At 35.4% G+C, this 57,671-nt stretch carries 65 protein-coding genes and 1 pseudogene (2 of these 66 cut by a window edge); 34 read left to right on the forward strand and 32 right to left on the reverse strand.

Going from position 1 to position 57,671, the window contains the following annotated elements:
• Positions 1–535, forward strand: partial view of an ArgE/DapE family deacylase gene (locus M1D60_RS11445; protein ID WP_456279277.1) — the final stretch only. The gene continues 725 nt to the left of window position 1, outside the view; only the last 535 of its 1,260 coding nucleotides appear in the window; the start codon falls outside the window, past its left edge; the stop codon is at positions 533–535.
• 391 nt (positions 536–926) lie between these two features.
• Here the strand turns inward: M1D60_RS11445 and M1D60_RS11450 are convergent, their stop codons facing one another.
• Positions 927–1,934 carry a CobW family GTP-binding protein gene (locus tag M1D60_RS11450; RefSeq protein ID WP_456279278.1) on the reverse strand — a complete coding sequence of 336 codons (1,008 nt, stop codon included), beginning with the start codon at positions 1,932–1,934 and terminating at the stop codon, positions 927–929.
• Between the two features lie 512 nt (positions 1,935–2,446).
• Here M1D60_RS11450 and M1D60_RS11455 point away from each other — a divergent pair.
• The gene (locus tag M1D60_RS11455) at positions 2,447–3,976 is read left to right on the forward strand and encodes a Ppx/GppA phosphatase family protein (RefSeq protein ID WP_456279279.1); all 1,530 of its coding nucleotides are present in this window, start codon (positions 2,447–2,449) and stop codon (positions 3,974–3,976) included.
• A 101-nt stretch (positions 3,977–4,077) separates the two neighbouring features.
• Complete coding sequence (locus M1D60_RS11460) at positions 4,078–6,189, forward strand: RNA degradosome polyphosphate kinase (RefSeq protein WP_456279280.1); 2,112 nt, start codon at positions 4,078–4,080, stop codon at positions 6,187–6,189.
• Between the two features lie 132 nt (positions 6,190–6,321).
• Here the strand turns inward: M1D60_RS11460 and M1D60_RS11465 are convergent, their stop codons facing one another.
• The 3 genes from M1D60_RS11465 to M1D60_RS11475 all read right to left on the reverse strand — a co-directional run bounded on the left by M1D60_RS11465 (position 6,322) and on the right by M1D60_RS11475 (position 9,236).
• The gene (locus M1D60_RS11465; protein ID WP_456279281.1) at positions 6,322–7,257 is read right to left on the reverse strand and encodes an FkbM family methyltransferase; all 936 of its coding nucleotides are present in this window, start codon (positions 7,255–7,257) and stop codon (positions 6,322–6,324) included.
• Positions 7,258–7,368: 111 nt separating this feature from the next.
• Positions 7,369–8,043, reverse strand: a complete 675-nt coding sequence (locus tag M1D60_RS11470) for an SOS response-associated peptidase (protein ID WP_456279282.1) — start codon at positions 8,041–8,043, stop codon at positions 7,369–7,371.
• An 80-nt stretch (positions 8,044–8,123) separates the two neighbouring features.
• On the reverse strand, positions 8,124–9,236 hold the full coding sequence (locus M1D60_RS11475; RefSeq protein ID WP_456279283.1) for a diguanylate cyclase domain-containing protein: 1,113 nt from the start codon (positions 9,234–9,236) through the stop codon (positions 8,124–8,126).
• 218 nt (positions 9,237–9,454) lie between these two features.
• Here M1D60_RS11475 and M1D60_RS11480 point away from each other — a divergent pair, with 218 nt between their 5' ends.
• The 6 genes and pseudogenes from M1D60_RS11480 to M1D60_RS11505 form a co-directional block, all read left to right on the forward strand.
• The gene (locus M1D60_RS11480) at positions 9,455–9,847 is read left to right on the forward strand and encodes a hypothetical protein (RefSeq protein WP_456279284.1); all 393 of its coding nucleotides are present in this window, start codon (positions 9,455–9,457) and stop codon (positions 9,845–9,847) included.
• Positions 9,848–10,362: 515 nt separating this feature from the next.
• A complete protein-coding gene (locus M1D60_RS11485; RefSeq protein WP_456279285.1) occupies positions 10,363–10,629 on the forward strand; it encodes a DUF1292 domain-containing protein in 267 nt (88 codons plus the stop codon).
• 18 nt (positions 10,630–10,647) lie between these two features.
• A complete protein-coding gene (locus tag M1D60_RS11490) occupies positions 10,648–11,025 on the forward strand; it encodes a hypothetical protein (RefSeq protein ID WP_456279286.1) in 378 nt (125 codons plus the stop codon).
• Positions 11,026–11,089: 64 nt separating this feature from the next.
• Positions 11,090–11,512 carry a hypothetical protein gene (locus tag M1D60_RS11495; RefSeq protein ID WP_456279287.1) on the forward strand — a complete coding sequence of 141 codons (423 nt, stop codon included), beginning with the start codon at positions 11,090–11,092 and terminating at the stop codon, positions 11,510–11,512.
• A gap of 52 nt (positions 11,513–11,564) precedes the next feature.
• On the forward strand, positions 11,565–12,551 hold the full coding sequence (locus M1D60_RS11500; RefSeq protein ID WP_456279288.1) for a Gfo/Idh/MocA family protein: 987 nt from the start codon (positions 11,565–11,567) through the stop codon (positions 12,549–12,551).
• Between the two features lie 4 nt (positions 12,552–12,555).
• A pseudogene (locus tag M1D60_RS11505) lies at positions 12,556–12,678 on the forward strand (hypothetical protein); the annotation flags it as partial.
• Between the two features lie 168 nt (positions 12,679–12,846).
• Here M1D60_RS11505 and M1D60_RS11510 read toward each other — a convergent pair.
• Entirely contained in the window at positions 12,847–13,338 is a 492-nt protein-coding gene (locus tag M1D60_RS11510; RefSeq protein ID WP_456279289.1) for a cupin domain-containing protein, read from the reverse strand.
• Between the two features lie 347 nt (positions 13,339–13,685).
• Here M1D60_RS11510 and M1D60_RS11515 point away from each other — a divergent pair, with 347 nt between their 5' ends.
• The 6 genes from M1D60_RS11515 (at position 13,686) to M1D60_RS11540 (ending at position 18,994) form a co-directional block, all read left to right on the forward strand.
• Positions 13,686–14,630, forward strand: coding sequence for a phosphotriesterase family protein (locus tag M1D60_RS11515; RefSeq protein WP_456279290.1), 945 nt, complete (start codon positions 13,686–13,688; stop codon positions 14,628–14,630).
• Between the two features lie 180 nt (positions 14,631–14,810).
• Complete coding sequence (locus M1D60_RS11520; protein ID WP_456279291.1) at positions 14,811–16,103, forward strand: serine hydrolase domain-containing protein; 1,293 nt, start codon at positions 14,811–14,813, stop codon at positions 16,101–16,103.
• Positions 16,104–16,353: 250 nt separating this feature from the next.
• Positions 16,354–16,716 carry a DUF2188 domain-containing protein gene (locus M1D60_RS11525; protein ID WP_456279292.1) on the forward strand — a complete coding sequence of 121 codons (363 nt, stop codon included), beginning with the start codon at positions 16,354–16,356 and terminating at the stop codon, positions 16,714–16,716.
• A 64-nt stretch (positions 16,717–16,780) separates the two neighbouring features.
• Positions 16,781–17,536, forward strand: coding sequence for a hypothetical protein (locus M1D60_RS11530; protein WP_456279293.1), 756 nt, complete (start codon positions 16,781–16,783; stop codon positions 17,534–17,536).
• A 520-nt stretch (positions 17,537–18,056) separates the two neighbouring features.
• A complete protein-coding gene (locus tag M1D60_RS11535) occupies positions 18,057–18,257 on the forward strand; it encodes a hypothetical protein (protein WP_456279294.1) in 201 nt (66 codons plus the stop codon).
• Between the two features lie 146 nt (positions 18,258–18,403).
• The gene (locus M1D60_RS11540; protein WP_456279295.1) at positions 18,404–18,994 is read left to right on the forward strand and encodes a DUF2441 domain-containing protein; all 591 of its coding nucleotides are present in this window, start codon (positions 18,404–18,406) and stop codon (positions 18,992–18,994) included.
• A 145-nt stretch (positions 18,995–19,139) separates the two neighbouring features.
• Here M1D60_RS11540 and M1D60_RS11545 read toward each other — a convergent pair whose 3' ends face one another.
• Both M1D60_RS11545 and M1D60_RS11550 read right to left on the reverse strand, forming a co-directional pair.
• Complete coding sequence (locus tag M1D60_RS11545; RefSeq protein ID WP_456279296.1) at positions 19,140–21,068, reverse strand: insertion element protein; 1,929 nt, start codon at positions 21,066–21,068, stop codon at positions 19,140–19,142.
• Between the two features lie 14 nt (positions 21,069–21,082).
• Complete coding sequence (locus tag M1D60_RS11550; RefSeq protein WP_456279297.1) at positions 21,083–21,325, reverse strand: hypothetical protein; 243 nt, start codon at positions 21,323–21,325, stop codon at positions 21,083–21,085.
• Positions 21,326–21,592: 267 nt separating this feature from the next.
• Here M1D60_RS11550 and M1D60_RS11555 point away from each other — a divergent pair, with 267 nt between their 5' ends.
• The 8 genes from M1D60_RS11555 to M1D60_RS11590 all read left to right on the forward strand — a co-directional run bounded on the left by M1D60_RS11555 (position 21,593) and on the right by M1D60_RS11590 (position 28,639).
• A complete protein-coding gene (locus M1D60_RS11555; RefSeq protein ID WP_456279298.1) occupies positions 21,593–22,783 on the forward strand; it encodes a MalY/PatB family protein in 1,191 nt (396 codons plus the stop codon).
• A 77-nt stretch (positions 22,784–22,860) separates the two neighbouring features.
• Positions 22,861–23,061: a hypothetical protein gene (locus M1D60_RS11560; protein ID WP_456279299.1), complete on the forward strand. Its 201-nt coding sequence runs from the start codon at positions 22,861–22,863 to the stop codon at positions 23,059–23,061.
• 165 nt (positions 23,062–23,226) lie between these two features.
• Positions 23,227–25,251: a prolyl oligopeptidase family serine peptidase gene (locus M1D60_RS11565; RefSeq protein ID WP_456279300.1), complete on the forward strand. Its 2,025-nt coding sequence runs from the start codon at positions 23,227–23,229 to the stop codon at positions 25,249–25,251.
• 158 nt (positions 25,252–25,409) lie between these two features.
• Complete coding sequence (locus tag M1D60_RS11570; RefSeq protein WP_456279301.1) at positions 25,410–25,619, forward strand: DUF1540 domain-containing protein; 210 nt, start codon at positions 25,410–25,412, stop codon at positions 25,617–25,619.
• Between the two features lie 247 nt (positions 25,620–25,866).
• Positions 25,867–26,700 carry an amino acid ABC transporter substrate-binding protein gene (locus tag M1D60_RS11575; protein ID WP_456279302.1) on the forward strand — a complete coding sequence of 278 codons (834 nt, stop codon included), beginning with the start codon at positions 25,867–25,869 and terminating at the stop codon, positions 26,698–26,700.
• Positions 26,687–27,388: an amino acid ABC transporter permease gene (locus M1D60_RS11580; protein WP_456279303.1), complete on the forward strand. Its 702-nt coding sequence runs from the start codon at positions 26,687–26,689 to the stop codon at positions 27,386–27,388. The genes M1D60_RS11575 and M1D60_RS11580 overlap by 14 nt, the downstream gene beginning before the upstream one ends.
• 17 nt (positions 27,389–27,405) lie before the next feature.
• Positions 27,406–28,140 carry an amino acid ABC transporter ATP-binding protein gene (locus M1D60_RS11585; RefSeq protein ID WP_456279304.1) on the forward strand — a complete coding sequence of 245 codons (735 nt, stop codon included), beginning with the start codon at positions 27,406–27,408 and terminating at the stop codon, positions 28,138–28,140.
• 196 nt (positions 28,141–28,336) lie between these two features.
• Positions 28,337–28,639 carry a spore coat protein gene (locus M1D60_RS11590; protein ID WP_456279306.1) on the forward strand — a complete coding sequence of 101 codons (303 nt, stop codon included), beginning with the start codon at positions 28,337–28,339 and terminating at the stop codon, positions 28,637–28,639.
• 110 nt (positions 28,640–28,749) lie between these two features.
• On the opposite strand, the gene M1D60_RS11595 is transcribed toward M1D60_RS11590, so the two are convergent.
• Complete coding sequence (locus M1D60_RS11595) at positions 28,750–29,187, reverse strand: YueI family protein (protein WP_456279307.1); 438 nt, start codon at positions 29,185–29,187, stop codon at positions 28,750–28,752.
• 262 nt (positions 29,188–29,449) lie between these two features.
• On the opposite strand from M1D60_RS11595, the gene M1D60_RS11600 reads away from it, so the two are divergent.
• The 3 genes from M1D60_RS11600 (at position 29,450) to deoD (ending at position 32,092) form a co-directional block, all read left to right on the forward strand.
• Positions 29,450–30,085 carry a TVP38/TMEM64 family protein gene (locus M1D60_RS11600; protein ID WP_456279308.1) on the forward strand — a complete coding sequence of 212 codons (636 nt, stop codon included), beginning with the start codon at positions 29,450–29,452 and terminating at the stop codon, positions 30,083–30,085.
• A 177-nt stretch (positions 30,086–30,262) separates the two neighbouring features.
• Complete coding sequence (locus tag M1D60_RS11605) at positions 30,263–31,291, forward strand: NADP-dependent oxidoreductase (protein ID WP_456279420.1); 1,029 nt, start codon at positions 30,263–30,265, stop codon at positions 31,289–31,291.
• A gap of 93 nt (positions 31,292–31,384) precedes the next feature.
• Complete coding sequence (deoD, locus tag M1D60_RS11610; protein WP_456279309.1) at positions 31,385–32,092, forward strand: purine-nucleoside phosphorylase; 708 nt, start codon at positions 31,385–31,387, stop codon at positions 32,090–32,092.
• A gap of 190 nt (positions 32,093–32,282) precedes the next feature.
• Here deoD and M1D60_RS11615 read toward each other — a convergent pair whose 3' ends face one another.
• On the reverse strand, positions 32,283–33,674 hold the full coding sequence (locus M1D60_RS11615) for an amidase (RefSeq protein WP_456279310.1): 1,392 nt from the start codon (positions 33,672–33,674) through the stop codon (positions 32,283–32,285).
• A gap of 260 nt (positions 33,675–33,934) precedes the next feature.
• Here M1D60_RS11615 and M1D60_RS11620 point away from each other — a divergent pair, with 260 nt between their 5' ends.
• Positions 33,935–34,723, forward strand: a complete 789-nt coding sequence (locus M1D60_RS11620) for an LAGLIDADG family homing endonuclease (RefSeq protein WP_456279311.1) — start codon at positions 33,935–33,937, stop codon at positions 34,721–34,723.
• Positions 34,724–34,725: 2 nt separating this feature from the next.
• A complete protein-coding gene (locus M1D60_RS11625; protein WP_456279312.1) occupies positions 34,726–35,097 on the forward strand; it encodes an rRNA methyltransferase in 372 nt (123 codons plus the stop codon).
• Positions 35,098–35,293: 196 nt separating this feature from the next.
• Here M1D60_RS11625 and M1D60_RS11630 read toward each other — a convergent pair whose 3' ends face one another.
• On the reverse strand, positions 35,294–36,394 hold the full coding sequence (locus M1D60_RS11630) for a BsuPI-related putative proteinase inhibitor (RefSeq protein ID WP_456279313.1): 1,101 nt from the start codon (positions 36,392–36,394) through the stop codon (positions 35,294–35,296).
• A 160-nt stretch (positions 36,395–36,554) separates the two neighbouring features.
• Between M1D60_RS11630 and M1D60_RS11635 the strand changes: the two genes are divergently transcribed.
• A complete protein-coding gene (locus M1D60_RS11635; protein WP_456279314.1) occupies positions 36,555–36,776 on the forward strand; it encodes a hypothetical protein in 222 nt (73 codons plus the stop codon).
• Positions 36,777–36,895: 119 nt separating this feature from the next.
• On the opposite strand, the gene M1D60_RS11640 is transcribed toward M1D60_RS11635, so the two are convergent.
• Together M1D60_RS11640 and M1D60_RS11645 are read right to left on the reverse strand one after the other, a co-directional pair.
• On the reverse strand, positions 36,896–37,216 hold the full coding sequence (locus M1D60_RS11640) for a TIGR04104 family putative zinc finger protein (RefSeq protein ID WP_456279315.1): 321 nt from the start codon (positions 37,214–37,216) through the stop codon (positions 36,896–36,898).
• 122 nt (positions 37,217–37,338) lie between these two features.
• A complete protein-coding gene (locus M1D60_RS11645; protein WP_456279421.1) occupies positions 37,339–38,472 on the reverse strand; it encodes a zinc-dependent alcohol dehydrogenase in 1,134 nt (377 codons plus the stop codon).
• A 154-nt stretch (positions 38,473–38,626) separates the two neighbouring features.
• Between M1D60_RS11645 and M1D60_RS11650 the strand changes: the two genes are divergently transcribed.
• Positions 38,627–39,697 carry a DUF3900 domain-containing protein gene (locus M1D60_RS11650; protein WP_456279316.1) on the forward strand — a complete coding sequence of 357 codons (1,071 nt, stop codon included), beginning with the start codon at positions 38,627–38,629 and terminating at the stop codon, positions 39,695–39,697.
• Between the two features lie 43 nt (positions 39,698–39,740).
• Here the strand turns inward: M1D60_RS11650 and M1D60_RS11655 are convergent, their stop codons facing one another.
• The 16 genes from M1D60_RS11655 to M1D60_RS11730 all read right to left on the reverse strand — a co-directional run bounded on the left by M1D60_RS11655 (position 39,741) and on the right by M1D60_RS11730 (position 50,427).
• Positions 39,741–40,133 (reverse strand): DUF3592 domain-containing protein, encoded by a 393-nt coding sequence (locus M1D60_RS11655; RefSeq protein ID WP_456279317.1) that lies wholly within the window; start codon positions 40,131–40,133, stop codon positions 39,741–39,743.
• A 6-nt stretch (positions 40,134–40,139) separates the two neighbouring features.
• Entirely contained in the window at positions 40,140–41,030 is an 891-nt protein-coding gene (locus M1D60_RS11660; protein ID WP_456279318.1) for an MBL fold metallo-hydrolase, read from the reverse strand.
• Between the two features lie 251 nt (positions 41,031–41,281).
• Positions 41,282–41,830, reverse strand: a complete 549-nt coding sequence (locus M1D60_RS11665; RefSeq protein WP_456279319.1) for a GNAT family N-acetyltransferase — start codon at positions 41,828–41,830, stop codon at positions 41,282–41,284.
• Positions 41,831–41,848: 18 nt separating this feature from the next.
• Positions 41,849–42,244 carry a nucleoside 2-deoxyribosyltransferase gene (locus M1D60_RS11670; protein WP_456279320.1) on the reverse strand — a complete coding sequence of 132 codons (396 nt, stop codon included), beginning with the start codon at positions 42,242–42,244 and terminating at the stop codon, positions 41,849–41,851.
• Between the two features lie 13 nt (positions 42,245–42,257).
• Entirely contained in the window at positions 42,258–42,674 is a 417-nt protein-coding gene (locus tag M1D60_RS11675) for a VOC family protein (RefSeq protein WP_456279321.1), read from the reverse strand.
• The gene (locus M1D60_RS11680) at positions 42,671–42,859 is read right to left on the reverse strand and encodes a hypothetical protein (protein ID WP_456279322.1); all 189 of its coding nucleotides are present in this window, start codon (positions 42,857–42,859) and stop codon (positions 42,671–42,673) included. Before M1D60_RS11680 ends, M1D60_RS11675 begins: the two co-directional genes overlap by 4 nt.
• A gap of 20 nt (positions 42,860–42,879) precedes the next feature.
• The gene (locus M1D60_RS11685; protein WP_456279323.1) at positions 42,880–43,425 is read right to left on the reverse strand and encodes an HD domain-containing protein; all 546 of its coding nucleotides are present in this window, start codon (positions 43,423–43,425) and stop codon (positions 42,880–42,882) included.
• A gap of 64 nt (positions 43,426–43,489) precedes the next feature.
• Entirely contained in the window at positions 43,490–43,975 is a 486-nt protein-coding gene (locus M1D60_RS11690; RefSeq protein ID WP_456279324.1) for an SAM-dependent methyltransferase, read from the reverse strand.
• Positions 43,976–43,991: 16 nt separating this feature from the next.
• Complete coding sequence (locus M1D60_RS11695; RefSeq protein ID WP_456279325.1) at positions 43,992–44,636, reverse strand: pyridoxamine 5'-phosphate oxidase family protein; 645 nt, start codon at positions 44,634–44,636, stop codon at positions 43,992–43,994.
• A 693-nt stretch (positions 44,637–45,329) separates the two neighbouring features.
• Positions 45,330–46,793, reverse strand: coding sequence for a DUF4153 domain-containing protein (locus tag M1D60_RS11700; RefSeq protein ID WP_456279326.1), 1,464 nt, complete (start codon positions 46,791–46,793; stop codon positions 45,330–45,332).
• A 55-nt stretch (positions 46,794–46,848) separates the two neighbouring features.
• Positions 46,849–47,466 (reverse strand): HAAS signaling domain-containing protein, encoded by a 618-nt coding sequence (locus M1D60_RS11705; RefSeq protein WP_456279327.1) that lies wholly within the window; start codon positions 47,464–47,466, stop codon positions 46,849–46,851.
• 1 nt (position 47,467) lies between these two features.
• Complete coding sequence (locus M1D60_RS11710) at positions 47,468–47,794, reverse strand: PadR family transcriptional regulator (protein WP_456279328.1); 327 nt, start codon at positions 47,792–47,794, stop codon at positions 47,468–47,470.
• A 122-nt stretch (positions 47,795–47,916) separates the two neighbouring features.
• A complete protein-coding gene (locus M1D60_RS11715) occupies positions 47,917–48,180 on the reverse strand; it encodes a hypothetical protein (RefSeq protein ID WP_456279329.1) in 264 nt (87 codons plus the stop codon).
• 96 nt (positions 48,181–48,276) lie between these two features.
• Positions 48,277–48,447 (reverse strand): hypothetical protein, encoded by a 171-nt coding sequence (locus M1D60_RS11720; RefSeq protein WP_456279330.1) that lies wholly within the window; start codon positions 48,445–48,447, stop codon positions 48,277–48,279.
• Positions 48,448–48,712: 265 nt separating this feature from the next.
• Positions 48,713–49,297 carry a VanZ family protein gene (locus M1D60_RS11725; RefSeq protein ID WP_456279331.1) on the reverse strand — a complete coding sequence of 195 codons (585 nt, stop codon included), beginning with the start codon at positions 49,295–49,297 and terminating at the stop codon, positions 48,713–48,715.
• 134 nt (positions 49,298–49,431) lie between these two features.
• Entirely contained in the window at positions 49,432–50,427 is a 996-nt protein-coding gene (locus tag M1D60_RS11730) for a Gfo/Idh/MocA family protein (protein WP_456279332.1), read from the reverse strand.
• A 354-nt stretch (positions 50,428–50,781) separates the two neighbouring features.
• Between M1D60_RS11730 and M1D60_RS11735 the strand changes: the two genes are divergently transcribed.
• Positions 50,782–51,069, forward strand: a complete 288-nt coding sequence (locus tag M1D60_RS11735; protein ID WP_456275077.1) for a hypothetical protein — start codon at positions 50,782–50,784, stop codon at positions 51,067–51,069.
• A 119-nt stretch (positions 51,070–51,188) separates the two neighbouring features.
• Positions 51,189–52,238: a M42 family metallopeptidase gene (locus M1D60_RS11740; protein WP_456275078.1), complete on the forward strand. Its 1,050-nt coding sequence runs from the start codon at positions 51,189–51,191 to the stop codon at positions 52,236–52,238.
• Positions 52,239–52,333: 95 nt separating this feature from the next.
• Here M1D60_RS11740 and M1D60_RS11745 read toward each other — a convergent pair whose 3' ends face one another.
• Entirely contained in the window at positions 52,334–52,771 is a 438-nt protein-coding gene (locus M1D60_RS11745) for a branched-chain amino acid ABC transporter substrate-binding protein (protein WP_456275079.1), read from the reverse strand.
• A 1-nt stretch (position 52,772) separates the two neighbouring features.
• On the reverse strand, positions 52,773–52,976 hold the full coding sequence (locus tag M1D60_RS11750; RefSeq protein WP_456275080.1) for a helix-turn-helix transcriptional regulator: 204 nt from the start codon (positions 52,974–52,976) through the stop codon (positions 52,773–52,775).
• Between the two features lie 309 nt (positions 52,977–53,285).
• On the opposite strand from M1D60_RS11750, the gene M1D60_RS11755 reads away from it, so the two are divergent.
• On the forward strand, positions 53,286–54,533 hold the full coding sequence (locus M1D60_RS11755) for an ATP-binding protein (protein WP_456275081.1): 1,248 nt from the start codon (positions 53,286–53,288) through the stop codon (positions 54,531–54,533).
• Between the two features lie 102 nt (positions 54,534–54,635).
• Positions 54,636–55,040, forward strand: a complete 405-nt coding sequence (locus tag M1D60_RS11760; protein WP_456275082.1) for a hypothetical protein — start codon at positions 54,636–54,638, stop codon at positions 55,038–55,040.
• Between the two features lie 3 nt (positions 55,041–55,043).
• Here the strand turns inward: M1D60_RS11760 and M1D60_RS11765 are convergent, their stop codons facing one another.
• Together M1D60_RS11765 and M1D60_RS11770 are read right to left on the reverse strand one after the other, a co-directional pair.
• A complete protein-coding gene (locus tag M1D60_RS11765) occupies positions 55,044–55,676 on the reverse strand; it encodes a LysE family transporter (RefSeq protein WP_456275083.1) in 633 nt (210 codons plus the stop codon).
• Between the two features lie 225 nt (positions 55,677–55,901).
• Positions 55,902–57,671 carry the 3' portion of a DNA topoisomerase III gene (locus M1D60_RS11770; protein WP_456275084.1) on the reverse strand. Its footprint extends 408 nt past the window's final position, so 1,770 of the gene's 2,178 nt are visible here — the last part of the coding sequence; its start codon lies off the right edge, out of view; its stop codon occupies positions 55,902–55,904.

A 57,671-nucleotide genomic window follows, 5' to 3' on the forward strand; every position in this document is an offset into this window, starting at 1 on the left:
CTTACAAACTAAACAATCATCTGTACCTGGTATTAACAAACCTTCTCTAGTTATTGGACTTATTAGTGGAGGGATCAATACAAACGTTGTACCAGATGAGTGTAAGTTAAGAGTGGATCGAAGACTCATTCCTGAGGAGGATGCAGAGCAAGCGGAAGCGGAGTTTTTGGAGCTTGTTCAAGAGACCTTATCAAAGTTTGAAGGAATAAAAGTAGAGATCAAAAAGATTTTGGATGCAAAGAGTTTTGGGCCAGTACCAAAGGATACCCCGATGATTACTACTCTATCAAATAATTGGAAACTGCTAATGGAAGGGGAGGAAGAATTACCTGTTCATGGTGTGCCACTATATACAGATGCGCGTCATTTTTATGAAAAGGGAATTCCAACCATCATGTTTGGTGTAGGACCAAAGGTGTTAGAGGAAGCTAATGGCCATCGAGCCGATGAGAACATCCGTATCGAAGACTTTCTATTAGCTACCCAAATTATTGCTTGTACATTGTATGATTTATTAGTTAGTAAAGACGTTTAATTATTTTTTACAATAAAAGAGGCAGGGGCATAAGTATTTCAGCCAATGATAAACCCGAACTAGTAGGTGATATTTTGATGTATCTTTCACCTACTAGTTCGGGTCTTTATTGTGACTTTCAATTGGTTTGTTGATATTGCATACAATTTTTTAATTACTAGTGGAATGAAGCGGAAGCCACTCGACTCCTGCGGGAGATAGAGGAAAGGCTGAGACCCCGCAGGCGTAGCCGAGGAGGCTCAGATTCCTCCCCGCGGAAAGCGAGTGGCTGCAGCGCAATGGAACAACCATGTTCTTCTAGCTTAACTAGTTTATTAGTAACAAAGTAAACGAAAATAGTATTAATTTTATAGTAAACTAATTTAGATTGTTCGACTTTGAGACTGGCGAATTAGGATTTTGTCTCAACCTCCTTTTCTTGTAAGAAGGTTTTCTCGTAATAATCTAGAACTTCGTCTTTATTAATTTGGTTACCAATTAAAATCATTATTGTTTCAACCGGGCCAGTACTACTTATTTTTTCAAAAGAAAGTCTTCCAGCAGCATATTGGAAGTTAATAAAACCTTCTTCCCCTTGAACCTTAATGATGCCTTTTCCTCTTATAATATCAGCCGGTAGTCTTTTAAACCATCTTTGAAATTCTTGTTTATTAAAAGTGGGTAGATCCAAAATTTTTACTGCTTTTATACTTGCGTGATGTGCATGTACATGGTCTTTGTGATTACAATCCTCATTATGATCATGATTGCATGAGCAACTTGTTGGTTGGCTGGCATTCACGGTCTGAACTCTTTTTAAATAAAGCTCCGTTACTGGTACATCTCCATAACTAGATTTTAATAACTTTGTATTCGCTGCCGCTAATTTGTTAATTGCAGCTTCCACTTTGTCTAGCTTTTTAGGTGTAACAAGATCTGATTTGTTTATAATAAGTAGAGTGGCACTCATAATTTGTTCTTTAAGTAGCTGTCGAATTTCTTTTGAGCTTGAGAAAATACTTTGATAATCTAGGAAATTACCAGCATCTATTAAGCTTATAATGGACATTAGTTCAAAATGGTCTTGAAAATCAATACTTATCAAAGTGTCCACAATTTCATTAGGATTTGCTACTCCTGTACCTTCAATTAATAATAGATCAACAGGGAGATCAATAAATTGCTTTAACGTTCCTTTTAAGTCCTCTTGGATTGAACAACAAATACACCCATTTAATAGTTCAACCATTTGTTCTTCCTGGAACATATGTTGTTCTACATTAACGTCTCCAAGCTCATTTAAAATAAGTCCTACTTTTTTATTTTGTTTTCTTGCATCTTCAACCATCTTCTTTAATATCGTTGTTTTACCACTTCCAAGAAAGCCGCTAATCACATAAACAGGGGTTTTTTTATTCATTTTTCTCCCTCCGTTTCTTTTTAATTGGCTCTGTTAAAGTTTGTTGTTGATTTCCGTTCCAGGACACTCGCTTTCCGCGGGCGGGTTCGGGAGCCTCCTCGGCGTACCGCCTGCGGGGTCTCCTTCACCACGCTTCTCCCGCAGGAGTCTCGCGTCCTTCCACTCCAATCAACTCTGCTAAAAATCAACACTGTTCTTTAACACAGCTTTTTAATTAAAGATTATAAAACAAATAATAATGATTCCGATTTAATTATTATAGAGTAAGCCATGCTAAGAAGCAATGGTAATCTTAAGAGTGGGATGAGAAAAAATCCTCTTTTGTAGGGTGACGAACAATGCTGAACAATTGTTTATAATATATTCTAACAAGAGGAGGAGCGGATATAAAAGGATAGATTAAGTAAATCTATTTCTTTTATAAAAATTTACCTTTACTATAATGATTAGAAACTAAATTTTCATGTTATAAATGATTATATAGTAGGACGGTAAGGAAGGAGAAGTAGACCATGAGTAAAGTTGGAATAATTGATGTAGGTTCAAACTCAATCCGCCTGGTAATTTATGAAAAGAATAAAGGCTTGAGATATAAAGAAATTGAAAATATTAAAGCGGTGGCAAGGTTAAGAAATTATTTAAATGGTACGGGTATATTAGATGATGAAGGTGTTCAGGTGCTTATTGAAACACTACAGAGCTTTCAAGTTATAACAAGACACCATCAATTAACTGAAGTTAAGTGTGTAGGTACAGCTGCTATTAGACAAGCAGTTAACCAAGAATACATATTGGATATGGTCAGTGAGAAAACTGATTTTACAATGACCGTGCTTTCTGAATATGAAGAAGCATATTACGGTTTTTTAGCCGTTGTTAATTCAACTTCTTTTGAAAATGGGATTACGGTTGATATTGGAGGAGGAAGTACTGAAATTACCTTGTTTCAAAATCGTAAATTAAAGTTTTATCATAGCTTCCCATTTGGTGTCATTTCTCTTAAAAAACAGTTTTTTGATGGAGAAGTTCCGACTTATACTGAGCTATTAACCTTGAGATCTTTCTTGGAGAGACAATTTAAGGGTCTACACTGGATTATGAATCAAAGTCTTCCAATCATCGGAATTGGAGGTAGTGCTCGAAACGTCGTTCAAATACATCAACAAATGAGAAACTACCCAATAGCCGGACTTCATCAATTTGAGTTAAACGGAGCTGATATTGACCATATATCAGAAACATTAACACCACTTACGATAACAGAGTTGCAGAAAATAGAAGGCCTTTCAAAAGACCGGGCTGATGTCATCATACCCGCAATAGAAGTGTTTAACACAATACTTCAAGTAGTAAGATCAGATCGATTTATTTTAAGTAAAAAAGGTTTACGTGAAGGTCTTTTTTATAAAGAATCAATGAAGTCGTTACCATCTCCCATTCTTTCTAACGTTATAGAGGAAAGTTTTCATGACCTTGCTCTAGATTATGAAGTAAGCTTAGATCAAGTCCATCATTCAAAGAAGATTGCTACTACTCTATATCATGAAGTTTGTAGGAATGGAACTGAAATCTATGATGAAAAAGACCTTTTTTATTTAAAAAAGGCTGCGGTAGTTTTTAATATAGGTGAATATATAGACACTGAATCTAGTAGTCAACACACTTTTTACTTACTAGCCAATCGAACGATTGATGGACTGTCTCATCGGGAACGTTTAATTATTTCTTTATTAGCATCTTATAAATCAAAGGATTCATTTAAGCAGTTTATCTATCCATATGAAAGCTGGTTCTCAAAAGAGGAACAAAGAAAGCTTCGCTTACTAGGTAGTTTATTGAAGTTCAGTTTTAGTCTGAATAGCACGAAACGAAGAATTGTAAAGGATATTAAAATGGACCAGCATGAAAATACAGTCATCATTACGGTGTATTGTGATCAAGACTGGAGAGCAGAACAATATCAGGCCGAAAAGGTTAAAAGACAAGTTGAAAAGGCAATTAGAAAATTTATTACAGTAAAGTTTCTTTCTTACCATGAATAGAGATGTTTACAATTTTTTTACAAAAAATTAACAAAGCCTTCGTGTTTTTCTCACTATTAATTGCTACGATTAATATAGATAATAAATGAAGGAAGTGCTTTATGGTCTTAAAGAGTGAAGAGAGATTAGAGCTAGCAAACTCTATTTATTATAACAACCGTGAATTAAGCTGGCTTGCTTTTAACAAACGTGTCCTTGAAGAGACTTTAGATGTGAAAAACCCTCTATTAGAACGCTTGCGATTTTTGTCTATCTTTAGCTCTAATTTGGACGAGTTCTTTATGGTGAGAGTGGCAGGTTTAAAAGATCAAGTGAAGGCAGGGTTTAATAAACCTGATAATAAAGCTGGGCTTACACCCAAGCATCAATTGAAAGAGATTTCGGTTAAGGCGCATGATCTTGTCCATATCCAATATAAAACGTTTAATAGTCTTATAACACACGATCTAAAAAGTGAAGGAATAGAACTAACCAATATGAAGAATCTATCTATTTCTCAGCTAACAGAGTTAGAAGAAGTATTTAATAATCAGATTTTTCCTGTATTAACACCATTGGCAGTGGATGCTTACCGTCCTTTTCCGATGCTTTTAAATAAGAGTATTAATATTGCTGTAAGTCTAGAAGAAGACGGATTGTATGAAAGCCTAGAAAATAAATTAGCTATCGTACAGGTACCGTCCGTGCTTGACCGTTTCTTAAAAGTACCAGGATCTCATGAGGAGCAATTGTTTGTTCTTCTCGAAGACGTCATCACTTTCTACATAGATAAATTATTTCGAGGATACAAGGTGAAATCTTTAACACAATTTAGAATTACTCGAAATGCAGATTTAACGATACATGAAGAAGGTGCTCGTGATTTATTAAAAGAGATTGAAAAGGAACTAAAGAAGCGAAAATGGGGATCTGCCGTTAGGTTAGAAGTAGTTGAAAAAGGCCATGATCCAGAACAATTGGCTTTTCTTCAGGAAGTATTGGAAGTCCATAGCAGAGATGTCTATAAGATTGATGGAGCTTTGGATTTAACCTTTCTTTTTAGTTTTACAAAATATTTTCAATCAATAAGAGAGCATTTGTTCTTTCCATCTACAATTCCTCAACCTCCAAAAGATCTCAAATCAGATGAGGATCTATTTGAAAAGGCGCTAGATCAAGATATTTTCCTCCATCATCCATATGAGTCGTTTACGCCTGTAATTGATTTTATTGAGGAAGCGGCAGATAATCCGGATGTATTGGCTATTAAGCAGACTTTATATCGAGTAAGTGGAGGCTCTCCAGTAATAAATGCACTAAAACGTGCAGCTGAGAATGGAAAACAAGTAACAGTGCTTGTCGAGTTAAAAGCAAGATTTGATGAAGAGAACAATGTTCAGTGGGCAAAGGAATTAGAAAAAGCAGGTTGCCATGTTATTTATGGTATGAATTATTTGAAAACACATAGCAAAATTACGTTAATAGTGAGTCAAAAGAATGGTAGAATCGAACGATTTGTTCATTTAGGAACAGGAAATTATAATGATCAGACAGCCACAATATATACAGATATGGGATTGATTACAACCAAAAGAAAATTCGGGATTGACGCAACTAACTTCTTTAATTATCTTAGTGGTTATACTGAGAAGCCTACATTTCATCACTTATCTGTTTCTCCTTTTGATATAAGAGAAACGTTTATCGAATTTATTGATCAAGAGATACAGCTGCATTCAAAGTTTGGAAATGGACGAATTATAGCTAAGATGAATTCTCTTACGGATAAACCATTAATCATGAAGTTTTATGAAGCATCTAAGGCTGGGGTTAAGATTGACTTAATCGTAAGAGGGATTTGTTGTTTAAGGCCTGGAATACCAGGAATTAGTGATAATATTAAAGTTAGAAGTATTGTAGGGAGATTTTTAGAGCATAGCCGTATTTTCTATTTTCATCATAATGGGGATCAAAGGATATTCTTATCCTCGGCTGATATGATGACGAGGAATATGGAAAAACGGGTGGAAATTCTATTTCCTATATTCGACCAATCTATTAAAAAGAGAATTTTTAACATATTAGCGATACAATTAGAGGACAATGTTAAAGCTAGAGAGCAAGATCCTTTTGGTGATTACCATTATGTTATAAGGAAGGAAAAGGATCAATTAATTAATAGTCAGAATTACCTGTATGAACAATCTTATCAAGTTTTAGATGATGAAGAATAATAATAAGGATCTTACTAGTATAACCTTTAATAAGGGAAGCTCAGTAAGATCCTTTTACTTTGTATAATTTTTGATTAAGTAATAAAAGTGAAGGAGGTTAGCCTGGAACTCTAACACCCTCTACTCTTTATATTATTGTACTTTAGTGGAAAAGGATTGAAATAAAGATTCATTTTTAACGAGTATAAAATCAGTATGGATATATTCTGAATTAAATAATTGCTGTAGATCTCTTAGATTTAATAGGCTAGCTGGTACAATCTGATCATCTTCTTTATAAACAAAGATAGAAAAGTGATAATTTAAAAATAATAAAAATTGATCAATATCAGTTCCAATCTTATGAAGATATTCACTATTAAACTCCATAAAGCCAAGTATGGAAGAGTTTTGGTTAAGTAGATTAGTCATCCCTTTTAGAACAAATGCCTCATAACCCTCTACATCTACTTTAAATAAAATTGGATCTTGCCGAATATTGTTACTCAATAAAGTATCTATTGTAATCGATGGAACCGCGACTTTTTTAACATGTTGGTGGGTAGGTATGTATGATGCAGAAGAAGTACCTGACCAGTGCGTATCAACATAAAAGGATTTTTCTATATGATCTTGATCAGAAGCTAAAGCATGAACAATCGTAATTTGCTTTTTATTAGGATGTGCGTCTTTTGATTTCTCTATATAACCTAATAAATCACGATTAGCTTCAATACCAATAATATTGGTGTGAGAAGGGTATGTAGTAGAAAACAAACACTCACCATAGTTAACCCCAACATCTATGACTAATTTGGGTTGATACACTTTTACGGCTTTATCCCAGAACGTCTCGAGCCTTTTTTGTGTAACACCATTACTTATTAGTAATGCCCTACCTCGGTTTTCTCCAGAGTTAACAAATAGTGTGTGTGATGATCGTAATGTAATTTGATTTGGAAGCTTTTGAATGTTCAACGTTTTATATTTTGCTAAAATCCCTAAGTCAATTAGTCCTTTCCAGAGTTTCGGATATTCTTCCCACATCTTCATAAATATTGGTTTACGTAATGATGCTTTCATTTTCATTCATAGTTCCTCCCGAGAAAGAAATGATACTGGGAAATTACTTCTTTATGATACTATGAATTTCCTCGTGAAGAAGAATAACTTTACAAATTTTTACTAATTCTTTACGATTCAGCAAATCTCACTAATCAACATATTAGAATTATTCTTAGGTGAGTTCACGAGGGAGGATACTTGATATGCTTCCATTAGCTCTGAGGGTAGAGGATCAAGAAGATGGTTTAATAATCTATAATCTTTTATCGTAGGATCAATCCACTTACTCTCATCTTCCGGCTTTAAAATGACAGGCATCCTATTATGGATGTTTTCCATTAATTCATTTGGAGTGGTTGTAATAACAGTACAGGAGAAAATTCTTTCGCCTGTAGTAGATTTCCAGCTTTCCCATAATCCTGCCATTGCAAATAAGTTAGAATCCCTAAGTTTTATACACATAGGTGTTTTTATACCATTTTCTGTTTTCCATTCATAAAAACTATTTGCCAGTACTAAACATCTTTTGCTTTGATAAGCTTTTCTGAAGCTAGGCTTCTCATGTAATGATTCACCCCGTGCATTAATCATTTTAGTCCCAATCTTTATGTCCTTTGCCCACGGAGGAATTAATCCCCACCGCAAATACCCTAATCTATTTTTCTTCCCATCATTAATAACGGATAATACTGAATGTGTAGGTGCGATATTATAGCTCTGTTTATACAGTTCCTGTTGAATCGCTTCATCAATCATAAAACGCTCGATAATTTCTTCAAAATCGGAATATAGTGTAAATCGGCCACACATTTGCACACTCCCTTTCTGGAAATGATTGTACCAAGTGTGAAAGACTTATGCAAAATAGGAAAAAGCCTAGCTTGTCTTGACTAGGCTTTTTGTATAGATTTAACTGGAGGAGCGGTGTATGTTGTAACCTTATTCCTACCATTATTTTTAGAATAGTAGAGTGCTTGATCAGCCTCGTTGATAATCTCGTCTAAAGATTGTCCAAATCTTGAAAAGCTAATTCCAACTGAAATAGTAACTTTACCCTCAGGCATATTCTCCATTCCTTTGAAGGAAAATTCTTCTACGGTTCTTCTAAATTGATCTAGAGATTCTTCTATAAATTGGCGATTTCGAGCATCAGGATAACAGACAATAAATTCCTCTCCACCGTAACGTGCGATTACTCCATTTTTACCAATGTGATCGGTTAGTAATTGACCAATATTACGAAGAACTTGATCACCCGCTTGATGACCATTTGAATCATTAAATATTTTAAAATAATCTACATCAAACATAGCAATTGAACTAGATTTATGTTGGTTAATTTGCTTCTGGGCCTCTTCCTTGAACCACCGAATATTTGGGAGCTGAGTTAAAAAATCATGATTTGATAGATGAAGGAGCTTCTTTCTCATCATCCTATTTTTATAATCATCATTTAACATAAGGCTCATGCCTAATAAAGCAATGGTTGAAAAAACTGCCATAATGACTACTAATGAAATGGTTACGGGAGTTGTCAAAACCATCCAGAAGGATTTAATTACTTCAAATAAAATGAATACACCAAACATCTTTTTTAGATTAATTAGTTGTCCTTGAGGACGATCTTTCCCTTTCTTATGAAAGATTGCCCCTATTACGATTGGTAATAGGATTGCTTGGATTATTCCTTGAACAACCGTGGGTCCACCTAATGAAAAACGGTAAGCAGAAGGAAGTATGGAAGATATAACTCCCCATTTCCAACCGCCGATATAACTTATGAAAAATAGAGGAACTTCTCTCAAATCTATTCTCATTCCTTCATAATCTAAAGGATGATACATAACAATTAACGAGAAAATCCCAGCAAACATGGGTGGAAACCAGGATACGGGTTCTATATTCTTCTTTTCTAATAGGAAGTCTTTGGATTTGATATAGAGAAACATAAAGGCAATAATAATGGCCATATTTTGAAAAAAGAAATATGCTACTTCGTACATACGTTTAACTCGCCTTCTTAAAATAATTAGATAACGTATAAATTATATAAGAATAAGAAGTAAATGGATATAGGAATGGTTTCTTATATGGAAATATATTTTACTATGATTCCAGTTCAATTACTTAAGTGATTATTGATCTGTTTGAAAGGAAGTTCCCTACTTTATAAGAATAAGTTGTATAATTATTAATTATAAGTAGGAGAACAGGTGATTATATGATGAGAATTTTGGGAGTAGTTGCAGGGTTTATAGTAAGTGATTTATTCTTTCATATTGTAAATACTTCAGCAGCCGGTCTTAAAGCAGAGTCACAGCTAGAAAGAATAGGAGCTGTATTATTTGGTGTCCTGGTTTTACTCATTTTCATGGTTATTGCTCATCGATTTTTTTCAAGATCATTTTTTCAAGGCTTTGTTGTAGCAACCGGGTTATTTTTGAGCTTTGATATTGTAGTCTTCCATTGGGTTTTTCAGTTACACCGAATTACAAACGGACCTGAGGCCAATTGGTTAGAGCCGGTACTTGTAATTGGTGGAGTCATATTTATCTGGTATGGTATTAAAAGAGAAATCAATAATAGAAATTCTTCCGTAAATAGAGCATCTTAATAAGTATTGAAAAGGGATTGAGGATAGTTTTATCCCCAGTCCCTTTTTACAACTATTGGATGATCGATTAATTAACTTAGAGCTTGTTTTCATCCTGTAAGTACATAGTTTCAATACCCTTTTCCTTATTAGGTAAATCAAAATGAGCTATAGGGTCATTGGCGTATGTTGGTGATGTGTTTTATTTAAAAAATAAAAAGTATAAGTTTTTAATGTTGTTCTTAAAAGATTGTTCGTAATAATCCAGCTCCAGCGCCCAGCCCCTCGAGGTCAAATGTTCCTTTGTCAAATAAAAGGAAAAATCGCCTTTTCTTTGACAAAGGAACATTTGCTTGTCGGGGCTAATCGGGGCGCTTGCGCCTTTTGTTCTTGTTTTGGTTTTGTTTATTTTTGGTCACCTGGATCATCCTTTCATCATAGTTGCTTTCTAGTTTTTAATAAAAGTAAGAATCTTATTAAATTTATTAAACAGAATGGTTCTGGGAAATCTAAATTTAGTAATGAAAAGGAGGATTATGATGATGGAACAAGAAAAACGAGATTTTATAACGATTCAGGATAAAGATGGATTTGAAAAGGAATACGCTGTTGAAGCGTTATTTGACATGGAAGACCATTCTTATGCTTTGCTACAAAACATCGATGAAACGATTTTGATGAGGATTGAAACAGAAGGTGAGGAACAGTATTTAATTGGAATCAATGATCCTGATGAACGCAATTCCGTTTTAGATGCTTATCAAATCGCCGTTGATGCCGCACCGGCTGATGAGTTACATTAGTAGTAAGGTTTGCTGTAAATGTCTAAGAAAATGATTGAGTTAACTAATAGTGAAGAAAAACAAAAAATAGAAGAAGAGTTAACTGGGATTACCTTTATTAAAAATTTCAGGTCAGCTACCGCTGAAGAATGGTATGTATTTCTCCCCAGCTTTAAAGATCCGAGAACGGGTGGAGCAGCTGCTAAAGTGATTATTCACTATAATCTTTATGGTAATCGTGATATTTTTATAAACACAACCATCATTTTTGATGACCCTACTATTTTTTCACCCATCTACCATTCCATTGTTTATGCTATTGCTGATGAGATTGTTAATCGGCTTGTCGGTTATGCGGACACGCTTCTTAGTGTACATGCAGGGGAGAATTCATATGACGCGGAGTATAAGCGGTAAGGCGTTCCGATTAGTGGGAACGCCTTTTGCACTTTATCAAAGATTTTAACAGGAGGAGATTATATTGTTAACCGTTAACGAAACATTATCATTTTTTAAACAAGAAGTTAAGGGGATTATTGACCCGATTCAAGTGTGGACTCTTTTTAAAGAGTTTGGGAAAATACCAATAGAAAACGAGGATGACATTGAATTACTCTTTCAATGTGGAATGGATGACGAACAAGAGGAACCTTACTTTTATATAGATTTCATCAGACAGTTCACCATATATGACGAAGAAGAGTACTCCCACATGGAACAGTTTCATTGTCAGCTATTGTTTGAACCAACCGAATATTTACAGGGATTATCCATTACCGAGTGGTATTTTGAAACAGAAGGGGATCTTGATGATTATTTTTTACATATTGAAAATCTTGATGAATTTAAACATGTGATTCAACATCAACCTGTTAAAATTAGAATATATCAAGAGGAAATTTAATGTTTTATGCAACTAGAAAATTTTCATAGAACAACAAAGGAGAGGAAATTGTTTGATTAGATTTGGGATTATCGGTACAAATTGGATAACGGAACGTTTTTTAGATTCATTAAAAGATCTAGAAGACTTTCAATTACGAGCAGTGTATTCTCGCACTTCAGAGAAGGCTGAAGCATTTGCTCAAAAATATAATGTGGATAATATTTTTACAAATTATGAAGAGATGGCTCAAAGTGATTTAATTGATGCCGTATATATTGCTAGTCCTAACTTTTTACATAAGGAACATGCGATTGCTTTTATGGATAACGGAAAACATGTTTTATGTGAAAAGCCACTTGCGTCAAATGTCTCTGAGACACAACAAATGATTGAGGCATCTATAAAAAATAATGTGATACTCATGGAAGCTATGCGAACAACTCTTCATCCTAACTTTAAAGTCATACAGGAAAACTTACATAAATTAGGGGAGGTTCGTCGTTATTTTGCTAGTTACTGTAAATATTCATCACGATATGATGCTTATAAAGAAGGAAAAGTACTAAACGCGTTTAAGCCAGAGCTTTCTAATGGTTCCTTAATGGATCTTGGTGTCTATTGTATATACCCAATGGTCGTGTTATTTGGAGAGCCTACTAGTATTAAAGCAACAGGAATGATTCTTGAGACTGGAGCAGATGGTGCAGGGAGTATTCTTGCCCAATATAAACAACTTGACGGAGTGATTATGTATTCTAAAATTAATGATTCATATTTACCTTCCGAAATACAAGGTGAAGAAGGCAGTATGATCATCTACGATAATATTTCTTCTCCAGATCGAGTTGATATCAAGTATAAGGATGGTACAACGGAAACCATTAGTTTAGACCGTGAACAACCAGAAATGTTTTACGAAGCTCAAGAATTTGTAAAGTTAATAAAAGAAGGAAAAGCCATGTCAGCTGTTAATTCCCACCATAATTCATTACTAACAGCGACTATCTTAGAGACAGCTCGGAAGCAAATTGGAGTTGTTTATCCAGCTGATCAATAAAATTCAAGAGGATTCTGCCGCAACAGAAGAACAACTAGCATCCATGGAAGAAATTTCTGCGTCTGCCCAAACCCTTTCAAAAATGGCAGAGGAGTTACAGTTATTAATTAGTAGATTTAAAGTTTAATTGCAACGATTGATTAGACACCTACTTTTGAGACTGTCCTATAGATATATGTAGAGGAAAAAGAAGCTGTTCACAAATTGTGACAGCTTCTTTCACTTCTATAAGAAATAGAACAACTAGGCTTCTGTTTATTACCCATAATTTTATTATGTAAACTAATTCAAGGATTCACTTATAAGTCATTTTTCTGATAATTTCTTCGTGCTGAGGATGTTCATTTACTAATTCATCCTGATTAAATAACTCGAAATCCTCGAAATCAAAACCAGGAGCAACCATACAGCCAACAAGTGAAAAGGAATCCTTTTCCACGATAGAAGAGCCGAATATAGTATTTTGTGGCACTAAAATTTGTGGTAATTCTCCTTGCTCTATATTCAGACCTAGTTTTAGTTGTTCGTATTTTCCAGAAGCATCTATAGTATGTACGGTTAGAGGGCTACCTCCGTGAAAATACCAAAGCTCATCTGATTTTAATCTATGAAAATGAGAAATATCTTCTGAACGTAGAAGGAAATAGATACTCGTGTATAACTTACGGGTTCTATCATTTAAGATCATTTCCTCTTGAGATGAATAAGAATTTTTGTAGAATCCTCCTTCAGGATGGGGGAGAAGCTGTAAATATTCTATCCAATATTGGGCATTTTTCACTAACATTTTATGTACCTCTTTCTAGTTAATTTTTAGTTTTATATTATTGAAACTGCTAAAAGATGCTGGTTGAGTGAGTGATCAATACAACCGCCTCGTGACTAAAGAGAATTTTACGGTACTACCCTCGCACCCAAATAAATATTAATAAAAATGATTTTTGACATGGTATGAGCTGATGGACTATAGCATATATTTTAACATTCTTAGTGATATGATTGTTATTTATTACAAGCTTATAGAAGCATAAAAGTGTTTACTAATTTTTTTAATAAAATGTAAGCGTTATCAAAGTGGGTATAACGGTTACATGCTAAGTTTAATCTTTTACTAGAAGTGAGGGAGCCTATTATATGACACTTATTAATTCAGTAACTGGTAAAGTAGAATCAACTAGCTTAGGTTGTACATTAATTCATGAACATATGCGTGTTCGCTCTGAATCTGTAGTTACTCAATTTCCACATTTGTATGATGAAGATCAAGAGTTTGCTAAGGCAGTAGAGCAAGTTAAAAGAGTAAAGGAGCTTGGTGTTAAGACAATCTGTGACCCAACTGTAATGGAACTAGGCAGGGACATTCGGTTTATAGAAAGAGTGGCTCGTGAAACGGACATGCAAATTATCGCTGCTACAGGAATTTATTCTTATCACTATATTCCCCCACATTTTCAAAATCGTGATATTGACTATATGGCAGATTTATTTGTGAGAGATATTGAGGTGGGAGTCCAGAATACATCAATTAAAGCAGGATTTCTAAAATGTGCAGCCGATGCACAAGGCATTACTCCAGACGTAGAGAAGGTCATTCGAGCAGCGGCACGTGCACATATAAAAACAGGTGTACCGATCATGACCCATTCACATCCAGCAAGTGGAACTGGCTTAATGCAACTAGAAATACTTATAGAAGAAGGGGTTAATCCCAATAAAATCCTGATTGGTCATACCGGAGATACGAACAATATGGATTATATCTTACAAGTTCTTGAGAGTGGCGCATATATTGGAATGGATCGGTATGGCTTAACAAACGAATGTACGACTGAGGACCGAAATTCCACGGTTATTGAACTAGCTAAACGTGGATTTTCAGATCGAATGTTTTTATCTCAAGATTATTGTTGTACACTTGATTGGTATCCTGAAGGAGTTGCTGGAATGCTGTTTCCAAAATGGACGATGAGCTTCGTACTAGAAGAAGTTATTCCAGATTTACAAAGAAATGGAGTAAGCGACGATCAAATACAAGATATGTTATTTAATAACGTTCGCCGTTGGTTTGAAGGAAGCTAATCATTATAACGAAAAGTGTGAAGGGTATGCTAGTAAATTCTTACGTGAACAATATTAACAAAAGAGTTCTGCTGTTTCATTTTATAGTAGAACTCCTTTTTATTTTTAAATTTTTACAACAACAAAAAGGAGATTACTTTTTTTATGTTGAATTCATTTAGTTGAATGGAGGTATGCTTAATGAACCATAATCGTTGGGACCAACTAGAAGAAGTCATCCTTAAACAGATGAAAAAGGAACATATTGCTGGGGTATGTGTTGGAATCTCATTAGATGGAAAAACAATTTATCAAAAAGGCTTTGGTTATAGAGATCTAGAAAAACAACTACCTGTAACCCCTGAAACAGTATTTGGGATAGCTTCTGTGACAAAGTCTTTTACGGCGATGGCTATTATCCAACTAGAAGCACAAGGATTTTTGTCTATAGATGATCCGATTATTAAATACCTACCCGAGTTAAAAATAAATGGTGTAGATAATATGGAAACCATAAAAATTCACCATTTACTTTCACACACAACAGGGATGCCTCCGATGGAAAGAAGAGAGCAATTAAATACCTATCATGAACATATAGCTTACATTAATGAAACGAAGATTGATTTATTAGGAGAACCTGGTGAATATTTTAGTTACTGTAATGATAGCTTTCTATTACTAGGAGCTATTATTGAAAGATTAACAGGTCAGCTGTTTAGAAGATACATAACCAGTCAGTTTTTAGAACGATACAATATGAATCGATCAAGCTTTAGCTTAGAAGAAGTTCATAAGATGGATAACGTATCTGTGCCTTATCAGTATAATAAAACCTCCAAACAATTGGAAAGAGTGGACTGGCCTAGTCTTGGGACCTATGAAACCGGTGGTGGAATTCGGTCTAATGTTGTGGATTTATTAAAATATGGACAAGCCTTTGTGCAAAGAAGCAACCCCTCAATTGAACAGATGTGGAAGCCTGTTTATCAGGTAGGGCGAGATCTATATTATGGGTATGCATTAAACAGTACGCCAAACTACGCAGGAAAATACCTGGTTGTTCAGCATGGAGGTGGACAGCCAGGAGTATCCTCAAACTTCGGGTTTGTACCTGAAAAACAACTGGTAGTAACGGTCTTGACAAATGTAGGTGGTGTTAGTGCCGGGGAGATCTGGCATTCAGCATTACATGTAGCACTTGGCCTTCCGGTAAACTATAAGAATAGTACGGCGCCAGTTTTTCAGAGTCCGATTAGCGAGCTGAAAAAGTTTGAAGGTCAATATGTTTCAAAGGAAGGTGGAAACATATTGATTTCATTAGTAGAAGGTAAACTATATGCTCTAATAGAGGACGAGAAGGTGGAGCTAAGACCTAGTTCAGCTGATACATTCGTCATGCTAGAAACTGAGAAGCCCATCCGTTTTTATTTTAATCAAGATGGAAGCCCATGGTCCGTATTCAACGGATCGAGGATGTTAACGAAAGTATAATAGTAACACTAGTGGAAAAACGGGAATCTCAGATTCTCGTTTTTTTATTTTTAAGAGGGTTTACAAATCAAACAATTGTTGATCATAGAACCGAATTAGAGCGGCAGAGTAGCTGCTTTGCTGAGTCAAAACGGTTTGCTTACGCTAGGTTATATTGAACAGGATCATAGAAACTATGTTTTACCTCTTATATAGCGGGTAAATAAATAATATAGACAATCAACTTAACTCGAAAAAGGAGGATTTTAGAATGTGGAATAAACAAAGTTATCCCGATTCAATGAAAAATCTTATGGAACCTATTCGAAATAAAGCGATTGAAATAGCAAATGCCTTATTAGACGAAGGCTATGAAGAAGGAAGGGCGATTTCAATTGCAATTGAAAAAGCAAAGGAATGGGGAGGAGAACAAAATTCTGCTCACCACGTTGTACCACACGAAAGTGGTTGGGCTGTAAAAGCGGAACATGCTGAAAAACCTAGTAACCTATTTGATACTAAAAACGAAGCATTAAAAAAAGGCCAACAGATTGCCAGTAATCAAAAGACTAGACTTATTATCCATAGAAAAGATGGTAAGATTCAAAAACACCAGAATTTTATGCTGCACTAAAATTTAGATAATCAATTTAGATAGAGTTTTAGATAAATGAAAATATATTGAAGGAGGAGATTTTATGTATCACGAGGGTAAAGAACTTAAAAAATATGATATTCAAGCAACAGATGGAGGAATTGGAACCGTATATGACTTTTTCTTTGATGACGAAAAATGGACAACCCGCTATTTAGCGATTGATACAATAAAGTGGTTACCAAGTAAAAAGGTCTTACTCTCTCCAATGGCAATTGAAGCCGTTCATGAATTAGAGAATACGGTAAAGATCGCATTACCAAAAGATAAGATAAAAGACAGTCCCGATATAGATACAGATCAACCAATATCTAAACAGAAAGAAATTGAATTTGGCACTTACTATGGCTATCCCCCTTATCAAAGTGCTGGCGGGACAGGCGTATGGGGAGGATATTGGTTCCCTGGCGAACTGTTAGTTAACCGTAATCAACATGTCGAGCGTCCTGATTCGCAAGTAAAAGACGAGTCTAATTTAAGAAGTATGAAGGAAGTAACAGGTTACCATATTCATGCAGTTGATGGTAATATTGGCCATGTCGAAGATTTTATCATTTGTGATAAGACTTGGTCGATTAAATATTTAATTATCGACACCAAAAGCTGGTGGCCAGGGAAAAAGGTGCTTGTCTCACCAGATTGGATAATAGACGTCGTCTGGGAAGACAGAACTGTTCATGTGGACTTAACGAAAGAAACCATAAAAAATGGACCAGAATATGTGTTGAAGAAAGAAATTACAAGAGAGTTTGAAGAACATATGTATGAAAAATACAATAAAGCCAAGTTTTGGCTATAATAGATCAACGTGAGAGGACAAAATCCTCTCACGTTTTTAATGAAACATGATGATTCTCATTTGAGTTAAAATTCTCTTATAGAGTATTGCTACACTTGCCAATCAGTCTATATAATTTCAGTAACCAAGAAAGGTAAACTCAGGAAAATCACTTTCACTTAACCGAGATAAAGCTGGCTTTCCAAAAGGGATATTCCATCAACTGTTGAAATATATATAGTAAACATTCACATAGATAATTAGGGATGATTTATGGCTTATGAAAAAGGGGTTAGGGTGTTAAATATTAACGGGTTCTCTTTTGGAGTGCAAAACGTAAAAAAACATTAGAAATAACGTTAGAAAAAGCATGGTAATTAGCAACTCAATTATCATGCTTTTTCGTTTTTCTTAAAATACGGTTATCCGATATTATCCGTTATAATTCAGCGCTGATATAATTAGAAGTATAAGAACAGTTAGAATTTGATGAATTTAATAAGTCGCTGTTGACCATAAATGCATAACTAGGGAGGAATTAATGTTTATCCATCGATATAAAACGATAAAAAAACACTTACTTAACGGAGAAACTATTTGGTGGTATCAAGAGAGCTCTTGGTGTGGAAAACGACGAATACTTGGGTGGAGTGGTACAGATATAGTAAATAAAAATTGGCTAGATAAAGCTTGGGTAAGGCATGAATATGACTTTGAAGTTAGAGAAAAAATCGAATCCTAAGGAGTAACAATATGAATTTAAGAAAGTTATTTCCGTAAAGATTGTTGTTTTTTAACAAAAAAATATAAAAGTTATTATAATAGTAATAAATGGTAATCCAGATAAAATAAAGAAAACACGATTACTATAGAACTGGGGGACTTGTCATGGAAAAGAACGAACAGTATGTTTACCACCTTGTAACTAGAAAACATATGAGTCTAGGTCAGGTAATAAACTTTGATAAAGATCAAAAAAATACCTTATATCATTTCTTTTTTGATAAGGAACAATTAAACCCTAAAGGTGAAGACTTTATACAGATATTATATGGACATTATTCAAATGAAGGATTAAACATGAATAAGGAAAATGCCGATGTGGCTATTAGGTATGTAGGTCAAACTATAAGAGCTATAAGAGAAGTGATAGTAGAAATGGTTAGACTTCAAGAATTTCCTGAATATCCTTCTAGATTATCTTGCTTATATGCTGCTAAGAGTTATGAAGACGCATTAAAATGGAAAGAGTTATTTGATTCTTATAATCGGAAAGTTTTGCAAATCGTTAAACTGCGTGTTAATGGAAACTATTTTGAAGGAGATGGAAACCTACTACCAAAAGAAGATAGTGTTCCTTTCTCTAAAAAAATTGAACAAGCTAGGGAATATTGGAAAGGTAATAAAAGAAACGATCTTCCAGAGTTATTAATTAATGGTAAGATTGAAGTGGTTGAAATTATTAATGATTTTTCATAAGCGGCTATTAATGATAAGTTTTATGACCTCGTTCAAGGGTGTATTTTTAGGGTACCTACATTGAAAACATGAAAGAAAAATTTGCTAATTTCTCGATATCTTAAAATAGACTTGAGATGCAGCTGATAATATCAGTTGCATCTTTTTATGTTTTATAAAGGATATCATTTACATCAAATACTTTATTCGTTATACCGATTCTTTGTGATGGGGTTTTTCCTTCTTTGTCTGTATAACAGAAGTTATAAAATGTTCGCAAAATGGTAATGGCATATTGAGCATATTTAGGGTTGAAGTTTGCATAAATGTAGCTCTTACCTTCTGCTCTAGCCGTCATCAAGGGGCGTTCTAAAATCGATATACGTCTACGAATTTGTTGAATAAAGCTGTTTGTAGCATGATCGCTAACATTAAGTATCATGGATGCCAGTTTGCTATTATCAAAACCGCTAATATCTGTCCTACAATCAACAGTCATAGTACCTTTATCAATGCCAGGCAATGGATGGTTAATTGGATTGTTGAGGTATGCCATGACTTTTTTATCAGGAAGCTGGACCTCTTTACAAAATTGGTGTGTCTTTAATTGCTCCACTAAATATGCATGAGCAACATTGGTGTGATTTTTCCCTTCTCCCCAGGATTTCAAAAACTTCCGAGCCTCTATGTATTCTTCATACGCTTGTTTTCTGCTCTTCGTTTTATCAATTTTATTAATAAAATGGTGAGCATTATACAACCTAAAATCATCTGAAAACATCCTATATACACTGTTTATCAACGAATAATCTTCATCTGTGACAAACCTCCATTCTTTTGCTTGCACCATCTGCTTAATTAACCAAAAGTGAGCCATTGCCGTATAGTTAGATTTAACGTGTAGGCCATCGATATACTTTTCCCGTTCCTTTATTTTATAAAATTCCTCGTTATAACCGGAATGTGTTTGTTCATCTACTTTTGACGGCTCTTGAGGATAATAAGAAAAACGCAACCGGTCGTTTTTCCGACAGAAAGAATCTACATGGTCATCTCGATACCATAACGTCTCTTCCTCCAATTGTTTCAGTGTAACATTCCAATCATAAGCTATGTCACTACGAAATACATACCGAGACTTTACATCTGCTGAAATGACAATGTGAGTTTGTAGAATCTTATCTTCTATGTCCGAATAGTGCGTACCACCTCTTCCTTTCTGTCTTACATTGTTAAGGTAATACTGCATCTTGTCACTATTGATCCAGAGTTCGTCAAAGGAGATACGCTGAAACCCTTTCTTCTCATGTTTTTCAAGAAATTCTATACAACAACGATAGAGCCATTCTAATTTGGTATAGTACGTTTTATTACCCATTTTTAATATTTCACAGGTTCGCTTAACTGGTGTCTTACTAAGTAAGAGCTTGCTGAACATAGGGAGCACATCATTACGCTTCTGGTGATAGGTCGTTGACCGTCTCTTTGACGGAAGAACATTTGTATATTTATTACACTCTAAACATTGATATTTAGGAGATTTACTTGTGCTTGTACCTCTACTATGAAATTTCTTAGGTTCATCAAACGGGGTGACACCATCAAGTGAACAACCTTCCTTATGAAAAACATATTCCGGTTGAAGTTCTTCAACCGTTTGTAATTCAATAAGACGCTTGATTTCTTCTGCAATCGACCAATTAGAAACTGTATATGTTGTACATCCAAGGCTTACTTTAGGTAGGTTCGTAGGGATAGGAATAGGATTGCAAAATATGCTTTTCGTTCCATTTTTGCTTGAGCCTTTCAACTTGTATCGGTATGGTTTATTTTTAATCGCATCAAATCGTTCTTGTTTTAGACCAAACGATTCACAAAAAGGATTGGTGCAGTGATTGGCTTGAATAGAATACTCTTTACCTTCCCATTTAAAAGAGACAGGCGCGTATAGATGCTTATGATAGCGTTTCGCGAACTTATTTGGTTGGAGTATAGGATATTGTAGCTGACGATCTAAAGTCTCATCTTCGCTAACAGGAATGTCTATTTCAACCACATCTTTATCTGAGGGCAGTAATCGTTTTAATTTTGGCATAAGATTTCCTCACCTCACTCTTCTAAACCAATAGATTTGAGCATACGTTTGTTATTGCGACGAGATTTTATCCATTCTATAAAATTCTCATCTTTTAAAAGATTTCGCAGAAGAAATTCATCCACAACTTCCTCTTCACTATATTCGCTATATTCTGCAAAGTAAGACACTGTTGCTCTAGTTCGTTCAGAGATTTTCCAGTCTACATGTTGAGCATTTTTGTTTTTAGGCTTGATAAATTCCAATGATTTAGACATAGTGGCAATCCTTTCTATGTATTTTAGCACTAGTATTGACAACCATTTTAGCATATAAACTAACAGCATGAGAATGATCATTCTCACTTTGATAATTAGTATGCTAATTACAGTGTTAATTCTAACGTTAAAATTACGTAAACCTTGATATATCAATAAAAAATAGCATGCTAAATCATATGCGATTTGGCATGCTATTTGTGTTGTTTTTTCATGTTTTGCACATCAAAAGAGAACCCGTTATGTTAAATATAGGGAGGTACTTTTATGAAGTATAATTTTGATGAAGTCGTAGATCGCCGTGGAACCTATTCTGTCAAATGGGATGGCGGAGAACTTATTAAAGAGATGGGTATGACGGAAAGATATGATCAAGAAACCATCCCATTATTTACTGCAGATATGGATTTACCGGTTCCTCAACCCTTAATTGAAGCATTACATAAGACGGTAGATCATCGAATATTTGGGTATTCAGTTTTTCCAGAGACGTACTATGAATCGATTATCAAGTGGTTTGATCAACGTCATAATTGGGAAATAAAAAAAGAACATATTGTTTATAGTCCAGGAACTGTTCACGCCTTAAATATGGCTGTGAGAGCCTTTACTGAACCAGGAGACGGAATTATTATTCAGCGTCCGGTTTATCCGCCCTTTACTTCTACCATTGAAGGCAACGGAAGAGTGGTCATAAATAATGCCTTACTTTGTGATTCGGAGGGTTATTACTCCATTGATTTTGAAGATTTTGAAGCTAAGGCAAAAAATGAAACAACGAAAATGTTTATCCTATGTCATCCGCATAACCCAACAGGTCGAGTATTTACTAAAGAAGAACTTAGCAAATTATCTGATCTTTGTGCTAAACACAATGTTCTTATCGTTGCTGATGAAATTCATGGAGACTTAATTAGAAAAGACCAAGTATTTCTTCCAATAGCTAAAGTTGCTAATGAAAGTGAACATATTATTACTTTTACAGCGATTAATAAAACTTTTAATGTAGCGGGATTGCATTGTACTAATGTAATCATCCCCAATGCTGAGTATAGAAAAAAGTTTATTGAAACGATGGGTTTTCAGCTTGCATCGCCATTTACCATTGCTGCCCTCATTGCAGTTTATAATGAAGGAGAGGATTGGCTTAACCAATTGGTAGATTACATTGATGAGACATTAGAATATGTAAAACGTTTTTTATCAGAACGGATGCCTAAAGTAAAGGTTAGAATTCCTGAAGGAACATATGTCATGTGGCTGGACTTCAGTGCTTATCATATTTCTCCGGAGGAAGTTCATCACAGAATTTATAATGAGGCAAATGTAATATTAGAAGATGGCAGTATGTTTGGGGAAGAGGGTAGGGATTTCCAGAGAATATGTATCCCATCACCGAGACCTATCATTAAGGAAGCTCTAGAAAGGGTAGAAAGAGCCTTTACTGACCTCAATTAAAAGGTAACATAACCTATGTATGAATTGGAAAATCATGTTAATAATGTTCCTAAATAGGAAGATTAGGATGTGAAGAAATGGATATTTATAAATTTAAACATTACTTAAATGTATTTGGAATTTCATTAGCGATTGCTGCTACGTTCTTTTTTATATTATCGATTCTGACCAATAATATTAATCCGATGATCATTATGTTATTCTCCGTTCAATGGTTAATTACGATTTCAACCAATGAACTGTTTAAGGATTATATGACTCAATGGTTTAATAAATAGTACATTTCGTCAATGACCGCACTCACAGGGGTGCGGTCATTGTTTTTATGTAATATCAATTAAACTAAAACGATTTGTTAAAAAAAATTATATACCTATACAGGTTCAAGCAGGAATTATATTTCGTTTGTCGAAATTTTAAATATAAACGTTTTTAGGAGGAATATGATGACTACAATGAAGAAAAGCGACATCATTGAGGACTTTCACGGAACAAAAGTAGCAGATCCCTATCGATGGTTAGAGGATACAAATTTGCCAGAAACACATGAGTGGGAAAAGGAAATGAAGACCGAGAGTGACACCTACTTCTCACAATCAAATACACGAAATAAAGATAAAGAACGCCTAACGGAGCTCTGGAATTACCCGAAATATTTTGTACCTAAAAAAATTGAAGATACGTTGTTTTATCAAAAAAATGATGGGCTTCAAAACCAAGCTGTTCTTTTCATGAAAAAAGATAATGTTGAAAAAGTATTAATAGACCCCAATCAACTATCGGAAGACGGAACGGTTGCTATGACAAACTTCTCATTCAGTGGGGATGCTCGTTATATTGCATACGCAACTTCAGCTAATGGGAGTGATTGGCAAGAAATCAGAGTTCGAGATATTCAGTCTGGTAATGACCTAGACGAGGTAATTAAATGGGTGAAATTCACCTCTATCACTTGGAGTCCTGATTATACAGGTTTTTTCTATAGTAAATTTCCTGAACCAGGAACTGTTAGTAAAGAAGATGAAAGTAACTATAACAAGGTATACTTTCATAGGTTCGGTACTTCTCAATCTGATGATCTACTCGTTCACGAGCAGTCAGAAGAGAAGGAACTAATGTTTATCCCGATCCTTTCAGAGGATAAGAAATATCTATGCTTAAATGTAAGATATGGAACAGCAGCTGAAAACCGTTTTTATCTTAAGAAAGTAGATTCTGATGGTGAATTCATTAAGCTCCTAGATGAGCAAGATGCTGAGTATTCCTATGTAACCAATGACAATCAAGTGTTTTTCTTCCAGACAGACCTTGGGGCTTCAAAAGGACGAGTCATTTCAATTGATCTAGACAACCCGGGTAAAGAAAATTGGAAACAAGTTATTCCAGAACAAGAATATGTAATCCAACAGATCAAGTACGTGAATGACAAATATATTATGGTGCTGTTAAAGGATGCACATAATATCATTCAAATTTTTAATAAAGATGGTTCATTTGATAAGGAAATACCATTACCTTTTATTGGCTCTTTAACAGAACTGAATGTTAATAAAGGAGATGGTGAGATTTATTTTGGGTTAACTTCATTTTTACATCCAACAAGTACTTACCGTTATGACATTAAAGATGCTCAATTAGAAGTACTTGAACAATCTGAGCTTCCAATCAATGTTTCTGAATTTGAAACGACCCAAATCTTTTATACATCAAAGGATGGTACACGGGTTCCGATGTTTTTAACCCATAAAAAGGGATTAGCATTGAACGGTATGAATCCTGTTATTTTATATGCATACGGCGGCTTTAACGTTAGTTTAACTCCGTCATTTAACCCAGCCATACTTCGTTGGCTCGAAAAGGGTGGAGTTTATGCTGTTGCCAATCTTCGTGGAGGTTCTGAATATGGTGATGAGTGGCACAAAGCAGGAATGCTTGATAAAAAACAAAATGTATTTGATGACTTCATCGCTGCAGGTGAATGGTTAATTGAAAATAATTATACTTCAAAAACCAAGCTATCCATTATGGGTGGTTCTAACGGCGGTTTGTTAGTAGCTGCTTGTATGGTTCAACGTCCTGATCTTTATGGTGCTATCATTTGTAGAGTTCCAGTTATCGATATGCTACGTTATCACACATTTACTATAGGGAGATATTGGATTCCCGAATATGGGAACGCTGAGAAGCCGGAGCAATTTCCGTTCTTATATGCATATTCTCCACTTCATAATGTGAAAGAGGGAGAAAAGTATCCACCCATTTTAATTGCTACAGCAGATAGTGATGACCGTGTGGTTCCTGCCCATGCTAAAAAATTCACAGCAACCTTAAAAGAAAAGGCAACTGCAGATTCAACGATTATCCTCCGCCTAGAGTCTAAGGCTGGTCATGGATTAGGAAAACCAACATCAAAGCAAATTGATGAGTGGGTGGATTTCTATACATTCCTTGATAAGCAACTCATATAATTAATTTAAAGAAGAAGCATACGAATTCCATTATCGTATGCTTCTTTTGCTGTTAAGATTTACTCTTAATTATTTATATCCTATTCTCTTGAGTAAAAATCAAGCTCTTTGAAGAAAATAATAAAGAGAAATTGATAAAAGAATAGGAGGTATGTACCTTGCCTAAAGTTGAGGTCTCATGCGCAATTTCGAACTGCACGTTTTATGGAGAAGGTAATGTGTGTACAGCTGAGAAGATCATGGTAGAACTTGATAATCACTATAGATATGATACTGAAATGGCATCTGAATTAACCGAAAAGAATCATATTGATGAGGCAGGAAATTCTGCTGAAACTTGTTGTAAGACGTTTAAACCTAAGAAGTAGGAGTTCATAGATAAGAACGTACAAAATCTCTGGTTTTGTACGTCTTTTAATATAAAATTTAAAAACAGGACTTTTAATTTTGGTATTAAGCATCAGTGCTTTATGAAAATCAAGAAACATATTAATAATCGATTTAGTGTTTTGATTGCAAGAAGGTCGAGTCAAGATTGTTGACAAACAAAATGTCTTTTAATAAGATTGCAAAGGATAAAATAAGAAATCCAATCAGAATACGGGGGTTTAATGAATGAAAAAGCTATTTATATTATTTTTAGGGTTAATTGTTTTTCTTTCTGCTTGTGGTGGAGACGATGAACAGGGAAAGACAGAGGAACAGGTTAAGGATGAAGCAGAAACGAACTCATTAACTGATCAAGATGATCTATTAACTAATATACAAGAAATCGGAGAACTTAAAATTGGAACAGAAGGGACTTACCCTCCATTCACTTTCCATGACGAAACCGGTGAATTAACAGGATTTGATGTAGAGATTGCCCGTGAAGTTGCTGCTCGTCTAGGAGTAGAACCAGTGTTTTTAGAAACACAATGGGACGCAATGTTTGCTGGGTTAGATGCAGAGCGCTTTGATATGATAGCGAATCAAGTTGGTATTCGACCAGATCGCCAAGAAAAATATGATTTCTCGGATCCTTATATTTCGTCATCTGCTGTATTAGTAACTCAAAAGGACAATGAAGCAGTTTCAAGTTTTGAAGACATTGCTGGATTAAAAGCCGCTCAATCATTAACTAGTAATTATGCTGATATTGCTAAAGAACATGGTGCTGAGATCACAGGAGTTGAAGGATTCAACCAAGCTATTGAATTACTTAGCTCAGGACGTGTGGACGTAACGATCAATGACAAGCTTTCTGTCCTTGATTTCTTAAAGCAAAAGCCAGATGCACCGATTAAAATTGCAGCAACCTCTGAAGATGCTTCTCAAAGTGGACTAATGTTCCGTCAAGATAATGAAACATTAGTTGAAGCAGTCAACCAAGCTTTAACAGAAATGAAGGAAGATGGCACATATCTAGAAATTTCTGAAAAGTGGTTTGGTGAAGATGTATCTAAGTAATATTTTTTCTGATCCAGAGAAAATGGAGCGTTTAATAGATATATTATGGAGTTCCCTTCTTCCTTTATTGAAGGGAGCTCTTTATTATACGATTCCATTAACACTCCTCTCATTTATAGTGGGTATATTAATTGCAGTGTTAACCGCTTTAGCAAGAATTTCGGGGAATTCCTTATTAACTGTTCCAGCTCGAATATATGTGTCTATTATTCGAGGAACACCGCTACTCGTTCAATTATTTATTATTTTTTATGGACTTCCAACAATCGGATTAGTTATTGATCCTTTTCCTTCTGCGGTCATTGGATTTTCATTAAATGTTGGTGCTTACGCATCTGAGATTATTAGAGCAGCGATTTTATCAACACCAAAAGGACAATGGGAAGCGGCATATTCGATTGGAATGAATTATCACCAAGCGCTTAGAAGAGTCATTCTACCTCAGGCTTCACGAGTCTCGATTCCTCCACTTTCTAATACGTTCATTAGTTTAGTAAAGGATACATCCCTTGCGTCTCTAATTCTAGTAACAGAAATGTTTAGACGCGCTCAGGAAATAGCGGCACAAACCTATGAGTTTTTATACTTGTACACTGAAGCAGCTGTCCTTTATTGGGTAATTTGCTTTGGACTTTCAATCGTACAGGGAAGACTTGAGCACCGATTTGATCGATATGTGGCAAAATAAAAAAAAGGAGTTTCAAGATGATTGAAATTCAACAATTACAGAAGAAATTTGGTAGCTTACATGTATTAAAAGGAATAGATTTAAAGATAGAAAAAGGGAAAGTAGTAGTTGTAATTGGCCCTTCTGGTTCAGGGAAGACAACATTACTAAGATGTTTAAATGTATTAGAAACGCCAACATCTGGTCGGATTACTATCGGAACCTCTACACTAGACTTCTCAAATAGAGTATCTAAAGCTCATATACAAGGATTTCGAAAATTAACAGGTATGGTATTTCAAAATTACAATTTATTTCCTCATTTTACAGCACTCCAAAATGTTTTTGAGGGCCCTGTAACGGTTAAAAAGATTCCAAAAGATCAAGCTCAAAAAACAGCAGAGGAATTATTAACAAAGGTTGGCTTAAAAGAGAAAATGAATGAGTATCCTTTTCAATTATCGGGTGGTCAGCAACAAAGGGTCGGGATAGCAAGGGCGTTGGCAATGGAACCTGAAGTGATGCTTTTTGATGAAGCAACTTCTGCATTAGACCCTGAGTTAGTGGGGGAAGTTCTAAAGGTAATGAAGGACCTCGCTAATGAAGGTATGACAATGATCGTTGTTACGCATGAGATGAGCTTTGCAAAAGAAGTTGCGGATGAAGTCATTTTTATGGATCAAGGGACAATCATTGAACGAGGAACACCTTCTGAATTATTTATTAACCCAAAGCAAGAACGAACCAGACAGTTTTTAAATCTGTTGCAATAATAATATAAACCTAAGTAAGTGGTAACTAATTAGTAAGGATTACTAGTCCCGAGTGTAATGTCGGGATTTTTTTTACCGATAATTTTTCTTATTTTAGTGATGAAATTGTCCACTAGGCCAAAACCCAACCATATAATGTTCTCCTTCATACTATGGAATTGTAATGAAATTTTCATATAAAAAGGAGACAAATATTATGCAAAATGGTTTAGATCAGAGAAACTTTTCATTTGGGTATGGACTAGGAGGATTTGGCGGTTTTCCTGGATTTGGTTTCGGAGCACCGTATTCTTTACATCAACATTATGGAGGATATCATCACGGGCACCATCATGGTCATCATGGACATCACGGACATCACCATGGACACCACCACGGGCATCACCATGGACATCACCATGGACATCACGGACATCATCATGGCTACGGGCAGTACCCTGGGTATGGATATGGTGGAACACCTAATTTTGGTACCCCATATGGTTACGGTTCATACTAAACATATACAATAGAATACGAAAAAATCTCTCCTCTATATGAAGGAGAGATTTTTTGTTAAGTTGGTGTGATTCTTCTTATGTGAATGTAGTTACCGAGGAAGGGAGACAATTATTGAAATAATCGTTTAAAGAAGGAGGAAAAAAAGTTTTCATCTTCCTTTTCTTTATGTTCTTCATTTTTGTTGATGTATATATTCTCCTGATCAACAGCATAATCATAGGCTAATACAAGGCCAAGTTCAGAATTGACCTTCTTATTTGTAACGAGTTTAAAACCATTATCGTGTTTGTTTGCTAATTTTATATAATCTGATAAATAAGTATAAGTAATATTTCCATTCAAATATAGGGTTGCTTTGGGATGTAATTTCAATAATTCTTCTAGTTCTATGTAAGTTCCAGGCTCTCTCACTTGTTGTTGTGTCAATACAGCAACTACCCGTTCTCTTAGTGTCCCTAAAAATTGATTACGCTCCTCAGGTTTAATCTCCTTTGTTCCATAAATTCCTTGATTCAAATAATCATCGATATTTGGTTTATTACTCATTACAATACCCCCTTGGCCAAATGCTACTATAATATTCTTCTTATATATTTCAAATTATACATGAAAAGCACTTATATTGCGGTATACACACTCCACCTTTCATAAAGGGAATAATAATGGTAAATGCTATGTTATATCACATTTACTAATTAGAATTTCTTTAGTTTTAATAAACGATCTGGATGCCAAGATTATCAGAAGCATACACCAAGCATCCCATCTTAGTCTATTAACTAATTACTAGATCTAAGGGAGTCATTACATGAAAAAAGGAGCCTTATTTGCCGTTATCTATGGAATCATTCTATACATTGCCTTTTTATACAGAGAACCTTTACTAGTGTGGTTAAATCATAGTGATTTATCACAGCTTCCGCTCATGTTTATACTTGCGATCGCATTAGGGATCATTCCAGTGATTCCCTATACCGTCTTTGCTGCACTTATGGGTGCGAAATATGGGACCTGGATTGGTTCTGCCATTAATTGGATCGGTACAATTGGTGCTTCAGCAGTTTTTTTTATACTTGCTCGTTACTTTTTTGTTCACCGATTTCGCCGATACTTAAATAAATTAACGAAGATAAAAAAATTTGATGCGATTATAAGTCGCAATCCCTTTGTCTCTGTATTATTCATTAGGGTGATTCCTTTTGTCCCTACGCCAGTAGTAAACATATATCTCGGTCTAAGTGCCATGACGTTTAAGATCTTCATTCTGGCTACAGCACTGGCTAAAATTCCTGGGACAATTATTTTTGCTTACTTAGGAAATCAACTCATGACCTCGAATCATTCGCTTATAGTAGGAATTTGCATTTATTTACTCTTCATTTTAATTGTCGTCTTTTCTTATAGAAGGTGGTACAGAACGAAAGTGGATGTTGTTACAGAATAGTATGGATAAGTAAGAGGAGTTATATCATTTATCAAAGGTTTATGGTCAAGTCAATTATTTAATACTCTAACCTAAGTATAATAGCATGCAACCTAATTTAATCATTAGCAGGGAATATCCTTGTATAAATAGAAATAGGTAAGGAGCTATATATTATAAACTTAGGGAGTGTGGATGATGATGGAAGGAACGAATAGAAAGATCTTATTAGCAAGTAGACCTGCTGGTATGCCTGATGAAAGAAACTTTACTATGACACAGAATCAAATCCCTGTAATAAGCGACGGAGAAGTGTTAATCAAGACTTTGTATATTTCGGTAGACCCCTATATGCGCGGTAGAATGTCTGACGCTAAATCTTACGCCCAGCCATATAAAGTCGGGGAGCCATTTATTGGTGGAATTGTAGGGAAGGTTGTAGAATCTAAAAATGAAAAATACCAAGTCGGAGCATATATCGAAGGACGTCTAGACTGGGCAGAGTACAATTTATCAGATGGTAGCAATATCCGGAGATTGAAGCCTGAACTTGCCCCTGTTACAACTAGTCTCCATGTCCTTGGTATGCCTGGTTTAACAGCTTATTTTGGTTTATTACATATTGGTCAGCCTAAGGAAGGGGAAACAGTTGTAGTTTCAGGAGCTTCTGGAGCAGTAGGGACGATTGTAGGTCAAATTGCAAAACTCAAGGGTTGCAAGGTGGTCGGAATTGCTGGTGGGCAAGATAAGTGTGAGTTTCTAACGAATGAATTAGGGTTTGATACAGCGATCAACTATAAATCTACCTCTAATCTACGAGAAGCTTTAAAAGAAGCATGTCCTAACGGAGTGGACGTTTATTTTGACAACGTTGGTGGAGAGGTTAGTGATGCGGTTCTAACACTTATTAATTTTCAAGCTAGAATCGTCATATGTGGGCAAATCTCACAGTACAACTTAGAGAAGCCTGAAATGGGTCCTAGAGTAGCGGGGCAGCTTCTTACAAAAAGTGCATTAATGAAGGGGTTTATCGTGTCAGACTTCGCTGAACACAATCGAGAAGGTTTGACAGAACTAACTCAGTGGGTAAAGGAAGGAAAAGTTCAATACAGGGAAAATATAGTTGTAGGGTTTGAAAATACGGTGGATGCATTTTTAGGTCTATTCCGTGGAGACAATATTGGCAAACAGCTTGTGAAGGTTGCTGAGGAAGAAGAGTGTTTATAGACATAAAAAGAAAACTTTTCTAATTTCTTATTTTTTGTTACAAATAATCCAATACTATACGAGTAAATAAATTCGATTAGATGGAGTGTTGAAATGAGTATACATATTGGTGCAAATAAAGGCGATATCGCAGATAAGATTTTATTACCAGGAGATCCCTTACGCGCTCAATTTATTGCTGAGAACTTTCTTGAAAATCCTGTGAAGTATAATGAAGTGAGGGGAATGCTGGGCTTCACAGGAACCTATAAAGGGGAAAAAGTATCTGTTCAGGGAACTGGTATGGGAATTCCTTCAATCTCAATTTATGTTCATGAGTTAATAAATGAGTTTGATGTGAAGAAATTAATCAGAGTAGGTACTGCCGGAGCATTTCAAGATGATGTGAAAGTAAGAGACGTTATATTAGCCATGAGTGCTTCAACAGATTCAAACACAAATAAGAACGCTTTTCATGGACTAGACTTTGCTCCGACTGCGAATTTTAGTTTACTCAAAAAAGCACATGATGTTGTTTCTCAAACAGGAAAAAATGTTCATGTTGGTAACGTGTTTACGAGTGATCTGTTTTATGATTCAAATGAAAATTTTATCCCTGCGCTTAGGAAACATGGATCGCTTGCTGTCGAAATGGAAACCGCTGCTCTTTATACGATCGCAGCCCGTTACAACGCACAAGCACTCTCAATTTTAACTGTCAGTGACCACCTATTAACAGGAGAACTCACCTCATCAGAAGAGAGACAAGTAACCTTTAAAGAGATGATTGAAATCGCTTTGGATACGATTATTGAAGGGTAGATTTAAGATTTGAATAAATCAAGAATTATGCCAAACTTGGTTTGATATTCGCTATCGAACCACTTTAATAAAGAAAAACCTTGCAAAGTTAAAGAACCTTGCAAGGTTTTTTAATTTATCTATACTAGCTACTAAAATATTGGTTCACGTCTATGATGCGTCGCTTGTTCATACGCAAAGGCGTACTTTATCAGTGAAGATTCACTAAATGGTCTACCCACAAATTGTAATCCAGCTGGAAGTTTTCCATAACTGTACCCCATGGGAACGGTAAGAGCTGGAAAGCCAGTAGGGGGCTCATTTGATAGCTATTATTTCCATGTGGGCTTTCCAAGTCACCTACTTTTCGAGGTGGATAATTCCACGTCGGAAAAATAATAACATCTACATCTTGATCTGCCATTGCCTTTAAAATAGCCATTCGGTAGATCTCGCGATTAACTTGAGACTTGTAGTAGTCTGGATCTTCCATAGGTGGTAGCTTTACAGCTTGACCGTACTTTAATCCTTCTTCAATGGAAGGATGGTATTTCCCGGATTCAATGATCTCATCCAATGATTTGACAGGAGCATTGGTACCAAGAGTTTCCAGGTAGGCATTAATATCTGTTTTCATGGTGAATGGCCCATTTGTTTCTTCAAACAATTTCTCTAAATTGGGGATATAGAAGTCATCTACAACTTTAGCACCATTCTTTTCTAAGTCTATAATTGCTTGTTCCATTAGTTCTTTCACTTCTGAATCAATTTTGTCATCAGGGAAATATTGACGCAGAACACCAAATTTGGCTTCTTTAAGACCGTTTGTATCAAGGAAATCTAAGTAGCTCTCAGGCATATTTCCGATGCTTTTTGCTGTAACGGGATCTTTTGGATCATATCCAGCAATAGCATCCAATATAATTGCTGCATCAGTCACAGTTCTAGCAAGCGGTCCTCCAATGTCCTGATTCAGAATAATCGGAACGATCCCATCACGACTAGTTAGTCCCATTGTTGAACGGATACCTACTAAACTAGTATGTGAACCAGGACCTCTAATTGAGTTCCCTGTATCTGTGCCGAGCCCAACTGCGGCAAAATTAGCTGCAATGGCAGCTGCTGTTCCGCCACTTGAACCTGCAGGTACCCTTTCTATGTCATAAGGGTTGACGGTCGTTCCAGCAATGGAGCTAACCGTTTCATTCGGACTAAAGGCAAATTCGGCCATATTGGATTTTGCGATGATAACGGCACCTGCCGAGCGAAGCCGTTCGACTTGAAAGGAATCATCCGGTGGAATAGATCCTTCAAGAGATTTAGAGCCTGCGGTTGTCGGCATGTCGTATGTATCATAATTGTCTTTTACGATAATAGGGGTTCCATGTAAAGGTCCTCGGGGGCCGGTTTGTTCTCGTTCTTGATCAAGTTTAGCAGCTGTTTCGAGTGCATTCGGGTTAATAATAGTTATGGCATTTAATATAGAGTCATATTTTGCAATTCTGTCCAAATATAATTGGACAAGCTGCTTGGAAGTGATCCTTCCTTGATTCATAGCCTCCTGTAGTTCGAGAATGGTGGCTTCTTCAAGCTTAAATGACATTGAAATACCTCCTTAGTGTAGGGATAAGGTTTGAGAAGGATAACTAAATCTTTTTATTATTTAGTATATGATAGATTGATTGAGTATCATAGTAATACTAGAATGTTTAACATAGTTTTGACATTAATATATTTCACGGTTTATAGATAAGTGAAATATTTAGTGGCTTTTACCGAGAGAAAAAGATATGGACTACATTTGGTTTCATTTGAAATAAGAACTAATGTTCGATATAATAAATGAAGAGGGGAGGAGTTTTTTTGCCTAGAAATCCAGGGATTACTGATCAAGATATTATAAAGATGTACAAGAATGGTGTTAATTTTAAGGAAATGTGTCAAATTACAGGAATATCTGACCGAGCAATTCGAAATGTTTTGTATAAACATGGAGTAAAAATGAATCGTGAACAATCGTCTGGTCAACCTAGAAAACATAGTGTAAACGAAAACTTTTTTAAGATATGGTCCCATGAAATGGCCTGGATACTTGGATTAATAATAACTGATGGTTGTATAAATAAAGATATAAATAGTATTACTTTAACTCAAAAAAATGAACAAATTTTAAAACTTGTAGCAAAGTATATGGATGCTGATTATGTTTTAGCACCAATCAGAAAAACAACCCAAACTCCAACTTTAATTATTAACTCAAAAGAAATAAAATCTGATCTTGGAAATTTAGGTGTCAAAGCAAGAAAATCGCTAACCATAGAATTCCCAACGATACCAGTAAAGTATTTGCCTTCATTCATTAGAGGTGTTATAGATGGAGATGGTTGGGTACAAAAAACTGGTTATGTTATGAATATCACTACTGGCAGCCATGCTTTTGCAAAGGGATTACTTTCTGTCTTTAATTCTTGGCATTTACGATCCGAAATTACTGTCGAAAGTAGTAAAACAGGTAATGTTATATATCGCGTATGGGTAAAGGGAAAACATGTCCTTCCTGAGTTAGGAAAAATTATTTATAATGAGTCTATTGAGCCTTACTATTCTTATAAAAAAGAATACATGATGCAAAGATATAATAAGGAGAGATAAATATGTGGAAATCCATAAATGGCAGATTAGTTCATACAATAGATGAATCAAGAGTTAAATTTAGAACAAATGTCAGCAAATCTACAATAGAATATCTAAACCAACTAGCTTTAGAACATAATACCCATGTAAATTATCTTATTGAAACAGGATTACAAAAAGTTCTGGAGGCTGGTGTTATAAACTTTAGTAAAGACACAAGACCAAAGGATAGAATCCAATACAAGACTACATATGATAAAGGGTTATTGGAAGATGTAAAAGAATTTGCAAAGAATCATGATCTTTATATAAATGATGTAATTGAATATAGTGTTAGGTATATAGATCTAACAAAAATAAAGAAAGCTAGTTTTAGACATCGAATTGAATAAAGGGGTGAGTAATTAAGTTTTTAAATCTTCTTTCTTTTAACGCCCCCGACATAATATATATTATGAGAACCAATAAAAATAAACCAAAAACCATCTCACAAACAAAAGTTTACTAGGATTTTGAGACGGAAATATCAATTTTATATAATCCAAACAAAAAAACTCTAGATCAACTCTAAAGTTTTTCGCTTCATTACTATTGAAATGGCATCCATAATACTCGCCAAACATTCTGCTCATCTTTTTCCATTTTAAATTGAAGCATTTCACCATCTAAGCCAAATTCAATATTTACACGAGTATCATCGACTGGTACTACCGTAAATTCTCTCACTTGATCTAATCTTTTCATAAAAGCATCAATATTTTTTACATTTGATTCATTTTTCGATTCAGCTACATATTGGTCTACTGGTAGATTGTCTTGATCTACAAAATGGAAATAATATAATTTCTCAAAGTCTTGACCAGCCTGTGTATACATATAAAGCTTAAAGATTTGAAAAGGTTGTAGATTTGCTAAATATGCTGAATCCTTTTCTTTATTTAAATTAAAATTATCAGATAATTCAACTAACTTATCATCTAGTACTAACACAGACTCTTCTAATTCAATGGTTTGTGGTTGTTCTGTAATGAATTCTTGTATGACTTGTTGCTTGTTTTCGTTTACAGCATATAAGAATTCAACATTAGTACCATCATGGATAAATTGAAGCTGTGATTTTGCAGCATCTGATAATTGATAAGCTGATGTTGTTCCATTCACCTCAATTTCGACAGAATGAGAATCAATCACTCCAATCAATGTTCCAGCAGCTTGTGTATAAGAATGTTCTATAGTTAAATCCATCATAACTTTTGCTTGTTCTTCTTTTGCAGTTAAAAATGCTTCTACAACGTAGTTCCCATTTTCTAAACCAGAGAAGACGAATTCCTTTTCTAATAGATCACTTGGTTTCAAAGTTAAATTTTCGATTGCTTGTGTTGACATAAATTCATCTGAATACTGATAAACCTTATTTCCTTCTTTGTCATAGACGATAACATCTGCCTGTAACCCACTTGTAAAAGTAAGTGTTTGATCCTCACCAGATATATTTTCAACCTTATAAACTACTTTTACTTGGTTATTTTCTTCTCCTGCTTCAATATATGTTTTATATATCGTCTGTACCTCTTCTTGGCTCTCGCCACCCTGGTTCCCTTGAGTTGTTCCTTCAACAGCACCACAACCACTTGCTAGCAAGAGTGTTAATGCTGAACTTACAATAAGAATAGCTGATTTATTTAGCATTGTTCTAACCCCTTTTAATAAGTTAATTGATTGTTTTCAAAAGGTTAGACGGTAAGTAATAAATATTGTTACAGGATTATTAATATATTTTTTACATTTTTATACTATTTTAATAAAAAACAGTTATAATAAGATTCTAACAAAGAAGGAGTTGATTTTGATGGCTAAATCTAAAGCCAAGAAAATCCGTGAAAAAAATGTTCGAGAAGGGAAAAGAAATCCCGAGGCTAGTCGAAGTCCATTTGCTCATCTAGACCTAACAACTAGAAAAACGAAGACTAAAAAGGATTTATTATATCGTTGTAAATACAAGAACCACAATTCCAAAGACGGAAATGATGGTTCTTTTACTTTTAATTCAACAATAATTCAATCATCTTAAATTCTTCTACTAAATGACTTCTAACTATTCTTACCACTCGCTTTCTCCCCTCCTACTTTCAATTATACTTTCATGAATATAGCCATAAAAAAAGTAACCTCTTCCCTTATTAGGAATGGTTACTTATTTAAAACTCTGGCTTCTTTCTTTTGAGGTTCAAGCTTATATTTGACCATAAAAGGAACAAATAAAGAAATAATAAATCCTATAGTAAGCATGATCATTAACTTAGGAATAAGTGATAACCCTGCAAAGACCTCTCCAAATAAAAGCATAGGTAAAATAATTAAGAGTGATACAAAAGCTTGAGATCCATGTGTAACCCTATGCTTCACTTCACACTCCTGGCATATTAAAGGTTTGTATGCTTGCCAAATATTTTTAAAGATGCTCGTCCATTTAAATCGATTTCCACAATTAGTACAGATATGATTGTTCATCTCTTCACCCTATCAAAAGCATTTAGTATTACTTTATCATAGATGACATATCTAGTAATGATATAATCGTAAATAACTGTAATTACCATTAAAAAAACCGCTCAACTGAACGGTTTTTGTTGCTATGGTTTTAAAATAACCTTAATACAATCATCTTCTCGACCATTAAATATTTTATATCCGTGACTAGCCTCATTTAAATCGAGTCTATGTGTAATAATGTCCTTTGGGTTGAACTCTTCTTTTGTTATTTTTTTATATAGTTCAGGCATTAGATGAATAACAGGAGCTTGACCCATTTTAATTGAGACATTTCTAGAGAAGAATGCACCTAACGGGAAATTATTATAGTTAGCACCGTAAACTCCCGTTAATTGAACAGTTCCGAATTTACGAACAGCTTTCGTAGCAATTTGAATGGCTCCAAGTGTTCCACCCTGTAGCTTAAGTTTTTGCTCAATGAATTCAAGGGGTGATTTTTTACCATCCATCCCTACACAATCGATGACGACATCTGCCCCGCCTTGTGTAATTTCTTTAATATGTTCTCCCATATCAGGGTATTCGGTAAAATCAAATGTTTCCACTTTGTTTGTTTTCTTAGCATGGTTTAATCGATAACCTAAATAATCAATGGCAATGACACGCTTTGCACCTTCCATCCAGGCAAACTTTTGTGCCATTAGTCCAACAGGTCCACAACCTAAAACAACAACCGTATCCCCTTTTTTTACACCAGCATGTAGGACACTCCAATAAGCAGTTGGAATTACATCACTCAAAAATAACAAAGATTCATCCTCTAACTCACATGATTCGGGTACTAGAAAAGGAGTGAAATTACCATAAGGAACTTTTAGATATTCTGCTTGTCCACCTGGGTGATCACCGAATTTTTCAGTGTATCCAAAATAACCTCCGGAATCATAATGAGGATTAGAGTGATCGCATTGGCTCTCCATTTCATGTTGGCAGTAGAAGCATTGACCGCAGGAAACATTAAATGGGACAACCACCCGATCTCCTTTTTTTACCTTTGTAACAGCTGGGCCAACTTCTTCGACAATCCCCATAGGTTCATGACCGATTATGTAGCCGTTTGGTAGTGGCATATTTCCTTGATATAAGTGTAAATCGGAACCGCATATGGCAGTAGATGTAATTTTAACTATGATATCATCGTGTTTTTCAATTTTTGCATCCTCGACTTGTTTTACCTCAACATTGTTTGGACCTTGATACGTTACAGCTTTAATTGTCCACACCTCCATCTATTATTTAAAGATAGTTTTCTTCAAATGTAAGTTTTTTACTCTTTGTATTAGGAAAATATTTGTTTTAAATTGACTAGTCTCTTCACCTCTCCTATACTTGGTTAGGTAAATTTAAGAATATAGGTGGAAAACAAAAATGGATTTCCAAATCAATTATTTATCGTTCTATGTGGTTAAAGTTGAAGGAAAAGGGGAATTATCCCAAAAAAGTTATAAGCATTTTAAGACATTAGATGCTACTACATATGAATACAGTGCACTTAAGGATTTCTTAGATGGAGAGCTAGCAAAAATAGTTAAGCGTAAGGTAGAACGACATCCTAAAACGGACCAAGTTCCAACTAAACTGGGGTATTTTGTTACAGCTGAGGGGCATGAGCTAGATTCTAATCCAAACTTCAATTTGTTTCAGCGTGTTAGGTTTGCAGACTCTCTTGATAAGTTTAGAGACGAAGGTGAAAAATTTGTGGTTGCCTATACAGAAGCAAGTGCAGTACGTGAAGGAGTCTTTATAGTAGTAAATGCAAAACTCACTAAATTTTTTAACGACCCATTTGTGTTTATTATGAAATGTGACTTTGAGCCAAAAGTTGCTTCGATATCTGACGAGTCTACCCTAATTCGGAATGTTGAGATGGCTATTACCACTAAAAACATGAAGTCTATCCAATATCCTTATATTCCGGAAGAAGGTATGGTTGAAGTAAGTGAAGTTAAACTTCACCAGTCCTCTCACGCCCGCTATTTTGAAGACTTTTTAAAATATGTAGACTACAGAGAATCCATGCCTGAAATTGTTAAATCACAGGTGTTAGGTATGGTTAAGCAGCATATTGAAGAGTCATATGATCCTGAAAGCGAAGTTCGTGAAAAGTTTGAATCTGCAATGGAGGTATGGGCTTCTAGTCCAAAGCGTGAGCTACAAGAAAGATTTTCGACAGAACAAGTGATCGAAGCCGCTTCACAGATTACTGAGCATACTCCTGAAATCGGGCTGAGTCTAAAGCTTGATCATCTCCAAGTGAAAGGAATGCTTTCTGACTTTGGTGAAAATGTTCATATCGCTAAGATCAATGGACGTTATGTGATTCTCCTCGAAGGTGATTCGATCATGTTTGAAAAAGGATATTCTCCGTTAGAATTGTTGAAGCCTGATGATCTTCATCATGTAATTGAGAAAATACAGTCTAAAAATAAGCCAGAATAAAGAAGAAGGTCTCCTTACTTACCTTCTTCTTTATTATATATGTCTATTGAAATAATTGAATCGTTCCAATTAGAAACCAAAACGCTCCAAACACAACGGAAAATACTCCCTTTCCCCAGATAGCTGACCAATTATTGATAAGTAATTCTTGTTTATTTTTCTTCATATAGGATCTTACTTCAACAAGATCCCCTACTTCAAATCGATGTTTATCATAACCCATCATCGATTTGAACACTTTTTTTTGTTGTTCAAATTCATCGTAATATTCGATGACTGGAAAATATGCTGTAGTTCTTGAAACAGGTTCCTTACTTAGTTCAATGATCTTACCTTGAACGACCGATGAGTGTTTGACATACTTTTTGGTTAAAAACAGATTAAATATACCGTACAATAAGATTGATACACCGATTAGTAGAGTAACTGCTTCCATCGTTACCTACTTCATTGAAACAAGCGCACCATCTGACGTGTAAACAGTAAGTCCTAATCGCTTTAAATGTTTTCTAATCCCGCTTCGCTCCCATGTTTTAAAGATGGGAACATCCAAGGTATTTTTCGGATAAAAAATACCTATTTCTGTTAACTCTTCAAACGATAGTCCCTTCTGCACATACTGTTCAATCGTTTCATCCCGCTTTTCAATGATTGATAAGTATTTTTCCATCTCTTCTGTAAATTCTTGTTTCGTAAATATTCCCTTTTGGTGACCTGTAATATAAGTAGATGCATCTAGATCAAGCAGTCGTCTACCAGACTTTATAAATTCCTCAATGTTACCATCCGTCCCGTTGTACCATGGACCAAACGAAGTCATATCATAGTCACCTACATATGCAACACCTAAATCTGGGAAATAAGGAGATCCGAGTCCGCTTGTATGTCCTGGGGTGTGAAGAAACTGGACCTTTATTCCTCCGAATATATAATCAGTCTCATAGTCATAGGTCCCAGAAATTTCGCCAATACTGTTAATCCACTTTTCTGGCAGATTATTTTTCCACATCTCGATACCAGCTTGACCCCACTCTTGGTAGATTCCATTTGATTTCGCAATCCCATCAATCGTCCTAGCCGTTTTAAACTCAATGGGATTAATCCATTTTTCTGCATGTGGAAATAGATAATTATGTTGGGTATGGTCGGGATGATAATGCGTATTCATGATCAATTCAATTCCGAATTGATCATGAACTTTTAGTAATGAGTCAGGATCTGCGCCAGAGTCAAAAAGTACTTTCTCTGGGCAATCGAGATATAAACTCCTTGAAAAAGGGACTTTACTATATTTAGGACCTTCTATAATGAGCAAAGGGCCGATTCTTTCCAATCCAATCACCTCGTTAAAGCTTTATTATTTTACAAAAATATATTTTGAATGAGTATTCATTCATTATAGCACACTTCAGCTATTTTTTTAACGATTGTTTTCGTTTATTCCTCATGCCTATACTACAAAATAAAAAAGACCCCTAATGGGTCAAGTCTAGCAGGCTTAGTTATTTAACTTTCCTTCCACTAACAGGACAGCCTGACTGATGTTTTTCTTTATAAATGGCTGCTTCCACACACCTCTTAAGGTTAGACTGTTTTGTTCCATTCTGATGCAAGCATTCCGTATACAATGTGGTCGACGTAATGATCGTAAAGAAATTCTGCATCACGAATTTTCCCTTCTTGCACGAAGCCGAGTCGCTCTGGTAAAGCTCGACTTTTGTTGTTTCCTTCTGCCACTCGGATATCCACTCTGTTTAGGTTTAATTCATAAAAGGCATAATTAATCATTGCTTCTACAGCCTTAGTCATAATTCCTGAACCTTGATATTCTTGATCAAGCCAGTAACCCACATAGGCAATCTTTGTATTCCAATCGATTTGATTAAAGCTAGTAGTTCCTACAATCTCGCCTTTATAAAGGATAACTGTAGTCAAACTTCGATGTTCCGAGTAACCCGATCGAGTTGATTTTATAAAGTTTCTTGTATCCTCAACTGAAGTAGTGCCATCTAACCAACCAAGCCATCGTCTAAGGTGCTCACGAGAACGGTCAATTAACTCGAATAGACGTTCGGCATCCTTTTCCTCTGCTATCTTTAAAGAAATTTGTTCGTTAATTGTATATAGAAACATACGCTCTCCCTTCTTTCGTTATAGGTTTTCTTCCTGTGAAATGATAAAGCTTATAAAGGAATCTAACTCACCAATAAATATCTTTACTTCAGGGACATGATAAAAGGTGCTAGTTACGCTCGGATTAAATACTTCTTCGGTGGCTGAATAAAGATAAATTCTTTTTGAAAGTCCTAATGCGATTCCGAGTTCAATATGTGTTCCTTTTCCTCCAGGTAAAATCACTACAAGAAAGTCTGACGCTTTTACGGCTTCTTTTTCCTGTTGGCCAATTTCTTTAAGTTGTTCAAGTGTTTCCGCTCTTCCGTTAATCGTCCAATCATATGTATGAGTATACCCCTTTTCCTTTAAACGGTTTGATACTCTTTTAACGTTCTCCTTATTAGTAAATCCTGATGCTACATAGAATTTCAAGATGACACATCTCCTAAGCTTGTACAGATTTTTGTTTGTATGTGGGACTTAATTCACTCCAAACATCAAATATATTTCCATCTGGATCATGGAAAATAAAGTTGCGCCCAGCATGTCCACGGTTTTCGATTTCACCAACCGTTACGCCTGACTCTACTAATTTCTTGTGAAATGTTGTAAGCTCATTTAATCCATCTACTTCAAAGGTCATCGAAAAGCGTTTATTTCCATAGGAATCTATGAAATTAGAGCTTTGTTCAGAGAGTGCTTTAACTAAAAGTATGCTCATGTTTGCTAGATTTAAAATGGATTTATCTGTATCTTTATAGTTTACTTCCGCTGCAAGTTTTTTTACGTACCAATCAGTGGAGGCTTCTAAATCGGTCACAGGTAAATAAATGGTTCCTATTCTAACAAGTGTCCCGTTCATATTGATTTTCCTCCATTATCTATTTCTTCTATTAATTCCTTTTCAATTTCTTCATCAGTAAGCTGGGGGTACTTTTCTTCATATATTCCAAGTTTCCTCTGTATATCATCTAATTGGTTCTTAATGACATGTAGACTATAAACTAGATAAATTATAATTAAAAAAGATAAAAAGCTCCAGATCATCTCGGGCCCCCTGTACGTAATTACTCGAAAAAGTCATGAACTAATTTTTGATAGTCCCTAAAAAACTCCGGAATCTCATCTTCTTTAAGATTTTCAAATAAAGCATTTGCAATATTGGTATAATACCAAGCTTGCTTTTCTTTCCCTCTTTTAAAATATGACCATATTTCATCTGATGCTTCATTAGAAGCCTTTATTAGACTTTTTAAATTATCAAGTTTATCTGCTGCAACTAAGCATTTCACATCGAAGCTTGCTGTCTTTACTGTGTCAATTGTATGTTGTTTTCGTTCTTCCCATGTTTTTGATTTATCCTCCGTATTTCCTGCGACAATTGTGGCGACCTTTTCACCAAATGTCTCTCGGATAGTAGCGAGGGTAATTTCAGTATCCTCCACTGTATCATGTAAATATCCTGAGGCTACAACCTCTTCAGACAATCCAGCTTGTTGAAGGATGGTCGCTACTGCTTCGGGGTGAATAAAATAGGGTTCTGTTGATAATTTTCTTGTTTGTCCAGCGTGCGCCTTACTTGCTAATTCCTTAGCTTTTTGAATCAATGTCATGTCTCATCCTCCTTCATTATTTAATAGTGGGTTGATGCAGGTTTTTGTATCTAGGTGATGTACATTACTTAGAGTATGGTGATTTTAGATAATACCTTTCCATTAATTCACTAGCCCAATCGGGTTGCTTAATATCACCTATTGGACCAAATTCCTTCATATATGGCTTTATATCAAGGATAGGTGTACCAACGATTGCATCAAGAGCCTGAACTGTTATTTGCATCCCAGCCACTTTTAAGATTCTACATCGAGATAAGCCTAAACGGTTGGGTCTTGCTTTTGGGCGTTGAGCAAAAATACCGACCAGTGGCCAGTTCTTATTATTTCTTGGATGACGAGCTGTTAATTCTATTTGAAGTTCATCGACTCCATGCATAAAATAGATCACTTCTAAATGAGAAAAATCGTTCAATCCGAGTAGTACGTCAGAGGAAAATTGATTAGGATCTATTTCTATTATTGAGATCTCCTCACCCCAATGATCATCCTCAATTTGCTCTCTTCCCGCTATGACCTTCCCAATTGGCTTTAAGGATACCTGTTCCATTTATATCACCTGACTCCTAATATAGTCTTTTTGAATAGCTTTCCTCTAATAGGTCATTGATTGAATCTACTGTCAAATCAACCTTATTTACATGATCCTTCATAATTTCAGCCATAGACGGTAATTCCTGTCGATTTGGCCAGCTATTTGGATTCCATAGATTAGAGCGTTTAAATGCTTTGGCACAGTGCATAAAAATTTCTTCTATCTTTACCACAATTCCGAGCTCTGGAATTTTATTTTGAGCCTTCATTTTTTCAAGCCAATCCTGATCCTGAATAATAAATGCTGTTCCATTAATTCGTAGTGTTTCCTCCATACCAGGGATCATAAAAATCAAACCGATATGTGGGTTTGAAAGAATGTTATATATTGAGTCTGCTCGTTTATTTCCTGGTCTTTCAGGAATGATTAGGTGGTGGTCATCGGCAATGTAGACAAATCCCGGAGCATCTCCTCTTGGTGAAGCATCACAGCTTCCATCCTGATTAGAAGTGGAGATGACTAAAAAGGGTGAGTGCTTGATTAACGTTTTACAATGCGAATCTAATTTATGAATGACTTTATTACCTGCTAGTTTACTAGGTTCACCTAAAAGTAAACGAAGCTCTTGTTCAGAGGTTACTAGTTCGTTAAAATGCAATTTTGTTGAGTGGGTCATGTATGTCTCCACCTATCTTTTTTACTTCATTTTACCATAATTTCCTAATATTCAAAGGCTGTTTTCGTATAGATTGTTTTTTTATAAAAATCCCAAAAGCCGGATTATTACCTTAGTATCAAGATCCTTGCTATACATCAAGAAAGTTGCTCTTTTCTAATCTCTATCCAATTTTACTTAAAATACTGCGTTGTACAGCCAAACTCAATGTCACAAAAGCAACAAAGTTTTAGAAAAGAGCCTATTCAAATGGCCATATTAATATTTCCTGGCACTATCTTTCTTCTAAAAGAATAAAAGAGGCTGGGACATAAGATTTCAGTTAGTGAAAAACCCGAACAATTAGGTGATATTTTGATGTATCTTTCACCTGCTATTGCGGGTCTTTTTTCTGTTACTTTTATTGATTTGTTTATAATTGCATTATTTTAAAAAACTAGTGGAATGGAGCGGAAGACGTCGACTCCTGCGGGAGATAGAGGAAAGGCTGAGACCCCACAGGCGTAGCCGAGGAGGCTCAGATTCCTCCCCGCGGAAAGCGAGCGGCTGCAGCGCAATGGAACAACCCTGTTTTACCAGCTTAACTGGTTTATAAGTATGAAAAAAACGAAAACAGTTTTATATTTGATAGGTAGACTAATTTTGAGATTATTCGTCTTTGAGACTGGGGTATTGGGTTTTGTCCAAGCTTCCTCATCTTGACTCCTTTAATAATTGGTAAGCTTTATGGCTAGACCAATTCCACTCTTGCCAGTCATCCTGCCTGATTAACAAAGTCTCTTGTTTATAAATTAACGAGGGAATGGTCATGTTTCCAGACTCTTGTAATTGAATTAAATAAGGAATTACATCATCTGAAAGCACTCCTATGTATTCTAAATCAATCTTACCGCTTTGTTCATATCTAGCTATATTTTGTTCAATAATGAATACATCAATGTTCAAGTAATTTAAACCAACATAGAATGTTAGTGATAATAGGACAAAGATTTTTAACAACGGAAGCTGTTTTAACCAAATTCGAAGAAAACTACAGATTAATAGAATTAACAGTAAGATCATAAATGAATGAGCCAGTACCCTTGAGTAAGTAAATCCATATGCTTCTTCGTAGAGTGATAAGCGGTAAAATGCTGAAAACAGGATCGCAGCTGTAAAAACTACGAGAAGACTTAATAAGAATCGGATTATTGTTTTTGAGAACGCTGATTGTTGGTTTGTTTTATAAACTATGAAAAGAAGAATGGTAAAGTTAATCATCGAAACAATAGTTAATTCAGCAAATCCTCTTCTTGCGTATGTTGCGTAGGAATAAGAATTACTTATATTTGCCGGATTAACATCAAAGAAATAAGAAAACTGACTGATCATATATAAAATATATACAAAATTAATAAGGGTGAGCACCGTACCAATGATCACCGAATTAAAATAACCGTTGTTTTTAGCTTGGACTTCATTCATTTCAAAGTTCGCGTTAAGCTGTAAGGAAAGAAAATAGCTAAATAAACTTAAAGATATAAATAAAATGATGAATGATTGAACGAGGATGGACCCCATCGATAGCTTGGTAAACCATACTGGAACTTTTATTATCATAGAAAAGAAATTTTCATCAGATGACATTAATAAAAAGGTAACAAAGACCAGAATGGGTGCGGAAATGATGATTCCAATTAGAATACTTTTTAAATGTTCATATTTATGTCTTTTATCATCCTTTACGATTAGTTTTCCTAAGAATGGGAAGAGTCGACTTAAAATTTTTATGCTATAGGAAATGGTAACTCCAAGTTTTGCAATCATAATTGGTTTTGCCCATTCTCCACTTTCCCCTTTTTTGAGAAGAAAAGTGTGGTATAAAAATAACAGGGGCAATAGGAGAATATTAAAAAAGCGAAACATTTCATTACTAAACAATGCAAACGTAATTGAAAGTAATAGAATGATAATGAAAAAGAACCAGCCTAACTTTCTTTGGTTTCGAATTAACTCAGGATATTGTCTAAAGTATATAAAATAAAGAATAATGGTATAAATTGGAACGGAGATTCCTACTGTTTTTCCATAGAAAAAGTAGTGAAAACATAAGCCAGACAGAAAACAAAAAAGTAACAGTATTAAAGTTTGCTTTTGATATAAAAGTTTTTCAATCATGTTCAAACCCCTTTATACATAGTATTTCTAGGTATGTTATTAAAAAAACGGGTCCCTAGAGAGACCGAGATATTCCAAGTCGATAGGCTAAGCAGCAGATTGGATACACTAAAAGTGTAAAGAGCACACATACTATTACAAACATTGGAGTTAACAAAGGTGAAAAGATGTCAGTTGGAATCCAGTTATAGAGGGTTAACATCATTAATAATAGGTTTGGGATCATGCTTAGTAAGACCGTCTTAGTTAGTAACCCACTGCCTTTTAAACCATAAGACCTTCCAATTTCAAAACCAAGAAAGATCCAAAATAGTAAATAGCCTCCCATAATGACAGGTGCAACTTCCACGAGACGGTTCCATACAAGGTCAGCGATTTTTAAATCAGTCACATGATAGGCTAGTGTTAACAATGAACCAACAATAAAAAATAGGCTATTGATTCCTAGGAAGAATGGGACTACCCATTCTTTTTGCAAGGCAGTGTTCTTACGATATGCCTTAGCAATGTCAGTTGGGTCACCAAATCTTCGAATGACCGTCTCCTCTGTTTCTTCCCTAATAGCCTCTTCGATGTGAATTTCCCATTCTGTTAGTATTTCTACTTTATTGACAGATGATGGGAGTGATTTTTCAAGCTCTTGTAAAAATTCTTTTTTAGTTGTAAGGTTCATGTTAACTCCTACCGATAAAACCTTGAATCATATTCACAAAGTGATTCCATTCCTTTGTTTTATGCTCAAGTATTTTTTGACCTTCATTCGTAATTTTATAATATTTACGAGCGGGTCCCTTTTCTTGCTCTTGCCAATAAGCTTCTACATAGCCCTTTTGCTCAAGTTTATGTAGTGCGGGGTAAAGAGTTCCTTCTTTCACCTGAAGAGCATGCCCACTTTTTTCTTCCATTTCCTTCACGAGCTGGTAGCCATACATATCCTGCTGTTCTAAAAGCTGAAGTAAGATTAACGATGTACTTCCTTTCACAAGCTCACGATCAAACATTCTATCACCTACCTAGAATTATTAGGTATTAATAACCCATATTTTAACATATCAATTCTATAATGCAACTCCTATATTTCGACAGTTAGATCACAAAACTATAAAGAAAAAGCAACTGAGGATTATTCAGCTGCCCTTTTATCAGATTTAGTTAATGTATACTTGATGGTTGCTACAGTTCCAACTCCGTATAATGCGTATTTTAAACCAATAAGGAAAATATCAAAAGAGAACTCCTTATATTCAAACATCGCAAAAGCGATCCCCAACACAACTCCTGTTATAGGTATATAACGATTATGTATACCAGTAGCCTGACGAATGGCGAAAAGTAAAACAGCTAATCCCACATATGCCGTGAATTCCATCCCCATCAATGATTCCATGCTCATCCCCTCCTACTTAAACCTATGTACAAATGTGATAAACGATGACAAGCTTAGTAGGAATCTATAATGGTTTTATAGAAATGCTAGTGCCAATTAATTGTTCTCATTTTTAATACGTTGCTTATATATTTTCTTAAGTGTTGTGTTTATGTTGTTGAGGCTTAATAAAATAAACCCTAGCATAATAAATGTAACAATCTCACCTGTAAAGAAAGAGACTACACCTAAAATTAGAAAATAAAATGCATACCACCAATTGCTCATATAAATTCCTCATTTCTTTTTGACTAGTTATACTAAATTTCTTCAACGATTAATTTCGAGGCTGTGTTAAACCTTGGTGTGGATTTTCGTTACAGGATACTCGCTTTCCGCGGGGCGTGCGGTGAGCCTCCTCGGCTTTGCCTGCGGGGTCTCTCCTGTCACGCTGCTCCCGCAGGAGTCTCGCACCCTTCCACTACAATCAACTCTGTTTAAAATTCAACATTGTACTTTAACAGAGTCAATTTCTAAATATAGAAAATATCACTTATTTAATCTTTATCACCCTTCCAACAACTCCTGAAAGAAAATATCCTAAGTAAATTCCGATAAGGTTAAGTAACAAATCATCAATATCTAAACTGCCACGGTGAGAGAACATCTGCAGTAATTCAATGGTAGAGATGATTAAAACGGGAACGATATACATGGTTCTCTTTCCTAGTGAGACTAGAAACGGAATAAATACACCGAAAGGAACAAAGAGTGCTACATTAGCGGCTAAATTATAGAAAGCTACTAAAAAAGAAGGTTCTTGAAAGAGGAAATAAAAAATGGTCTGAAACGGAATGAGGTTGAAATGATTATAGCTTTGATTGGATGGACGAAAGAATAACAAAATCAACAGTCCGACAGAATAAAAGAACAAACCAATACCTATTAGTCTATAATCTAAAAAGATCACAATCCTCTGGAAATAGTAAGCGATAAAAAGAATCATCCCAGTCAAACACAGCCATATTACCGGTATAACAATTGGATGTAAATAAGTAGTAAGCTTCCACCAAACTGAATAGAGTGATAGAAACAGTATTTGAGAGCAAATTATCCCCCATATTGTGGCTCTCTTCATAAAAGCCTTCCCTTCCTACACCATGGTAAAAAGGAGAGCCACCATTATGAATCGCTCTCCTTTAAAAATGGCTGTTTTTCGTATAAATTGTTGCCTTAGATAATAATCCTAAAAGCCGGATTTTTACCTCCTGACTATTTATATTGCTCGACTAGATACAGACCGTTTGGTAATTCAGGATTTTTAAAAGCTTCCAACACTACTTGAACATTATATCCCACTCTGAAATCATATAAATTTGCATTATTGCCTCTAATTGCGTCAATTAAATGATCGAATAATGATCCAACGTTCATTCCTTCAGTAGAGATTTGCTCGTATGGCTGCCCCACTTTTCCACCTTTTAAGGTTCCCCAGTTTTCAAGTAAAAGAGAACCTTCTGTACCATGAACCATTAGTTCCACCTTTTCCTGACCTGGTATTTGACTAATTCCGTCCACATTTACAGTAATTCCATTATCAAGCGCTAATTTAGCACTTACACTGTTTTCGCAAAGTGTATCGTCTTCGGGATAAGTAACTTCACCTTGTATAAAGTTTATTTGTCCGAAATTCTTTTGAATAAATTGAATCCAATGTGCACCGACTTCTAATATATAGCCACCTTGCTCTCGTTTACCAACCCAGCTATTTTTCTGCCATACGCGTGGCCATTCAGGGAAATGAAGATTTAAATCTATTCTTCTAATAGATCCAATATAACCTGTCTGAATGAGATTCATCATTTTGTACATCTGAGCTTGATAGTTGAGTGGAAAATTCATCATATGTATAAGTGATGTGTTCTCTACTGCCTTTACCATATTCGCTGCCTCTTCTAACGAGTTAGCTAATGGCTTTTCACAAAGGATATGGACTCCTGCTGCGATTGTATCTAATGCAACCTGTTCATGAAATTTAGGTGGAACAGCAATATAAACAAGATCCATTTGCACCTTTTCTAATAATTCTTTGTGTGAGGTAAAATAGTTTGGGATCGAGAATTCAGTAGCTACCTGGTGAGCCAATGTTTCATTTGCATCACACACCGCCACTACCTCAAGTTGTTCACTGTATTGCTCTGCTATAGGCTTTAACATTCTATTTCCAATTGCCCCAAGGCCAATAATTCCTAGCTTAATTTTATTCATGATTAAAATTCCTCCCTTTCCTTTATTTTACCTAGTTTTTGCAATTGATGCTAGAATAAGACCCCTAGTAGAAAGAAAAAACACTAGACTACACTAGTGGTCTATTTATCAATGGGTTAGAAATATAAAAAGTAGTCCCTTTTCCAAGTCGACTCTCAATATTCAGTTATCCCTTATGATGTTCGATAATGGTAGCTATAACAACTTGAGTAAGTCCTATAAAGAAACATGAAAAAATGAACTTAAAAAGCTTAAAATATACTAAAACAGGGCGATGGTCTAGTCCGCTTTTGCCGTAGTTACATAGTCTAAATGGAAACAATAATTTATAAAAGTTTGAGAGGAGACAACAGGATGGTAAATCAAAGAAGACCATTTGGCTATGGTGGTTTTGGACCAGGCTTTGGTCCAGGTTTTGGAGGCTTTGGACCCGGAATTGGCGGCTTCGGTCCCGGCTACGGATATGGATTTGGACCCGGAATCAGACCTGGTTTTGGATATGGGTTTGGCCCAGGTTACGGTGGTTTTGGACCATTTGGTGGTCCATTAGGAGCTGGATTACTAGGCCTTGGTTTAGGATTTCTAGGTGGAGAGCTTCTAGAAGGGCCGTACCGTGGTTATAGTCCAAGAAGATATTATTAGTAGTAAGCAGGCCACAGTTGTTGTACTGTGGTCTTTCCTTTTTCACCGTATATCGTCATCCTGATTATTTGGATGTATAATAACCTTATAGAGTAGTCTAAAATTAGGGGGAGTTTATAATGCCAAAAGTAAATACTGAGGAAACAATTGAATTAATTAAACAACTTGTATCAATACCAAGTCCATCAGGTAACACAGATGAAGTCATTACATATGTGGAAGGATTTCTATCAGAACTTAATGTTGAAACGAAAAGAAACCGTAAAGGCGGCCTCATTGCAACGATACAAGGAAAGAATAAAGACCAGCACCGCATGCTTACCGCTCACGTGGATACATTAGGGGCTATGGTAAAAGAGATCAAACCAAGTGGTCGATTAAAGATTGATTTAATTGGTGGTTTCCGTTATAACTCCATCGAAGGTGAATATTGCCACATTCAGACTTCAACGGGAAAGAAATATACGGGAACAATCCTTATGCATCAAACTTCTGTTCATGTATATAAGGATGCCGGAAAAGCAGAGCGAAACCAGGATAATATTGAGATTAGAATTGATGAGAAGGTTCATAGTGCAGCAGAAGTTCGTCAGCTTGGTATTGAAGTCGGTGATTTTGTCTCCTTCGATCCTCGTGTTCAAGTACTTCCAAATGGATACATAAAATCTAGACATTTAGATGATAAAGCAAGTGTTGGGATCCTTCTTCAGTTAATAAAAGAAATTCAAACAGAAAGTATAGAACTTCCCTATACGACCCATTTCTTAATTTCAAATAATGAGGAAATTGGTTATGGAGGAAACTCAAACATTACTCCTGAAACGGTTGAGTATTTGGCGGTTGATATGGGAGCAATGGGTGATGGTCAATCAACAGATGAATATACTGTCTCCATCTGCGTAAAGGATGCAAGTGGACCTTATCACTATGAATTCAGGAAAAAACTTGTCCAACTTGCAGAAGAAAACGGAATTGGATATCAATTAGACATCTATCCTTATTATGGTTCAGATGCTTCAGCCGCAATCCGTTCTGGACATGATATTGTTCATGGATTGATTGGACCTGGGATTGACTCTTCACATGCATTTGAACGTACACATAAGGATTCGATTGAGAATACAGCTAAGCTACTTTTTCACTATGTTCAATCAAAAATGGTTTTGTAAGTTATAGAAAAAACGACCCGCTTGGGAAAAAGCTCCAGGCGGGTCGTTTTTTTAGAGTTAATTCTAAATAATTTGTCAGGTAAAAAGTGTCCAAATTATGCTTCCTCATCTTCCTCTTGTTCTCTTTTCTTTCTCATAAAATAGACAAATGAGAAAGAAAACAAGAAGCAAAAAAACAATACTCCACCAATTAATAAAGCATCTTTTATTGTTCCGTCCGGTGAAAATAAAGTCATCAATGCAAAGACGATTCCGACTGCTAATGAAATTAGTATAGTTTGATAGTATGGCCCTTGCTTCTTTGTAGAGTGTGTATCATACTCATCGACAGATATTCGGATGTTCAAATAACCTAACAGAACGGACGTTCCTATAAATACTAACCAAAGCGGGTGGTCTGTAACCTGGTTGAAGCCTTTAGTAATCGCCTCAAAGATTAAAATCCCTATGATACAAACAGTCTGAAAAACAAAGGCGATCCTGATATTTTTTAGATTTTGCACAACTAATCGCTCGTCTTTTATCATTTTCATATTATTCTCTCTCCCTTTCCATCCAGAATACTTCATCCAAGGTTTTGTTAACGACATAGCAAATCTCTAGACATAACTTTAAAGTGGGATTATACTTCCCTTTTTCAATTAAACTAATAGTTTGACGAGTAACTCCAACCTTTTCGGCTAACTGTTGTTGAGTTAATCCAATTTGGACGCGGGAAATTTTAACGAAATTATTCAAATTAATCCCTCCTATTAAAATTGTAACATATATATTACATAATTCAATATATAGTTTGCATCTTATTCCATATTCCTTTGAAAATATGTTGTATTAGAATACAATCTTAGATTTCGAATACAAAAAAGAGCCAAAGAATATGGCTCGGCTTAGAATGTATCTTAGAAATACTGCAACTGTTTAAGCATTTGGGTTTTATTATTTAATGAAAGCGCTTTACCGACTCTTCCATTTATTGATAGTTCTGATATTATAATAGTAAAGATTGATTTGTAATCCTGCTTTTTAAATGAAAGGAGTGAAAAATATTTGAACGGACCGGACCTTTATAGAAACAAACCATTTATACTATTTAGCCTTTTCATAGTCTCAGCATTCATCATACTTTTAATACTTCTACTAATCTTAGATATTAACATTACGAACCAAACTCTTTATTTAGTCATCATTCCTTATTTTTTTATCTCCTCTATGTTTAGTTATCTATTACATTCTTTTTTAGAAAACAAGTCGCTCCAAAAGCAGAAAGAAAGTGATGAACGTTATAAAACCTTAGTTGAAAATCACCCAGATGGTATTCTTATTCACCATAATGGCACAATTCTATATGGTAATCCTTCCATGTATCGTCTTCTGGGGTATGAATATGGTTCTGCAACTGGGAAATCAATTTTAGAATTTACCCATCCATCTACTCATGACCTTATTAAAAAGAGGCAACAAGAGGCTTATGGTGGTAAGAAAAAGCATTTAGATTTATTAGAAATAGAATTAATTCATAAATCTGGTGCCCCAGTTTATATCGAATCCAAGGCAATTCTTTGCTATTACAATGAACTAAAATGTGTGCAGCTCGTATTAAGAGATATTTCTGAACGAAAGAGAACAGAAGAGTTATTGATGGTTTCTGACAAATTAGCGGTAGTTGGTCAGCTTGCAGCTGGGATTGCACATGAAATTAGAAATCCCCTCACTAGTATAAAGGGATTCATCCAGGTTATGCGTGAATCAACCCACTCTCCTGTTTACTATGATGTGATTCTTTCTGAGTTAGACCGATTAAACCAAGTGACAAATGACTTTTTAATCTTAGCAAAGCCTCAGGCGAAAAACTTTCGTACCTCGGATCTTAAAAAGATAATAAAAGAGATTATCACCTTACTTCAGCCTGAAGCTCTTCTACATAAAGTTATGATCGAACTAAAAACTGATTTAGATGAGATTCCTTTATTATGCGATGTGAACGAGTTGAAGCAAGCATTTATCAATATTTTTAAAAACTCAATTGATGCCATGCAAGAAGGTGGAGTTATCCAAATTAACTTGAAAGAAGAAGAAGGTGGAATAAAGGCTACCATTCGTGATACTGGAGTTGGCATCCCCAAAGACCGTTTACCTAATATTGGTCAACCTTTTTACACGTTAAAAGAAAAAGGTACGGGTCTTGGACTCATGACTACAATCAAAATTATTGAAAATCATGGTGGGAGCTTTCAAATACAAAGTGAAGAACATAAAGGGACCACCGTAACAATCCGTTTCAAGCAATCCAATTAGACCAGATGTTTACCTCCCAAATTGAATAAACATATACTTTTTCTAAAGTTGTACGTTTAGAACCTTTTTATTCGGACACATTAAGGTTTGGGAGGTACTGGTATGTTTACTTTTCGCGGTGATGCACATCGGTTTTATTTAAAGATGAGGGAATCAAAGCTTGAACAGCATAACGAAATGAAAGAAATTAATGAATTAACAACAATTATTCGATATTACCAATCATTAGATCATTCCTTGCTTTACAAAATTAAATATCAAATGATGAAGGAGCAAAAAGCTTCTGGGTCTATTCCATTACTCGTAACAACTATTCCATGGTTGTTATTTATTTTTTCTAAGCCACTTCTTGATTTACTCTTTGGAGATTTTAATCTATGGGTTCCTTTTGTGTTAATTTATGTAACTCTGTTGTTAGTAGGGATTTATCTCCATTTCCACGAACGGGCTTGGGCAAATGTCCATATTGAAATCATTGAGGATGTATTATTGGATCGAGAAAAATGAATGTTATCCAAACAATGCGTGAAGTCCTTGGAACCCAAAGTACAGTCCAAAGCCAATCAGTGAAAGACCCGAAATGATTGAAATGATGATAATGCTTCTTAGGTTTAAGAAGCGTCGAAATCCTGAGGTTAAACTGGCTACAAACAAATCCCATAATGCCAATCCGACAAAAATCATCGAACTATAGACTAGGAGTTCTTGTGTTCCGTAGGTTACGGCTGTTTTTGCCAGGACAGATCCATAAATACCAAGCCAAAATAGTATAGATAATGGGCTGGAAATCGACATTATGAAACCAGTTAAAAAACATTTCATGAGCGAATCTTTACTTCTTATGTGGTGAAGATTAATTTTATTGGCACTTAAAATATTCTCTACTCCTGAATAGATTAGGACGAAACCACCAAACAACCAGAGAAACACTTGTATGGGAGGAGAATCTAAGAAATGAACAATCCCAAAATAAACAAGTGCCATAAAAATACCATCTGCAATCATGGACCCTACTCCAACAATCCATGCATGCCAAAAACCATTCTTTAAGCCTTTATCAAGGCGAACTGAATTTACAGGACCTATTGGTGCGGCTAATGTAACTCCTAATAGGATGTAGCTAAATAATATGCTAATACTCAATGGGATCACTCCATGTTCTTTTTCAGTACAACTTGTACATCTTATGTCCAAGCTTTCGAAAATAGACAAAGAATCATGGAAAAGGACTAAAATACAATTGAATTTCATGACTAGCAAGGGTCGAACCGGATAAAGTAAACTCAACTTTTTAGATTGTTGGATCCAACTAGTACATAAAAACGCAGAGGTCCTTAGCCATCTGCGTTTTCTCTATTTATCTTATTTTTATTTCTTCAACTTTAATTTTGCCAATGCGTCTGCCATTGCGGTGTTGACAGGGGCATCATCCTGCTTTTTTAAGTACTTATTAACTTCATGCTTGGATGCTTTACTATGTTGATTTTGTTTTCTACGTTCTTGGAAGGTAGATAGCTTTTCGCGATGGCCACATTTACAGAAGAATATTTGTCCTTCGCCCTGACCACGAAGCTCAAGTTTTTTATGACAATTTGGACAACGAGCATTGGTGACTTTTGAAATGTTTTTGCGATGGCCACATTCACGATCTTGACAGACAAGCATCTTGCCTTTTTTTCCGTTCACTTCAAGCATCAGTTTTCCGCAGTCCGGACATTTTGTTCCCGTCATGTTGTCATGTTTAAATCTTGCCTCGCTATTTTTAATTTCATATACAGCTGTTTTTGCATAATCCTTAATTTCTCGAATGAATGCCTCTTTCTTTAAATTTCCTTTTGCGATGAGCTCAAGCTTTAATTCCCATTCCGCTGTTAATGCTGGAGATTTTAGATCCTCTGGGACTAACTCTAAAAGCTGCTTCCCTTTGTTGGTGATAAAGATTTCTTTCCCTTTTTGTTCTAGTAAAAAGCTATTAAATAACTTCTCGATAATGTCTGCTCGTGTTGCTACTGTTCCAAGTCCACCAGTTTTACCAATTGTTTGGATGAGTTCCTTACTCTCTCCTGCCATAAACTTGGATGGGTTTTCCATTGCAGATAATAGTGTTCCCTCATTAAATCGGTTCGGAGGCTTTGTTTCACCTGTTGTTTGAGAGAGCTTTTGTACTGGGAGAATATCACCTTTTTTAACTGAAGGTAAAAGCTGATCTCCACCATCATCATCTTCTTCGGAAAGATTTGTCCCGTAAACTTCTTTCCAGCCCGCTGCTAAGACTGTTTTACCACGTGCAACAAATATTTCTGAACCAATTTTTGCGAGTAGAGTCGTTTGTTCAAACTCATACGGAGGAAATAATACTGCTAAGAAACGTTTTACGATTAACTCATAAATTTTTCGTTCTTTATCACTTAATGCTCGTAGATCAGCCCGCTGTTCAGTTGGGATAATCGCATGATGGTCAGACACTTTGCTATCGTCAACAAATGCCTTATTAATTTTCATGGTTGTTAAAGCTTTTCTGGCAAGTGGAGCATACCCAGGAATCATGACAGCTTCTATACGATCCTTTAATGTGTCTACCATATCGGAGGATAGGTATCTCGAATCAGTCCGGGGATACGTAACAAGCTTATGCTGTTCGTAGAGCTTTTGCATAATTGATAAAGTCTCTTTAGCGGAAAATCCAAATAATTTATGTCCATCCCTCTGAAGCTCGGTTAAATCATAGAGCTGAGGTGAAAAACTCTTCTTGGCAACTTTAGAGACATCGATTAGTTCTGCCTTCTTATTTTCCAACGAAGAAAGTAAAGAATCGATACGGTTTTTATCAAAGGTTTTTTGGTCCTTTGATTTTGGATCCTGCCAATTTAGCGTAAGGTTTTCAGTTTGGGCCTTTAAACCATAGTATGTTTTAGGACGAAATTGTTTGATTTCCTCTTCTCGCTTGGCAATCATCGCAAGTGTTGGGGTTTGTACTCTTCCGCAGGAAAGCTGAGCATTATATTTGGTTGTAAGTGCTCTTGTAGCATTTAACCCAACATACCAATCAGCTTCAGATCTAGCAACGGCTGAGGCATAGAGGTTTTCATACTCCTTCCCATTACGTAACTTGGAAAAACCTTCTTTTATAGCTCTGTC

Source organism: Bacillus sp. AK128 (assembly GCF_053903075.1).

Excerpts from the sequence above, each read along its gene's own strand:
- M1D60_RS11450 (WP_456279278.1), bottom strand. The coding sequence starts at position 1,934 with ATGAATAAAAAAACCCCTGTTTATGTGATTAGCGGCTTTCTTGGAAGT.
- M1D60_RS11455 (WP_456279279.1), top strand. The coding sequence starts at position 2,447 with ATGAGTAAAGTTGGAATAATTGATGTAGGTTCAAACTCAATCCGCCTG.
- M1D60_RS11460 (WP_456279280.1), top strand. The coding sequence starts at position 4,078 with ATGGTCTTAAAGAGTGAAGAGAGATTAGAGCTAGCAAACTCTATTTAT.
- M1D60_RS11465 (WP_456279281.1), bottom strand. The coding sequence starts at position 7,257 with ATGAAAATGAAAGCATCATTACGTAAACCAATATTTATGAAGATGTGG.
- M1D60_RS11470 (WP_456279282.1), bottom strand. The coding sequence starts at position 8,043 with ATGTGTGGCCGATTTACACTATATTCCGATTTTGAAGAAATTATCGAG.
- M1D60_RS11475 (WP_456279283.1), bottom strand. The coding sequence starts at position 9,236 with ATGTACGAAGTAGCATATTTCTTTTTTCAAAATATGGCCATTATTATT.
- M1D60_RS11480 (WP_456279284.1), top strand. The coding sequence starts at position 9,455 with ATGATGAGAATTTTGGGAGTAGTTGCAGGGTTTATAGTAAGTGATTTA.
- M1D60_RS11485 (WP_456279285.1), top strand. The coding sequence starts at position 10,363 with ATGATGATGGAACAAGAAAAACGAGATTTTATAACGATTCAGGATAAA.
- M1D60_RS11490 (WP_456279286.1), top strand. The coding sequence starts at position 10,648 with ATGTCTAAGAAAATGATTGAGTTAACTAATAGTGAAGAAAAACAAAAA.
- M1D60_RS11510 (WP_456279289.1), bottom strand. The coding sequence starts at position 13,338 with ATGTTAGTGAAAAATGCCCAATATTGGATAGAATATTTACAGCTTCTC.
- M1D60_RS11515 (WP_456279290.1), top strand. The coding sequence starts at position 13,686 with ATGACACTTATTAATTCAGTAACTGGTAAAGTAGAATCAACTAGCTTA.
- M1D60_RS11520 (WP_456279291.1), top strand. The coding sequence starts at position 14,811 with ATGAACCATAATCGTTGGGACCAACTAGAAGAAGTCATCCTTAAACAG.
- M1D60_RS11525 (WP_456279292.1), top strand. The coding sequence starts at position 16,354 with ATGTGGAATAAACAAAGTTATCCCGATTCAATGAAAAATCTTATGGAA.
- M1D60_RS11530 (WP_456279293.1), top strand. The coding sequence starts at position 16,781 with ATGTATCACGAGGGTAAAGAACTTAAAAAATATGATATTCAAGCAACA.
- M1D60_RS11535 (WP_456279294.1), top strand. The coding sequence starts at position 18,057 with ATGTTTATCCATCGATATAAAACGATAAAAAAACACTTACTTAACGGA.
- M1D60_RS11540 (WP_456279295.1), top strand. The coding sequence starts at position 18,404 with ATGGAAAAGAACGAACAGTATGTTTACCACCTTGTAACTAGAAAACAT.
- M1D60_RS11545 (WP_456279296.1), bottom strand. The coding sequence starts at position 21,068 with ATGCCAAAATTAAAACGATTACTGCCCTCAGATAAAGATGTGGTTGAA.
- M1D60_RS11550 (WP_456279297.1), bottom strand. The coding sequence starts at position 21,325 with ATGTCTAAATCATTGGAATTTATCAAGCCTAAAAACAAAAATGCTCAA.
- M1D60_RS11555 (WP_456279298.1), top strand. The coding sequence starts at position 21,593 with ATGAAGTATAATTTTGATGAAGTCGTAGATCGCCGTGGAACCTATTCT.
- M1D60_RS11560 (WP_456279299.1), top strand. The coding sequence starts at position 22,861 with ATGGATATTTATAAATTTAAACATTACTTAAATGTATTTGGAATTTCA.
- M1D60_RS11565 (WP_456279300.1), top strand. The coding sequence starts at position 23,227 with ATGATGACTACAATGAAGAAAAGCGACATCATTGAGGACTTTCACGGA.
- M1D60_RS11575 (WP_456279302.1), top strand. The coding sequence starts at position 25,867 with ATGAAAAAGCTATTTATATTATTTTTAGGGTTAATTGTTTTTCTTTCT.
- M1D60_RS11580 (WP_456279303.1), top strand. The coding sequence starts at position 26,687 with ATGTATCTAAGTAATATTTTTTCTGATCCAGAGAAAATGGAGCGTTTA.
- M1D60_RS11585 (WP_456279304.1), top strand. The coding sequence starts at position 27,406 with ATGATTGAAATTCAACAATTACAGAAGAAATTTGGTAGCTTACATGTA.
- M1D60_RS11590 (WP_456279306.1), top strand. The coding sequence starts at position 28,337 with ATGCAAAATGGTTTAGATCAGAGAAACTTTTCATTTGGGTATGGACTA.
- M1D60_RS11595 (WP_456279307.1), bottom strand. The coding sequence starts at position 29,187 with ATGAGTAATAAACCAAATATCGATGATTATTTGAATCAAGGAATTTAT.
- M1D60_RS11600 (WP_456279308.1), top strand. The coding sequence starts at position 29,450 with ATGAAAAAAGGAGCCTTATTTGCCGTTATCTATGGAATCATTCTATAC.
- M1D60_RS11605 (WP_456279420.1), top strand. The coding sequence starts at position 30,263 with ATGATGGAAGGAACGAATAGAAAGATCTTATTAGCAAGTAGACCTGCT.
- deoD (WP_456279309.1), top strand. The coding sequence starts at position 31,385 with ATGAGTATACATATTGGTGCAAATAAAGGCGATATCGCAGATAAGATT.
- M1D60_RS11615 (WP_456279310.1), bottom strand. The coding sequence starts at position 33,674 with ATGTCATTTAAGCTTGAAGAAGCCACCATTCTCGAACTACAGGAGGCT.
- M1D60_RS11625 (WP_456279312.1), top strand. The coding sequence starts at position 34,726 with ATGTGGAAATCCATAAATGGCAGATTAGTTCATACAATAGATGAATCA.
- M1D60_RS11630 (WP_456279313.1), bottom strand. The coding sequence starts at position 36,394 with ATGCTAAATAAATCAGCTATTCTTATTGTAAGTTCAGCATTAACACTC.
- M1D60_RS11635 (WP_456279314.1), top strand. The coding sequence starts at position 36,555 with ATGGCTAAATCTAAAGCCAAGAAAATCCGTGAAAAAAATGTTCGAGAA.
- M1D60_RS11640 (WP_456279315.1), bottom strand. The coding sequence starts at position 37,216 with ATGAACAATCATATCTGTACTAATTGTGGAAATCGATTTAAATGGACG.
- M1D60_RS11650 (WP_456279316.1), top strand. The coding sequence starts at position 38,627 with ATGGATTTCCAAATCAATTATTTATCGTTCTATGTGGTTAAAGTTGAA.
- M1D60_RS11655 (WP_456279317.1), bottom strand. The coding sequence starts at position 40,133 with ATGGAAGCAGTTACTCTACTAATCGGTGTATCAATCTTATTGTACGGT.
- M1D60_RS11665 (WP_456279319.1), bottom strand. The coding sequence starts at position 41,830 with ATGTTTCTATATACAATTAACGAACAAATTTCTTTAAAGATAGCAGAG.
- M1D60_RS11675 (WP_456279321.1), bottom strand. The coding sequence starts at position 42,674 with ATGAACGGGACACTTGTTAGAATAGGAACCATTTATTTACCTGTGACC.
- M1D60_RS11680 (WP_456279322.1), bottom strand. The coding sequence starts at position 42,859 with ATGATCTGGAGCTTTTTATCTTTTTTAATTATAATTTATCTAGTTTAT.
- M1D60_RS11685 (WP_456279323.1), bottom strand. The coding sequence starts at position 43,425 with ATGACATTGATTCAAAAAGCTAAGGAATTAGCAAGTAAGGCGCACGCT.
- M1D60_RS11690 (WP_456279324.1), bottom strand. The coding sequence starts at position 43,975 with ATGGAACAGGTATCCTTAAAGCCAATTGGGAAGGTCATAGCGGGAAGA.
- M1D60_RS11695 (WP_456279325.1), bottom strand. The coding sequence starts at position 44,636 with ATGACCCACTCAACAAAATTGCATTTTAACGAACTAGTAACCTCTGAA.
- M1D60_RS11700 (WP_456279326.1), bottom strand. The coding sequence starts at position 46,793 with ATGATTGAAAAACTTTTATATCAAAAGCAAACTTTAATACTGTTACTT.
- M1D60_RS11705 (WP_456279327.1), bottom strand. The coding sequence starts at position 47,466 with ATGAACCTTACAACTAAAAAAGAATTTTTACAAGAGCTTGAAAAATCA.
- M1D60_RS11710 (WP_456279328.1), bottom strand. The coding sequence starts at position 47,794 with ATGTTTGATCGTGAGCTTGTGAAAGGAAGTACATCGTTAATCTTACTT.
- M1D60_RS11715 (WP_456279329.1), bottom strand. The coding sequence starts at position 48,180 with ATGGAATCATTGATGGGGATGGAATTCACGGCATATGTGGGATTAGCT.
- M1D60_RS11720 (WP_456279330.1), bottom strand. The coding sequence starts at position 48,447 with ATGAGCAATTGGTGGTATGCATTTTATTTTCTAATTTTAGGTGTAGTC.
- M1D60_RS11725 (WP_456279331.1), bottom strand. The coding sequence starts at position 49,297 with ATGAAGAGAGCCACAATATGGGGGATAATTTGCTCTCAAATACTGTTT.
- M1D60_RS11730 (WP_456279332.1), bottom strand. The coding sequence starts at position 50,427 with ATGAATAAAATTAAGCTAGGAATTATTGGCCTTGGGGCAATTGGAAAT.
- M1D60_RS11735 (WP_456275077.1), top strand. The coding sequence starts at position 50,782 with ATGGTAAATCAAAGAAGACCATTTGGCTATGGTGGTTTTGGACCAGGC.
- M1D60_RS11740 (WP_456275078.1), top strand. The coding sequence starts at position 51,189 with ATGCCAAAAGTAAATACTGAGGAAACAATTGAATTAATTAAACAACTT.
- M1D60_RS11745 (WP_456275079.1), bottom strand. The coding sequence starts at position 52,771 with ATGAAAATGATAAAAGACGAGCGATTAGTTGTGCAAAATCTAAAAAAT.
- M1D60_RS11760 (WP_456275082.1), top strand. The coding sequence starts at position 54,636 with ATGTTTACTTTTCGCGGTGATGCACATCGGTTTTATTTAAAGATGAGG.